We start from the raw sequence: 56,817 nt of genomic DNA, 5'->3' as shown, positions 1-56,817 counted from the left end.
GCCGCAGCAACCTCGATCTCAGGCAAGTCTTCCGGCAACTCGCCCTCCTTCATACGGTTGCCCGCCGCACGGTGAGCATTGGCGGCAGCCTCTTCGCCATGGAAACGCGCAACAATCTCTTCCGCCAGCTTGATCTTGATGTCGCGCGGGTTCGCGCCATTGGCAACATCAGCACGGAACTGGTCGATCTCCTCCATCGAGCGGAAGCTCAGCAACTCGAAGTAACGCCACATCAGCGTGTCAGGGATAGACACCAGCTTGCTGTACATCACCCCAGGCGCTTCCTGGATACCCACATAGTTACCCAGCGACTTGGACATCTTCTTCACGCCGTCGAGCCCTTCGAGCAGCGGCATGGTCACGATGTTCTGCGCTTCCTGGCCGTAGGCGCGCTGCAGCTCGCGCCCCATGAGCAGGTTGAATTTCTGGTCGGTACCGCCCAGCTCCACGTCAGCTTTCAGCGCAACGGAGTCATAACCCTGCACCAGCGGGTAGAGGAACTCGTGGATCGCGATCGGCTGATTGGTGGTGTAACGCTTGTCGAAATCATCGCGCTCGAGCATGCGCGCCACAGTGTACTGCGACGCCAGGCGGATGAAGTCGGCCGGGGTCAGCGTGTCCATCCAGGTGGAGTTGAACGCAACCTCGGTCTTGGCCGGGTCGAGAATCTTGAACACCTGCTGCTTATAGGTCTCGGCGTTGTCCAGCACCTGCTCGCGAGTCAGCGGCGGACGCGTAGCGCTCTTGCCGCTCGGGTCACCGATCATCCCGGTGAAGTCACCGATCAGGAAGATGACCTGGTGGCCCAGCTCCTGGAACTGGCGCAGCTTGTTGATGAGCACGGTGTGCCCCAGGTGCAGGTCAGGCGCGGTCGGATCGAAACCTGCCTTGATACGCAGAGGCTGGCCGCGCTTGAGCTTCTCCACCAGTTCCGACTCGACCAATACTTCTTCCGCACCGCGCTTGATAAGCGCCAGCTGCTCTTCAACCGACTTCATAGACAGACCCGCAAGGCTCAGATTCAAGGGGAGCCAACCATACAAGATCGGCCATCAAATACAAGTTTCGCAATAGAATGTGACCCGCAGGCAGCCTTGCGGCGTCTACGCGCCCTTGCGTGAAAATGGATTTGGTTATATTTTATACAGTTATTTCATCTTCATCATGTCATTCATCTTTTCCATATTCACTTTTCTTCAAAAAGTCACCTTACCTATGACCAACGAACCGCCTAAAGCGCCCCCGCTTTATCCGAAAAGCCATCTGTTGGCCGCCAGCGGCATCGCCGCCCTGCTCAGCCTGGCCCTGCTGGTATTTCCTTCCAGCGAAGTCGAAGCCAAGAAAACCACCCTCAACCTCGAACTGGAAAGCCCGGTCGAACAATTGAAGGAGGAGTCCAAGGCCGCCCCGCTCGTACACGCTGAGGCAGAGCAAGGCTCGCCGTTCGCCCAGATCGAAGAAGCCGACACGGCTACCCAGAAGGCGGACCAACAAACGCCTGCGCCAGAACCGGTCGCCGAAGCCAAGCAACCTGGCCACCGCGAAGTCACCGTAGCGCGGGGTGACACGTTGTCCACCCTGTTCGAAAAAGTCGGCCTGCCAGCCAGCGCAGTCCATGAAGTACTGGCCAGCAACAAGCAGGCGAAGCAGTTCAGCCAGCTCAAGCACGGCCAGGTGTTGCAGTTCGAACTCGACAAAGACGGCCAACTGACCAACCTGCACAGCAAAGTCAGCAACCTCGAAACCATTCGCCTGACCAAAAGCGCCAAGGGCTACAGCTTCAACCGCGAAATCAGCAAGCCTGTGGTCCGCACGGCCTACGCCCACGGCGTGATCAAGAGCTCCCTGTCGGCCTCCGCACAGCGTGCCGGCCTGTCGCACAGCCTGACCATGGACATGGCACGGGTGCTGGGCTACGACATCGACTTCGCCCAGGACATCCGCCAGGGTGACGAATTCGACGTGGTGTACGAGCAGAAAGTCATGGATGGCAAGGTGATCGGCACCGGTAACATCCTGTCCGCTCGCTTTACCAACCGCGGCAAGACCTACACCGCCGTGCGCTACACCAACAAACAGGGCAATACCAGCTACTACACTGCCGACGGCAACAGCCTGCGCAAAGCGTTCATCCGCACTCCGGTGGATTTCGCCCGCATCAGCTCGCGCTTTTCCGCTGGCCGTAAACACCCGATTCTGAACAAGATCCGCGCCCACAAAGGCGTTGACTATGCCGCCCCGCGCGGCACACCGATCAAGGCTGCCGGTGACGGCCGCATCGAGCTGGCTGGGCGCCGGGGTGGCTACGGTAATACCGTGATCATCCAGCACGGCAACCGCTACAAAACCCTGTACGGTCACATGCAAGGCTTCGCCAAAGGCATCAAGACCGGCGGCTCGGTCAAGCAGGGCCAGATCATCGGCTACATCGGCACCACCGGCCTTTCCACCGGGCCGCACTTGCATTACGAGTTCCAGGTCAACGGCGTGCACGTCGACCCGCTAAGCCAGAAAGTGCCGATGGCCGACCCGATCGCCAAGGCCGAACGCTCACGCTTCATGCAGCAGAGCCAGCCACTGATCGCCCGCATGGATCAGGAAAAGGCCACCATGCTCGCTGCGAACAAGCGCTGAGTCATGGCGCTTTATCTGGGGGTGATGTCCGGTACCAGCCTCGATGGCCTGGACATCGCCCTGATCGAACAACGCGAGCAGCCAGCACTGCTCGCTACTCATTACATCCCCATGCCCGCCGACCTGCGCCAGGGCCTGCTGAGCCTTTGCGCCAGCGGCCCTGACGAGATTGCCCGCGCCGCCCTGGCCGAGAACCGCTGGGCCAGCCTGGCAGCCGAAGGCATTGGCCACTTGCTCGCAAGCCAGGGGCTTGCGCCAAGCGCCATCCGCGCCATCGGCAGCCATGGCCAGACCATCCGCCACGAGCCTGCTCGTGGCTTCACCGTGCAGATCGGCAACCCGGCACTGCTTGCCGAGCTTACCCAGATCAGCGTGATCGGCGACTTCCGACGCCGCGATGTGGCCGCTGGCGGGCAAGGGGCACCCTTGGTACCGGCATTTCACGAAACACTGTTCAGCCATCTGGGCCAACGGCTCGCCGTGCTCAATGTGGGGGGGTTCAGCAACCTCAGCCTGATTGCCAACGACACGCCGGTGCATGGTTTCGACTGCGGGCCAGGCAATGTGTTGCTGGACGCCTGGATCGAGTTCAAGCGCGGCCAGCACTACGACGCTGACGGTGCCTGGGCAGCCAGTGGCGAGGTGATCGAAGCGCTGCTTGCAGCCCTGTTGAGCGACCCGTTCTTTGCCGGCGCCGGCCCCAAGAGTACGGGGCGCGAGGTGTTCAACCTGGCGTGGCTGCAAGGGCACCTGAGCAAACTGCCGCCCTACCGTGACCAGGATGTGCAGGCGACCCTGCTGGAGCTGACCGCTCGCAGCATCATCGACTCACTGCGTAACGCTCAGCCGGGCACCGAGGCGCTGCTGGTATGCGGTGGCGGGGCCCGCAACGGGGCATTGATGCGCCGGCTCGCCCAGCTGTTGCCGGGCGCCCAGGTGGCCAGCACTGCGGCCCATGGCGTCGACCCGGACTGGGTAGAGGCCATGGCCTTCGCCTGGCTGGCCCATTGCTGCCTGGAAGGTATCCCAGCCAACCGCCCGAGTGTGACAGCTGCCCGCGGCTTGCGCGTGCTCGGCGCCATCTACCCGGCGTAAGGCCCCAGCACAATGCAAAACGCCGCGCAAATGCGCGGCGTTTTCGTACAGCCCGTGATCAGATCGAGAACGAAGAACCACAACCGCAGGTGGTGGCGGCGTTCGGGTTCTTGATGACGAAGCGCGAGCCTTCCAGACCTTCCTGGTAGTCCACCTCGGCACCCGCCAGATACTGGAAGCTCATCGGGTCGACCACCAGCGACACGCCTTCACGCTCGACGATGGTGTCATCCTCGGCCACATCTTCATCGAAGGTGAAACCGTACTGGAAGCCCGAGCAGCCACCGCCGGTCACGAATACCCGCAACTTCAGACGCTCATTGCCTTCCTCGTTGACCAGGGTCTTCACCTTGTGGGCTGCCCCTTGGGTGAATTCCAGACCGGTAGGGGTGAAGGTTTCGACGCTCATGCTGATTCTCCCGGCGCAGTTGCCGCCATAAAACTCGATGACGCGCATTATCCGCTTCTCCGAGAAAATTGGTCAAGAATTGTGCGGCTTTAGTCGCGCCCACAAAAAGGCCCGCACTCGGCGGGCCTTGTGCCAGCTTGTGCCCTTATGGGAGCAGGCCCGCGTGGGACAGGCCCATGCGCTCATCCAGGCCGAACAGGATGTTGAGGTTCTGCACCGCCTGGCCCGAGGCACCTTTGACCAGGTTGTCGATGACCGAAAGCACCACCACCAAGTCACCCCCTTGCGGGCGATGAACGGCAATACGGCAGACGTTGGCACCGCGCACACTGCGGGTTTCCGGGTGGCTACCGGCCGGCATCACATCCACGAACGGCTCATCGGCGTAACGCTTCTCGAACAGCGCCTGCAGATCGACCGAAGTATCAACCACGGTGGCGTACAGGGTGGCGTGGATGCCGCGGATCATGGGCGTCAGGTGTGGCACGAAGGTCAGGCCGATGTCCTTGCCCGCCGCCAGGCGCAAGCCCTGGCTGATTTCCGGCAGGTGGCGATGACCTTTGACCGCGTAAGCCTTCATGCTTTCGCCAGCCTCGCAGAACAGCGAACCCACCGCCGCCCCCCGCCCGGCGCCGCTGACGCCCGACTTGCAGTCGGCAATCAGGCGCGATGGGTCGGCCAGGCCGGCCTCCAGCAATGGCAGGAAGCCCAGTTGGGTGGCCGTCGGGTAGCACCCCGGCACTGCAATCAGGCGAGCCTGGCGGATTTTCTCGCGATTCACTTCAGGCAGGCCGTAGACGGCGTCCTTGAGCAGCTCCGGCGCGCCATGAGGCTGGCCGTACCACTTGCCCCATTCGGTGGCATCCTGCAGGCGGAAGTCGGCCGACAGGTCGATCACCTTGGTTCCGGCCGCCAGCAGTTCGCCGGCCAGGGCGTGGGCAACGCCGTGGGGCGTTGCAAAAAACACCACATCACACGCCGCCAAGGCTTTGCTGTCCGGCACACTGAACGCCAGGCCGTCATAGTGGCCGCGCAGGTTCGGGTACATGTCAGCTACCGCCACGCCCGCTTCGGAGCGCGAAGTGATGACCGCCACTTCGGCCTGAGGATGCTGTGCCAGCAGACGCAACAGCTCGACGCCGGTGTAACCCGTGCCGCCGACGATACCGACCTTGATCATAACGCTTGCCCCTTATCAACGAGCCCACTGGAAAGCGCACGATAATAGGGGTGCAAGCCGCCTGTAACAACTCTTCGGGTGACCCTTCGGGCGCTTGACCACTACTATCTGACGACCGTGAAAACCTGAAGGAACTCCCTCAATGCTTTACCTATGGATCAAAGCGCTACATATCGTCAGCGTGGTCTGCTGGTTCGCCGGCCTGTTCTACCTGCCCAGGCTGTTCGTCTACCACGCCCAGAGCCAGGACAGCATCAGCCAGGACCGCTTCGTGACCATGGAACGCAAGCTGTACCGCGGCATCATGAACCCGGCCATGATCGCCACCTATGTGTTCGGTGCCTGGATGCTCTACCTGACTCCGGGCTGGCTGAGCCAAGGCTGGTTGCATGCCAAGCTCACCCTGGTGATTCTGCTGACCGGCTACCATCACATGTGCGGTGCCCAACGCAAACGCTTCGCCAGCGGCGCCAATACCCGCAGCCACGTCTACTATCGCTGGTTCAACGAAGTCCCGGTGCTGTTCCTGCTGGGTATCGTAATTCTCGTGGTGGTCAAACCGTTCTGACGGTAACCCCCTACAGGAGCCTTGCCATGTCATTGCCCGCCTCGCTCGAACAACGCCTGCGCCTGCCCGTGGTCGCCGCACCGATGTTCCTGATCTCCAACCCCAGGCTGGTCCTGGCCTGCTGCGCCGCTGGCGTGGTCGGCAGCTTCCCGGCCCTGAACCAGCGCGACAGCGCAGGGTTCAAGGCCTGGCTCGAGGAGATCGAGGCCGGGCTTGCCCAACTGCAAGCACCGGCACCCTATGCCGTGAACCTGATCGTGCACCCGACCAACCCTCGCCTGCAGGCGGACCTTGCCCTGTGCGTGGCGCACAAGGTGCCGATCGTCATCACCAGCCTGGGCGCGGTGAAGGAGGTAGTCGATGCCGTGCACAGCTACGGCGGGCTGGTGTTCCACGATGTCACCACCCGCCGCCATGCCGAGAAGGCCGCCGAGGCCGGTGTGGATGGCCTGATCGCAGTGGCGGCGGGCGCTGGCGGGCATGCCGGTACCTGGAGCCCATTCGCCTTGGTGGCCGAGATCCGGCAGTTTTTCGACAAGACCCTGCTGCTGGCGGGCTGCATCAACCACGGCCATGAGGTCCTGGCGGCACAACTACTGGGTGCCGACCTTGCCTACATGGGCACCCGCTTCATCGCCACCACCGAAAGCCAGGCCCAGGCTGCCTACAAGCAGATGCTGCTCGATGCCCATGCCGTCGACATCATCCACACCCCGGCAGTGTCCGGCATCCCGGCCAGCTTCCTGCGGCCGAGCCTGGAACAGGCGGGCTATGACATGAACGCACTCACGCATGGCCATGAACCGGGCAAGCTCAAACCGATCGACGACGAGGCCAAGGCCTGGAAAACCGTATGGTCGGCTGGCCAGGGCGTGGGCGATATCCATGACCTGCCTAACGCCAGCGCACTGATCGAACGCCTGCAAAGCGAGTACCGGGAAGCCCTGGATCGCTGCCAGGGTATTCGCGCCCAAGCCTTGTAGCAAAAGGCAACACCTTGCCCGGCCAAGCTGTACACTAGGCGCCCTCTTCAGCCCCAGGAGCCTTTGCATGACCCGTTACGCCATGATCACTGGTGCTTCCAGCGGCCTGGGCCTGGCCCTGGCGGAAGCGCTGGCACGGCGCGGGCGCAACCTGATCCTGGTGGCACGCCAGCGCGAGACGCTGGAGCCGGTGGCCATCGAGCTGACCCAACGCTTCGGTGTCGAGGTACTGTTCCGAGCCTGCGACTTGAGCCAGCCCCTTCGCCTGTCGGGCTTCGTGCTCGAACTGGAGGAAGGCGAGCGGCGTATCGACCTGCTGGTCAATTGCGCAGGCCTGCGCACCTATGGGCCGTTTCTGGCCCATGAGTGGGCCGACGAGCAGGACCTGCTGGAGGTCAATATCCTGGCCATGAGCCGCCTCTGCCATGCCATCGGCAACCTGATGGCAGTCCAGGGCGGCGGGCAGATCCTCAATGTGGCGGGCCTGGCCGGTGTCGCGCCGGGCCCCTGGATGGCGGCCTACGCGGCCAGCAAAGCCTATGTGCTGAGTTTCTCCCAGGCACTGCGCGAAGAGCTCAAGCGCACTGGCATCAAGGTCTCGGTGCTATGCCCAGGCCCCGTGCGCTCATCGCGTCGGCGCATTCCTCGGCTCGAAGGCAGCACCCGCTGCCTCAGCCCAGAAGAAGTGGCGCTTTACACGGTGCGCGCCCTGGACAAGAACCGCACACTCATCACCCCCGGCCGGCGCAATCGCTGGCTGGCATTCGCGCCGCGCCTGCTGCCCCGCTGGCTGGTGCGCAAGCTCGCTGGGGTGATCCATCGCCGCTACTGCCCGGTCGGAATGGAATAGCCACTGGGCGACCGGCGCCCGGCTGAGTACACTCGGCCCGGACCCTCACCATGGAGCAAGTGCTGTGGACGATTTATTTACCAGGATCATCAACCGGGAAATCCCGGCGAAGATCATTTACGAAGACGACCAGGTTCTGGCGTTCCACGATATCGCCCCCCAGGCGCCCGTGCATTTTCTGGTCATCCCGAAAAAGCACATCCGCACCCTCAATGACCTGACCGAAGAGGACAAAGGCCTGGCCGGTCACATCCTGTTCACCGCCCAGCGTCTGGCCAAGGAACTTGGCTGCGAAGAGGGCTTCCGCGTGGTCATGAACTGCAACGAACTGGGTGGGCAGACCGTCTACCACATTCACATGCACGTGCTTGGCCAGCGCCAGATGCACTGGCCGCCGGGCTGATCCAGGGCAAGCGACCCTTGCGCTATTGCGGTAAACTGTCGGGCACACTCTTGCGGAGGTGCCCGATGGCTACCGAACGTCACTACTCGCCGCTCGACCGCTTGTTGCTGCAGGCCGATACCGCCATGCGCACCTTGCTGCCCTTCAGCGGCCAACCGTCCCGCCCATCCCCGGCCATCGTCCAGCCGGATGCCGACCTGGATGACGCCCAGAGCCGCCACATTGCCGGCCTCATGCGCATCAACCATACCGGCGAAGTCTGCGCCCAGGCGCTATACCAAGGCCAGGCACTGACCGCCAAACTGCCCCAGGTACGCAAAGCCATGGAGCACGCCGCCGAGGAAGAAATCGACCACCTGGCCTGGTGCGAACAGCGCATACGCCAGTTGAATAGCCACCCAAGCGTGCTCAACCCGCTGTTCTACGGCATGTCGTTCGGCATTGGCGCGCTCGCCGGCCTGGTCAGCGACAAGGTCAGCCTGGGCTTCGTCGCCGCCACCGAGCATCAGGTGTGCAAACACCTGGACGAACACCTGGAGCAGATTCCGCACGAGGACGAAAAGTCTCGCGCCATTCTCGAACAAATGCGCATAGATGAAGAGCAGCACGCCGAGTCTGCCCTCGAGGCGGGCGGCTATCGTTTTCCAGCCCCGGTGCGTTTCGGCATGAGCCTGCTGGCCAAGGTCATGACCAAGAGCACCTACCGTATCTGAAGGTAAACCCATGACGGAACGATTCAGCGCCAAGGACCTGGCGCGCGCCGTGCACGCCGGCATCCTCCAGCCGGGCCAGGATCAAGCCCTGCTGCAGTTTCTACGCCAGCAACCGGCAACGCGCGGCAGCTTCCAGCTGGCGCACGTCGCGTTCTACTTCGGCGCCTTGCTCATCATGGGCGCCATGGGCTGGCTGCTCACCGAAGCCTGGATGCAGATCGGTGACTGGGCACTGCTGGCCATCGCCACGCTGTACATCCTCTTGTTGACGCTCTTCGCCCTCAACCTGCAACGGCGCGCACAACCGGTAGCCGCCGGCGTGCTGGCGGCGGTCGCGGTGAGCATCGTGCCGCTGGCGGTGTTTGCCATCGAGCGTCTGGTCGGCTGGTGGCCACTGGATGACAGGCAATCGGCCTATCACCAGTACTACACCTATGTGCAGGGCGGCTGGTTGTTGATGGAAGCCGCCACAGTGGTCGCCGGGCTGCTGATGCTGCGGCTGATCCCTTTCCCGTTCATCGTGATGCCGATCGCCATGGCGTTGTGGTTCATGTCGATGGACCTCAGCGAGTGGTTCTTCGGTTCGCCGTTCAGCTGGGAGCAACGGCGCGAAGTATCGCTCTGGTTCGGCCTGGGGATGCTGCTGGTATTCCTGGTGGTGGACGGCCGCACCCGTGAGGACTATGCCCACTGGGGCTATCTGGCCGGGCTCGCGGCGTTCTGGGGTGGGCTGACCTTGGTGGACAACGGTAGCGAGCTGGGCAAGGCCCTCTACTGCCTGATCAATATCGGGCTGATGGCCATCGCCGTGCTGTTGCGCAGGCCGGTGTTCATGGTGTTTGGGGCGTTGGGGGTGGCGGCTTATCTGGGGTATCTGTCTTACGAGATGTTTGCCGAGTCGCTGCTGTTCCCGGTGGTGGTGACGTTGATCGGGCTGGGAGTTATCTGGCTGGGGTTGGCTTATCAAAAGCGGCGGGAGCGGTTGAGCCAGGCATTCAGAAACGTAGTACCGCAGTGGTTGCAAGTTGCCCTTCCGGCACTGCGCAACTGAAGACAGCCGGGGCTGCAACGCAGCCCAGACATTTCGGACTCAACCCAACTCTACGATCTCGTAGCCGTGGGTGATCTCGACGCCCGCGCGCTCCAGCATGATCGACGCAGAGCAGTATTTCTCGGCCGACAGCTCAACTGCCCGCTTGACCTGGGCCTCTTTCAAGCCACGGCCCTTCACCACGAAGTTCATGTGGATCTTGGTGAACACTTTCGGGTCTTCGCTGGCGCGCTCGGCCTCCAGGAACGCCTCGCAGCTCTCCACCGCCTGGCGCGACTTCTTCAAGATGCTGACCACATCGAAGCTGCTGCAGCCACCCAAGCCCAGCAACAGCATTTCCATCGGGCGCACGCCCAGGTTTCGGCCACCAGCCTCAGGCGGGCCGTCCATCACGACGACATGCCCGCTGCCCGACTCGCCGAGGAACATCGCGTCACCGGCCCACTGGATACGTGCCTTCATCTACCTGGACTCCTAATTTTCGGAAAAGGGTGTCAGCTTAGACCTTGTGTGGCTGTCGGAAAAGCTCGAGACGTGTCGGTTTAGTACCGAAACATCCTGTAGTGTCTGATAAGCTGGCGCCAAATGACTGGCGCTTGCCGCCAGACACTTCCTACAAGAAGCCTATGTGTCGTATCGAACAGGATTTCGTGATGGTTGCCTCAGCCCTACCCGCCAAGATCAAGAATATCGACAAACTGCTGGTGCACTGCCAGCGCCGCCGCTACACCGCCAAGAGCAACATCATCTGCGCCGGCGATCGGGCCGAAACACTGTCGTTCATCATCAAGGGTTCGGTGACCATCCTCATCGAGGACGACGACGGTCACGAAATGATCATCGCCTACCTCAACAGCGGTGATTTCTTTGGCGAGCTGGGGCTTTTCGAACCCGTGGAAGGCGAGCAGCAGCGCAGCGCCTGGGTCCGCGCGAAGACCGAATGTGAAGTGGCAGAGATCAGTTACGACAAGTTTCGCGAGCTCTCACGTCAGGACCCAGACATCCTCTACGCCCTGGGTGGCCAGATGGCGCAGCGCCTGCGCAATACCACGCGCAAGGTCGGCGACCTGGCCTTCTTCGACGTGACCGGCCGTGTCGCCCGCTGCCTGCTCGAGCTGTGCAAGCAACCCGATGCAATGACCCACCCCGACGGCATGCAGATCAAGATCACCCGCCAGGAGATCGGCCGCATCGTCGGCTGCTCGCGTGAGATGGTCGGCCGCGTCCTCAAAGACCTTGAGGAGCGCAGCCTGGTGCAGGTAAAGGGCAAGACCATGGTGGTCTACGGTACCCGTTAGTCCTTGGGCAGGTCTGCAAGCACCTTGGCATAGGCCTGTGAGAGGCGCTCGAACCAGGGCGCTGAGGGCGCAACTTCGTGCAAGGCGATATGCGCATCGGCGCGGCAGCGCTGCTCCAGTTCGCAGCACTCGTTGAAGCGGTTGACGGCCGCGACCATCGACTCACGCTCGTTATCCAGCAACAGTGCGCCATGCACCAGCACCACCGGGCGTTTTCCGCCCAGCCCCTGGCGCCAGCGCTGGGCCGTGCCGACCAGTTTGCGACCATTGAGATTGACGTTGTAGCGGCCATCGCAGAACGCCCCGTCGATCTCGCCCACCGAAGCCACCCCGCCCCACTCGCGTAGCACCTCGCACAGCGGCAGGCACAGGCGTTCGTAGGCATTCTCGATACGCCCATGGTCACCTTCGCTGCGCGGTGCCACGTACACCAGTGCCACATTCACCGTGGCATGCGATTGCGGCACCGGCTCACCGCCGGTCTCGCGCAACAGCACCGGCCAGCCGGCAATCGCAAGCTCGGCGCAGGCGGCTTCGAAGTTTTCCAGGCGGCTCATGCGGCGCGGCATGACCAGGGCATGGTCGGTCGGGCGCCAGAACAGCACACCGAATTCGCGCTCGCCGCGGCAGACCGCGGCCAGCAGGTCCTGCTCGGCATGCAGGCCTTGTTCAACAGTCAGTGCCAGGGGTTGATCGGTCATTGATCCACCTTTGATGTGATTGTTCACGATGCAGCCATTGCCCACAAAAAAGCCGGCAAAAGCCGGCTCGTCTTGGTCAGTCCAATGGCTGAACAGACTTCTTCACCTGTTCCGGGAAGAACAGCCGCTGCAGTTCAAGCCCCGGTTGCTCGGCACGCATGAACGCCTCGCCCACCAGGAACGAGTAAACCTCGTTGATTGCCATCAGCTCGACATCGGCACGGTTGAGAATACCGCTTTCGGTAATGGCCAGGCGCTCGCGCGGAATACGCGGCAGCAGGTCGAGCGTGGTCTCCAGGCTGACCTCGAAGGTGTGCAGGTTGCGGTTGTTGACGCCGACCAGCGGGGTATCGAGGGTGTTCAGCGCGCGCTCCAGCTCATCGCCGTCATGCACTTCGACCAGCACATCCAGGCCGACATCCTTGGCCGTGGCGGCCAGCTCGGCCATCTTCACGTCATCCAGCGCCGAGACGATCAGCAGCACGCAGTCGGCGCCCAGCGCCCGGGCCTCGACAATCTGGTAGGGGTCGATCATGAAGTCCTTGCGGATCACCGGCAGCGAAACTGCGCCGCGGGCCTGCTGCAGGTACGCATCAGCGCCCTGGAAGTAATCCACATCGGTCAGCACCGACAGGCAGGTCGCCCCGCCCTTCTCGTAGCTGACGGCGATGTCCGCCGGCACGAAGTGCTCGCGGATCACGCCCTTGCTCGGCGATGCCTTCTTGATTTCGGCAATGACCGCGGGTTGCTTGCGCTTGGCCTGCTCGATCAGCGCATTGGCAAAGCCACGGGGGGCGTCGGCGGCCTTGGCCAGGCGCTCCAGCTCGGCCAGGCTGACCCGGGCACTGCGCTCGGCCACTTCCTCGACTTTGCGGGCGAGGATCTTTTCCAGCACGGTCGGTACGCTCATGCTTCGTTCTCCAGCTTGAATACGGCGGTGAAGGCACCCAGTTCCTGCAGTTTTTCCCAGGCAAGCCCTGTATGCAGCACGTCGTGGGCAAGTTCGACGCCCTGCGCCAGGGTCATGGCATGATCAGCGGCATACAGCGCAGCGCCAGCATTGAGCACAATCATTTCGGCCGCCTTCTGGCCGTTCTCGGTCTTGCGCCGGCCCAGTGCATCACGAATCAGCTCGTACGAGGCCTGCGGGCCGTCGACGGCCAGGCCGTGCAGGCTCTGGCTCTTCATGCCGAGGTCTTCGGGCTCGACCCAATATTCAGTGATCTCGCCCTTCTTCAGCTCGGCAACGAAGGTCGGCGCCGCCAGGCTGAACTCGTCCAGGCCGTCCTTGGAGTGCACCACCAGTACATGCTTGCTGCCCATGCGCTGCAGCACTTCGGCCAGCGGGCGGCACAGTGCCTGGTTGAACACGCCGACCACCTGGTGCTTCACACCGGCCGGATTCGTAAGCGGGCCCAGCATGTTGAACAGGGTACGCAGGCCCAGGTCGCGACGCGGGCCAGCGGCGTACTTCATTGCCTTGTGATGGCTTTGCGCAAACATGAAACCGATGCCCAGGCTGTCGATGCAACGGGCGACCTGCACCGGGGTCAGGTTCAGGTAGATGCCGGCCGCTTCCAGCAGGTCGGCGCTGCCGCTCTTGCCCGAAACCGCGCGGTTACCATGCTTGGCCACCGGGCAACCGGCTGCGGCCAGGACAAACGCCGACGCCGTGGAAACGTTGAAGATGTTGGCGCCATCGCCGCCGGTACCAACGATATCGACCACGCCATCGAGGCTCTTCAGCTCGACCTTGTCGGCCAACTCGCGCATCACCGAAACCGCACCGACGATCTCGTCGATGCTCTCGCTTTTCATGCGTATGCCCATCAGGAAGGCACCAATCTGCGCCTCGCTGCATTGGCCGGTCATGATCTGACGCATGACGTCGCTCATTTCTTCAGTGGACAGGTCCAGATGGCCGACGATGCGGCTCAGCGCGCTCTTGATATCCATGTTCGATCCTTAGCGGCGGCCGCCGGTCTGCTTGAGGAAGTTGGCGAACAGCTCGTGGCCCTGCTCGGTGAGGATAGATTCGGGGTGGAACTGCACCCCTTCGATGTTCAGCGTCTTGTGGCGCAGGCCCATGATCTCGTCGACCGCGCCGTCGGCATGAGCGGTCCAGGCAGTGACTTCCAGGCACTCGGGCAGGGTTTCACGCTTGACCACCAGGGAGTGGTAGCGGGTAACGGTGAGCGGGTTGTTGAGGCCGGCGAATACGCCCAGGTCGCGGTGCAGCACCGGGCTGTTCTTGCCGTGCATCACCTGACGGGCGCGCACTACGTCGCCGCCAAACGCCTGGCCGATGGACTGGTGGCCCAGGCACACGCCCAGAATCGGCAGCTTGCCGGCGAAATGCAGGATCGCCTCGATCGACACACCCGCCTCGCTCGGTGTGCAAGGGCCGGGGGAGACAACGATGCGCTCCGGGTTGAGGGCTTCGATTTCAGCGAGGGTCATTTCGTCATTGCGAATGACCTTGACCTCGGCACCCAACTCGCCCAGGTATTGAACGACGTTGTAGGTGAATGAGTCGTAGTTGTCGATCATCAGTAACATCGGGCTAAACCTCTTGAATCTACTGACTTTAGAATACGAACCTTGCTACACCGCCCGCAGCATGGCATTGCCACGAAGAGCATTCGGAAACGGATAAGAAGGCAAACAGAAACGGGCCGGGCTGGCCGGCAGGAGATAAAGTCAGGCGCGCCAACGCCAACGGGCGTGGGCCTTGATTACGCGCATCAAGAGTTTGCTGACGATCAACACAGGATAGGTCTCGCTCATACGTCCCCGCACAGTAGCCTACCGGGACGACGGGCGCAATATGCCTGTAAACACTGGGAAACGAATGGACTTGGGAGACAAGCGCCACGATTTGCTAAGGTCGATCGGGTAGTGCTCATAAAAACAATGAAAAGGATGTTCCCAGATGCGAAAAGCTCCATTGTTGCGTTTTACCCTCGCCACATTGGCCCTGGCCTGCAGCCAGGCGTTCGCCGCGCCCTCCCCTTACTCGACCCTGATCGTGTTTGGCGACAGCCTGAGTGATGCCGGGCAGTTTCCGGACCTGACCGGTGGCACCGCAGGCATGCGCTTTACCAACCGCGATGCCGATGGCAACTATGCACCGGTATCGCCGATGATTCTCGGCGGTCGGCTGGGTATCTCCCCTGACGAACTCAACCCTTCCACGTCAGTGGGCATCCAGCCTGATGGCAACAACTGGGCGGTGGGTGGCTACACGACGCAGCAGATTCTCGATTCGATCACTACAACGTCCGAAACGGTCATTCCGCCAGGCAACGTTGGTGCAGGCGCGGTACTGCGAGACCGCCCTGGTTATCTGGCCAACGGCCTACGTGCCGACCCGAATGCACTCTATTACCTTACCGGCGGCGGCAACGACTTCCTTCAGGGTCTGGTAAACAGCCCCGCCGACGCTGCAGCTGCCGGAGGCCGCCTGGCCGCCAGTGCCCAGGCTCTGCAACAAGGTGGCGCACGCTACATCATGGTCTGGCTATTACCCGACCTGGGCCAGACGCCAAACTTCAGCGGCACCCCACAGCAGAACCCGCTGTCGCAGCTCTCCAGCGTGTTCAACCAGTCGCTGCTCAATCAGCTCGGGCAGATCGACGCCGAAATCATCCCACTGAACATCCCCGTTCTGCTGGGTGAGGCCTTGGCCAGCCCCAGTCAGTTCGGCCTGGCCAGCGGCCAGAACCTGGTCGGCACCTGCTACAGCGGCAACAGCTGCGTCGAAAACCCGGTATACGGCGTCAACGGCACCACGCCCGACCCGACCAAGCTGCTGTTCAACGACTCGGTGCACCCGACCATTGCCGGCCAGCAGTTGATTGCCGACTACGCCTACTCAGTCATCTCCGCACCGTGGGAGCTGACCCTGCTGCCGGAAATGGCCCACGCCAGCCTGCGCGCCCACCAGGACGAACTGCGCAACCAGTGGCAAACACCCTGGCAAGCCGTGGGGCAGTGGCAGGCATTCGTCGCCACCGGTGCCCAGGACCTGGACTTTGACGGCCAGCGCAGCGCGGCCAGCGGCGACGGCCGTGGCTACAACCTGACGCTGGGTGGCAGCTATCGCGTGAACGATGCCTGGCGCCTGGGCCTGGCGGGCGGCGTTTACCGGCAGAAACTGGAGGCAGGGGAACAGGACTCGGACTACAAGCTCAACAGCTACCTGGCCACCGCTTTCGCCCAGTACCGCCAGGACCGCTGGTGGGCAGATGCCGCACTGACTGCCGGCCACCTGGACTACAGCGACCTCAAGCGCACCTTCGCCCTCGGCGTGAATGACCGCAGCGAGAAAGGCGATACCGACGGCGAGGCTTGGGCGCTGACGGGTCGGCTGGGCTATAACCTGGCCGCCGAGAGCAGCCCCTGGCAACTGGCGCCGTTCATCAGCGCCGATTATGCCCGGGTCAAGGTCGATGGCTATGACGAAAAGAGCGGGCGCTCGACCGCGCTGGGCTTCGATGACCAGGAGCGAACCTCCCGCCGGTTGGGTATCGGGCTGCTAGGCAGTGTGCAAGTGGCTGCGAGTACCCGGGTGTTTGCCGAGGTCGCTCAGGAACACGAGTTCGAGGATGACCAGCAGGATGTGACCATGCACCTGACGACGTTACCGGCCAACGACTTCACCCTGACCGGGTATACGCCGCATAGCGACCTGACCCGGGCCAGCGTGGGGCTGAGCCATGAGCTGGTGGCGGGGGTGCATGTGCGGGGGAACTACACCTGGCGCAAGAGTGATGAGTTGAAGCAGCAGGGGGTGAGCTTGGCGGTGAGTGTGGACTTCTGAATTTTGGGGCCGCTTTGCGGCCCCAAAACCCCATCACCTACTTGGCAGATGTCTGCTCAGCCAAGGCCACCGCACGGAACATCGCCCGGCGCTTGTTGATGGTTTCTTCCCATTCCAGCGCCGGCACCGAGTCCGCCACGATACCGCCACCCGCCTGCACATGCAGTTCGCCGTCCTTGATGACCGCGGTACGGATGGCAATCGCGGTATCCATGTTGCCGTTCCAGGCAAAATAGCCCACCGCGCCACCGTAAACGCCACGCTTGACCGGCTCCAGCTCGTCGATGATCTCCATCGCACGGATCTTCGGTGCACCCGACAGGGTCCCGGCCGGCAAAATCGCGCGCAATGCGTCCATGGCGGTCAGGCCCTCGCGCAACTGCCCGGTGACGTTGGAAACGATGTGCATCACGTTGGAGTAACGCTCGATCACCATCTTCTCGGTCAGGCGCACACTGCCCGTCGCCGACACACGGCCCACGTCGTTGCGGCCCAGGTCGATCAGCATCAAGTGCTCGGCGATTTCTTTCTCGTCCGACAGCAGGTCGTCTTCCAGGGCACGGTCCGCTTCCTCGGTAGCACCGCGCGGGCGGGTGCCGGCAATCGGGCGCACGGTGACCAGGTTGTCCTCGACCCGCACCAGCACTTCAGGCGAACTGCCGACCACATGGAAGTCGCCGAAATTGAAGAAGTACATGTACGGCGTCGGGTTGAAGCAGCGCAAGGCACGGTACAGGTCGATGGGCGCCGACTTGAAGTCGATCGACATGCGCTGGGACGGCACCACCTGCATGCAGTCACCCGCCAGGATGTACTCCTTGATGCGGCCAACCGCGTTTTCGTAATCCTCGCGGGTATAGCTGGAGCGGAACTCCGGCTCGGCCGCCTGCGGGCCGCTCAGGTCCAGGCCCCGGCGTGGGGTAATAGGCTGGCGCAATGTCTCCAGCAACCCTGCCAGGCGTGCCTTGCCTTGTTCGAAAGCCTGCTCCTCGGCCGGGTCTACCAGCACGATGGCGTGCATCTTGCCGGCCAGGTTGTCGAACACCACCACGGCGTCGGACACCATCAGCAGGATATCCGGCACACCCAATGGGTCCGGGTTCGGGCTTGCACCCAGACGCTTCTCCACATAGCGCACGCAGTCATAACCGAAGTAGCCGACCAAGCCGCCATTGAAACGTGGCAGGCCAGGGATATCGGCGACCTTGTAACGGTCCTTGAACGACTCGACGAAGGCCAGCGGGTCGTCGACGTCATGGCGCTCTACCTCGATGCCATCCTGCAGGATGCTCACCTGATAACCATGCACGCGCATCACGGTGCGCGACGGCAGGCCGATCATCGAGTAACGGCCCCATTTCTCCCCGCCCTGTACCGACTCGAGCAGATAGGAGTTGGGCTGATCAGCCAGTTTCAGGTAGATCGACAGCGGCGTGTCGAAGTCGGCCAGGGTTTCACAGGCCAGGGGGATGCGGTTGTAGCCGACAGCGGCCAGGCGCAGGAATTCTTCGCGGGTCATGAGTAGCCTCGTGGCAAGCAGCAATAGGGTCAGGCAAACGGACGGGCCGGCAGGCGCCGGCGGGCAGAAGTCAGGCGCGCCAACGCCAACGGGCCAGGGCCTTGATGACTTTCATCCAGAATTTGCCAGTAACCGCCACGGTGGACTCTCTGTCTTGTGAGGCTTGAAGGTCCGCCAACGTTATCCCAGTGGCCGGGTCTGCGCAACCGGGCAGCAGCGCACGCAGATCGTCGATCACAAGGTTGGGCGACTCGTCGTTGATCGGCCGGCCATGATTGTAGCCGTAGGTCAGGCCTACGCACTGCACACCCGCGGCCTTGGCGGCCAGGACATCGCTGCGCGAATCGCCGACGAACAGCGACTGTTGCGGCGTGACGCCGGCCATCTGCATGACGAACAGCAGCGCTGCGGGGTCGGGTTTCTTTTGTGGCAGGGTGTCGCCGCCTATGATCCAGCGGAAGTAGCGACCGATCTTCATCTGGTCCAGCAGCGGGGCAACAAAGCGCTCGGGCTTATTGGTGATCAGCGCCATCTCCACGCCTTGCTTGCGCAACCAGCGCAAGGTGTCTTGCACGCCGGGGTAAACCACGGTCAGTTCGTGGCTTTCGGCATAGGCATCCATGAACAGCGCCAGGGCCTGGTCGGCAAGCGCATCGTCCACCGACGCGTGCTCGATACCCCCTGCCAGCGCACGGCGCACCAGCACCTGGGCACCGTTACCCACCCAGTGGCGCACCGCATCAAGGCCTGCCGGCGGGCGCCCGAGTTCGAGCAGCATGCGGTCCACGGCGGCGGCCAGGTCTGGCACGGAGTCGATCAGGGTACCGTCCAGATCGAACATCACCAGCCTGGGCAGCGTCCCCGGGAACAGCTGCTCGAAGCCGCTCATGGGCGGGCCTGAGCCAGTTCGGCGCGCATCTTGGCGATGACTTCCTGGTAGTCCGGGGCATTGAAGATTGCCGAGCCGGCGACGAAGGTGTCGGCGCCAGCGGCGGCGATTTCGCGGATATTGTTGACGTTGACGCCACCGTCGATTTCCAGGCGGATATCACGGCCGCTGGCGTCGATCAGCGCACGCGCCTCACGCAGTTTGTCCAGGGTGCCGGGGATGAACTTCTGCCCGCCAAAGCCTGGGTTGACGCTCATCAGCAGGACCATGTCGACCTTGTCCATCACGTACTTCAGGGCATCCAGGCTGGTCGCCGGGTTGAACACCAGGCCGGCCTTGCAACCGCCGTCGCGGATCAGCTGCAGCGAGCGGTCGATGTGCTGGCTGGCTTCCGGGTGGAAGGTGATGTAGGTGGCGCCGGCTTCGATGAAGTCACCGATGATACGGTCAACCGGGCTGACCATCAGGTGCACGTCGATCGGCGCGGTCAGGCCGTACTTGCGCAGGGCGGTGCAGACCATCGGGCCGATGGTCAGGTTGGGTACGTAGTGGTTGTCCATCACATCGAAGTGAACGATGTCGGCACCAGCGGCCAGCACCTTGTCGACGTCCTCGCCCAGGCGGGCGAAATCGGCTGAGAGAATGGAGGGGGCAATAGCGTAGGGCTGCATGGCGCACCTGTAGGGCAGAATCACGGTGGCGCGCATTGTAACTCAGGCAAACGGATAGAGGCTGATTGGTATCAATCCGTGTCGACGAGGTGCTCCAGCCTGGACCGGCCTCTGCGCGGGGCAAGCCCGCATCCACAAGGCCGGTACAAGCAATACAGGGATCAGCCCGGCTGCTGGGTCCTCAGCTTCTCGCTACGCCCACGCAGCCACTCCAGGGTCAGCAGCAGCACCACCGAAAACGCGATCAGCAAGGTCGCCGCCGCCGCAATCGTCGGGCTCAGGTTTTCGCGAATACCACTGAACATCTGCCGTGGCAGGGTTGCCTGCTCCGGCCCTGCAAGGAACAACGTCACCACCACCTCATCGAACGACGTCGCGAAGGCAAACAGCGCCCCCGAGATCACCCCCGGCGCGATCAACGGCAGGGTCACCCGGCGGAACGCCAGCAGCGGCGAGGCACCCAGGCTGGCTGCGGCGCGCACCAGGTTGTAGTTGAAGCCCTGCAACGTCGCCGACACGGTGATGATGACGAACGGCACACCCAGTACCGCATGCACCAGAATCAGCGAGGTAAAACTGTTGCCCAGCCCCAGCGGGGCGAAAAACAGGTAACTGGCCACACCAATGATCACCACCGGCACCACCATCGGCGAGATGACCAGCGCCATCACCAGCGACTTGCCCGGGAAATCGCCCCGAGTCAGGCCGATCGCCGCCAACGTACCAAACACCATGGCCAGCACCGTGGCCGCCGGGGCGACGATGATGCTGTTCTTCAACGCCCGCATCCACTCGGCAGAGCCGAAGAAGTCCTGGTACCACTGCAGCGAAAAGCCCTGCAGCGGGTATACCAGGAAACTGCCACTGTTGAACGACAACGGCACGATCACCAACACCGGCAATATCAGGAACAGCAGAATCAGGCCGCAAAGAATGCGCAGGCTGTAGAACCAGACCCGCTCCACGGGTGACATGTATGGGCTCAGCATGACAAGGCTCCTCAGCTCAGGCGCAGGCGGCTGGCGCCGACCAGCCAGCTATAGATCAGGTACAGCAACACGGTCGCCAGCAGCAACAACCCACCCAGCGCGGTCGCCATGCCCCAGTTGATGCTGGTGTTGGTATAGAACGCCACGAAGTAGCTGACCATCTGGTCGTTCGGGCTGCCCAGCAATGCCGGGGTGATGTAGTAGCCGATGGCCAGGATGAACACCAGCAGGCAACCCGCGCCAACCCCGGCGTAGGTCTGCGGGAAGTACACCCGCCAGAAGCTGGCGAACGGATGGCAACCCAGCGAGATGGCCGCGCGCATGTAGCTGGGCGAAATGCCCTTCATCACGCTGTACAGCGGCAAGATCATGAATGGCAGCAGGATGTGCACCATGGAGATGTACACGCCGGTGCGGTTGAACACCAGTTCCAGCGGTTGATCGATAATGCCAATAGCCATCAGCGCACTGTTGATCAAGCCGCCCGACTGCAGCAGCACGATCCACGCGGCCACCCGCACCAGGATCGAGGTCCAGAAGGGCAGCAGCACCAGAATCATCAGCAGGTTGCTCTGCCGGGCCGGCAGGTTGGCCAACAGGTAGGCCAGCGGGTAGGCCAGCACCAGGCAGATGGCGGTAATCACCACACCCATCCACAGGGTGCGGGCAAAGATATCCAGGTAGATAGCCTGGTCGGGCGTGGCCTTGGCCAGCTCGCCGAGGTCATCGATACGGTGGTCGAGCGATGCCAGCAGGTAGAACGAGGTGACCGTGCTGGTGTTGCGGCGGATCGCCTGCCAGTAGGCCGGGTCACCCCAGCGCTCATCGAGGGTCTGCAACGCTTCTTTATAGGAGGCCGGTTCAGCCTTGAACGGCAGCGCCCGGGCGGTCTTGGTCAACAGGCTACGGTAGCCGGCCAGCTCCATGTTCAACCGCTTGGAGAGGTCGCCCAGGGTCTGGTTCTTGCGCGACTCGGCCAGGTCCTGGCTCAGTGCCTTGTACACGTCTTCGCCGGGCAAACTCTTGCCGTCCCACTGGGACACCGCTTCGACGGTACGCGGCAGGCCGGCGACCACCTCTGGGTTGCCGACGCTCTTGTACAACAGCGCTGCGATCGGCACCAGAAACACCAGCAGAAGGAACAGCGCCAGCGGCGCGATCAACGCCTGCGCCTTCCAGCGGTTGACCCGCTCGGCGTGCTTGAGGCGCTGCTTGAGACTAGGACCTGCGCCTTCGTTGAGGGGCACTGCAATGGCCATGGCGAACTCCGCAAAACAGGTAAACGGGAAGCGCCAGTGCAAGCCCTGGCGCTCCGACGAGGCGCTTTACTTCTTCGCCGCCCAGGCGTTGAAGCGTTGCTCGAGCTGCTCGCTGTTGTCGGCCCAGAAGGCCACGTCGATCTGCACCTGGTTGGCGATGTTCTCAGGCGTGGTCGGCATGTCTTTCTTCACCTCGTCCGACAGCAGGCTGACGGCCTTGGCGTTGGCCGGGCCGTAGGCGATGTTCTCGGAGTAGATTTTCTGTTGCTCGGGCTTGACGCTGTAGGCGATGAATTTCTTCGCCTCTTCGGCGTTCTTGGCGCCTTTTGGAATGGCCCAGGCATCGAAGTCGTAGATGCCGCCGTTCCACACCACCTTGAGGTTGCTCTCTTTCTGCACGGCGGCGATCCGGCCGTTGTAGGCCGAGCTCATGACCACGTCACCCGAGGCCAGGAACTGAGGCGGCTGGGCACCGGCTTCCCACCACTGAATGCTTGGCTTGAGTTCGTCGAGCTTCTTGAAGGCACGGTCCTGGCCTTCTTTGGTAGCCAGCACCGTGTACACGTCCTTGGGCGCAACGCCGTCGGCCATCAAGGCGAATTCCAGGGTGTACTTGGCGCCCTTGCGCAGGCCACGCTTGCCCGGGAACTGCTTGGTATCCCAGAAGTCGGCCCAGCTGGTAGGCGCAGTCTTGAGCTTGTCGGCGTTGTAGGCCATTACCGTGGACCAGACGAAGAAGCCTACGCCGCAGGGCTGGATGGCGCCGGGGACGTAGTCGGCTTGATCACCGAACAACGCCGGGTCGAGCTCTTCGAACATGCCCTCGTCGCAACCGCGCGACAGTTCTGGCGACTCTACTTCCACCAGGTTCCAGGACACACTCTTGGTGTCGACCATGGCCTTGACCTTGGCCATTTCGCCGTTGTACTCGCCGGCGACGATCTTGCCGTTACCCGCCTTCTCCCACGGCTCGTAGAACGCTTTGGTCTGGGCGGCCTTGTTGGCGCCGCCGAAAGAGATCACGGTCAGGTCGGCCGCCATGGCCTGGCCAGCGGCGAACAGCCCCAGGGCCAGGGCGGTCAGTTTCAACTGCTTGCGCATTATTATTCTCTCCACAGTACAGGGTTGGTGAAGCAATCCATCAATGGGCTTCGGCAATCGGATCGAGCGCGCGGGCGTGCTCCACCTCCCAGCCCAGCGGTACCACATCGCCCACGGCCAAGGCCGGGTCGAGCTCGGCGATCGGCTGCTTCACGAAGAAGTCGGCCTTGCCGCAGACTTCCAGGCGCACCCGCACGTGGTCGCCCAGGTAGATGAACTCGGCCACACGGCCAGAAAAGCGGTTGACGCAGCTTTCACTGTGGCCATTGAGGCGCACACGTTCCGGGCGGATCGACAAGGTCACCGGCTCGCCGGCCTGGCCGACATTCACCGCCAGCGCTTCGACCCGCTCGCCCCGCGCCAGCTGCACCTGGCAACGGTGGCCATCGCTGGCCAGCAAGGTGCCGTTGATGCGGTTGTTCTCGCCGATGAAATTGGCCACGAAGGTGTTGCACGGCTGTTCATAGAGGGTGCGAGGGTCGGCGATCTGCTGAATTTCGCCCTGGTGGAACACCGCCACCCGGTCAGACATGGTCAGCGCCTCGCCCTGGTCGTGGGTCACGTAGACCACGGTCACACCCAGGCGCTGATGGATATGCTTGATCTCCATCTGCATGTGTTCGCGCAGTTGCTTGTCGAGCGCGCCCAGCGGTTCGTCCATCAGCACCAGTTGCGGCTCGAACACCAGGGCACGGGCCAGGGCCACCCGCTGCTGCTGGCCGCCCGACAACTGGCCGGGGTAGCGCTTGGCGAAGGCGTCGAGCTGGACCATGCTCAGCACACGCTTCACCCGCTCGCTGATGTCGGTCTTGCTGAGGTTGCGCACGCTCAGCGGAAAGGCCAGGTTCTCGGCCACGGTCATGTGCGGGAACAGCGCGTAGTTCTGGAACACCATGCCGATGTCACGCTTGTGCGGCGGTACGTTGTTGATCGAGCGCCCGGCCAGCTGGATTTCGCCAGCGGTGGGGGTTTCGAAACCGGCCAGCATCATCAGGCTGGTGGTCTTGCCCGAGCCGGACGGGCCGAGCAAGGTGAGGAACTCGCCCTTGCGGATGTCCAGGTTGAGGTTTTTGACGATCAGCGACTCGCCGTCGTAGCTCTTCTGCACACCACGGAAGCTGACCAGCGTTTCGCTGGTTGCAGCGTTCGAATTCGCCTCGCTCATGCCTGCACCTTCTTGTTGGATGACTGCGTAGGCAAAGACTAGACAAGACGCAAGTGCCCGAAAATCGGGGGTGCTGAGAGAATGCCATCATCCATATGGAAGATTCGTTGTAGGGATTGCCCTACAAGGATGGCGGAATTGGAATAGACCCCAGGCACACCACTTCACCTTGTGGGAGCGGGCTTGCCCCGCGAATGCGCCACCCCGGGCAATGAGGTTGAGCTTGCCGGCCCTTTCGCGGGGCAAGCCCGCTCCCACAGTACTCGCTCATTGCCAACCGTCAGGCCATGTCGCAACCAGAACACTCAGACCAGCTTGTGCTCCATGGCGTACTTCACCAGTTCCGCCAGCGAGTTGACCTTGAGCTTCTGCATCAGCCGCGCCTTGTGGGTGCTGATGGTCTTGCTCGACAGCGCCAGTTGCTGGGCGATGTCATTGACGTTAGCGCCTTGGGCCAGGCGCTCGAATACCGAGAACTCACGCTCCGAGAGCAGGGTATGCAAGGGCCTGGACTCGGTCAGGCCGACCTCGAAGACCATGCGGTCGGCCAATGCCGGGTCGATGTAGCGCCCGCCCCCGGCAACCCGGCGAATGGCGGTCAACAGCAAGGCGGGGTCACTGTCCTTGGTGGCATAACCGGCGGCGCCAGCCTTCAGCGCCCGCGCCGCCATCTGCGCCTCGTCGTGCATCGACAGCATCAGGATCGCAGGGGCGTCGTTCAGGGCGCGGATGCGCGGGATGGCCTCCAGGCCGTTGACGCCCGGCATCGATATATCCAGCAACACCACTTCACAGGGGGTATGACGCAAGGCTTCGAGCAACTGCTCGCCGTTGCCGGCCTCGCCCGCCACCTGCATGTCCTTGGCCAGGCCAATCAATTGCTTGATGCCTTCACGGACAATGGTGTGGTCTTCTGCCACCAGCACTCGAATCACGATCGGTCTCCTACTCCAACGGAATGGCCACGCTCAGGCTGGTGCCCTCGCCCGGTTCACTGTCCAGCGTCATGCTGCCCCCCAGCATCAGCACCCGTTCGCGCACGCCCACCAGGCCGAACGAGGTGGGCCGGGTCTGGTCGCGGCAAAAACCGCTGCCGTCGTCGCTGACGGTCATACGCAGTTGCCCATGCTCACGCACCAGTTCGATCTCCACGCTGTGCGCCTGCGCGTGGCGCATGACGTTGGTCAGCGCCTCCTGCAGGATACGAAACAGCCCGATGGCCTTGGCATCACTCAATGCTGGCAGATTATCCGGTACCTGCACCAGGCAGGGGATTTGTGTACGCGCCTCGAAACGCCGCGCCTGCCATTCGATGGCCGAGGCGATGCCGGCATCGAGAATCGGCGGGCGCAGTGCCGTGGCCACGTCGCGCACCAGCTGGAACAGCTGGCCGATCAGGCGCTTCATGCTCGACAAGCGCTCGTTCAGCCCTGGGTCGAGTTCGGCAAAGGCCAGTTCACACATCGACACCTCAAGCTTGAGCACGGTCAGCATCTGCCCCAGCTCATCGTGCACCTCACGGGCGATGCGGGCCTTTTCTTCCTCGCGCACGCTTTCCAGGTGCGCCGACAACTCGCGCAGCTGCTCCTGCGAGCGCGCCAGCGCCAGCTCTGCCCGCTTGCCCTGGGTAATGTCCCAGACGATACCGTCCCACACCACCCGGCCATCGGCCAGGCGCCGGGTACTGGCCTTGATGTCGGCCCAACGCTGTTCACCCTGGCGCGTCAGGATGCGCCCCTGCCATGACCAGTCCTGGTTGCTGGCCAGGGCCAGGTCCTGCACCCGGTGATAGTCGCTGCGGTCTTCGGGGTGCACCAGATTGCGCAGGCCCATCTGCGGGTGCTGGATTTCGGCGGGTGCATAACCGACCAATGCCTCGCTGCCTTCGCTGATGTAGGGGAACTCCAGGTCGCCCTCGGCCGGGTCACGCTCCAGCCGAAACACCAGCCCCGGCACGTTGCCAGCGATGCCCTTGAGCCGCGCTTCGCTTTCGCGCAGCGCGGCCAGCGCGCGGTGGCGGTCGGTGACATCGGCGATATACACCACCAGGTACTCGGCGTCGCGAAAGCGCAGAAAACTCAACGACAGCTCCACCGGCAGCAAGCTGCGGTCCGCGCGCAGGCAGCGGGTCTCGAACTGCCCCACACCGCCGCCGCCCGCTCGCGCGCCCCGCCATAGTTCCAGCCAGCGGTCCATGTTCAGGTTGGGCTCGAAGTCGATCAGCGGGCGCTCCAGCAACTCACCTTGCCCATAGCCCAGCATGCGCTCTGCGGCATGGTTGGCGTAACGCACATGGCTGTCCCAGTTGACCCACAGGATACCCACGGTGCTCTGGTCGATGGCGAACTGGCTCAGGCGCAGCGCCTCTTCACGTACCTGGCGTTCGGCCAGGTTCTCGCGCGTTGCCAGCAGGCTGCGTTCCAGCTGGCGCTGTTGCCGGCGCTGCCAGGTCAACGTGGCCAGCGCGCACAGCAGCAACAGGCCGAACAGCAAGGCGAGGTTCTGCCAAAAGCCGGCCGACTCACTTAAACGTGGGTACTTGGGTTGCAGCCAGCGCTGGTGAAGTTGCTCCAGCGCCTTGGCCGGGATGGCCTGCAAGCTCCGTTCGAGCACGTCGGCCAACAGTGGCCAGTCACGCCGCGAGCCCACCCGCAGCAGTTGCGGCAAGCCGATATCGCCGACCACCGCCAGCTCGCCGAACTCGCTCTCGCGCGACAGCCGGCTGAGCTGCGCTTCATCGAGCACCGCGTAGCTGGCCTGGCCACCCACGATCAACTGCAGCGCCTCGCGCTCGTTGGGCACGCCTTGCAGGTTGAGGTTGCCGTAGTTGCTACGCAGGTAATCCGCCAACGGGCTGGGCATGCGCACGGCGACGCGCTGGTCGGGTTCGAGCTTTTCCAGCTCCACCGCCATGGCGCCCGTGCGCGGGCCGACCACCAGTTGCGGCACGCGCATGTACGGGTCGCTGAACAGCCATAGCCGCAGGCTCGCCGGGGTCTGGGTAAGGCCGGGGGCGAAGTCGATTTCGCCGGCCTGCAAGGCGTGTTCGAGGCTGGCCTGATCGGCGAAGTTGCGCCAGGTCAGGTCCAGCCTCAGCGCCTGGGCCAACGCGTCCACCAGCTCGACATTGGCCCCATAAAGTTGCTGCAGACGGCGGTCGAACTGCGCATACGGCGCCTGCAACACCAGGCCGACCCGCAGGCTGCGATGCGCCTCCAGCCACTGCTGCTGCGCGGGTTCAAGGGCCACGCTCGGCACTGCCTCGGGCCTTGCCAGCGCGATCAAGGGTAGCCACAAGCAGCCGATAACCAACAGGCGACGCATTCGCTTCATCTACACGCTCGTCTTGGCAAGGGCGGCCATGCAGCATGGCCGTCACGGGCAAATACTATTAGGCTGCCGGTATCATTCTGGCCTTGGGTTGACGCATGTCCAAACTTTATCGCACGACGCTGGCACTGTGCTGCCTAGCCTCGATCCTTCCGCTCGGCGCCATGGCCGCCGACGCTGAAAAACCTTCCACCGCCACCGAAGCCGCGCCCGTCGAGGCCACCCGGCCACCCCTGCTGGAACGCAGCCAGGAAGACGCCCAGGCCCTGGAGCGCCTGGTGCCCAAGGCCGAGCAGCAAACCCTGCAGGCAGGCGCCGAGCGCTTTCTGGCACTGTGGAAACCGGCCAACAGCAACGACCCGCAAGGTGCGGTGATCATCGTGCCCGGTGCCGGTGAGACGGCCGACTGGCCGAACGCTGTCGGCCCGCTGCGGCGCAAGTTCCCCGACGTCGGCTGGCACAGCCTGAGCGTAAGTTTGCCCGACCTGCTCGCCGACAGCCCGCAGGCGCGGGTTGAAGCCAAGCCCACCGAGGCGCCGGCCAACGACAACGGCGAAAGTGCGCCAGCCAAGGACACCCCGACCGATGCCAACGCCAACGTCGCCCAGGCGACAGCCGCCGATGCCGATGCCGCAGAAAGCACCGACGCCGAGCAGGCCAGCGAGCAGAACGACCCTGCCGATGCCGAACGCATCTTCGCCCGCCTCGACGCTGCGGTGGCCTACGCGCAACAGCATGACGCGCGCAGCATCGTGCTGATCGGCCATGGCAGTGGCGCGTATTGGGCGGCCCGCTACCTGAGCGAGAAGCAACCCGCACAGGTGCAGAAACTGGTGATGGTCGCCGCGCAGACGCCGGCACGGGTGGAACATGACCTGGAAAGCCTGGCCCCCACCCTCAAGGTGCCGACCGCCGACCTGTATTACGCCACCCGCACCGGTGATCGCCGTGCTGCAGCATTGCGCCTGCAGGCCAGCAAGCGGCAGAAGGACAGCCAGTACCGGCAGTTGTCGCTGATTGCCATGCCTGGCAACAAGGCCGCTGAACAGGAGCAATTGTTCCGCCGGGTGCGCGGGTGGCTGAACCCGCAAGACTGATTACAAGCTGCCGGGGGCCGTAGTGCGGCCCTCGGCTGTTGACTACAACCCCCGCCGCTTGCGAATCAGCCCATACGCCTGATGCAACTCACGGGTCCGTTCGGTCGCCTCGCGCACCTGGGCTTCCGTAGCGCCGCTGCCCGCCAGCTTGTCCGGGTGATGCCGGCTGATCAGCCGGCGATAGGCCTGCTTGACCTTGTCGCCCTCGGTATCAGCCTCGACCGCCAACAGTCGCAAGGCCGCCGCATAGGTCATGGTGCCACCGTCCAGCCCTGCCTTGCGCGGCTCGTACTCCAGCGACATGGCTTGCACCTGGCGCCGGCTCAAACCCAGCTTCTGCCCCCAGTCCAACAGCATCTCGCGCTCTTTGCTGCCAACCTTGCCGTCGGCCCAGACCATGCGCCAACAGGCACGCAAGGTCCCTTCTGCTGCATGCGGCTGCTGGCGGATACGGCGCAGATGGCCGGCCAGCCGGTCCTTGCCGGCCTTGCCACGGTTGAACGCGGCAATGGCCCGCAGCCGGGCCGCCTCAGCCAGGTCCAGGCGTACCATTTCTTGGCGCGCCTGCTGGATATGCTGCTCGGCCACCCGCCCATCGCATTTGGCCAACCTGCCGAGCAGCACGAACAGCAACTCCTCGTCGCGCAGGGCCGGGCGCCCGCCCAGGCGCTCGCGCATGTCCTCCCAGCCACGCACCCGCAGGCGCCGGTCCATGGCCTGCCCGAGCAGAGCGCCGAGCAAGGCACCGGGGATGCTGGCGACGGCAAAACCGGCGCCGGCACCAATCACCGTGCTTGGCCACCACATCTCAGGCGCGCTCGCCGATCAGGCGCTCGGCCTGGGCCAGGCGCTCCAGCGTGCCGACATCGACCCAATGGCCACGGTAGTGCTCGCCTGTGACCTTGCCATCCGCCATGGCCTGGCGCAGCAAAGGCGCCAGCTTGAAAGCCCCCGGCTGGCAACCCTCGAACAACGCGGGGTCAAGCACCGAGAGGCCACTGAAGGTCAAGGTACCCGGCGCTTCATCGCCATCCAGCACTTGCGTGCCGGCCAGGCGGAAGTCGCCACGGTCGTGGTGCCCTGGGTTGTCTACCAGCACCAGGTGCGCCAGGCCCGCAAGCGGCGCCTGCAGGCGGGTGAAGTCGTAGTCGGTCCAGACGTCACCATTGACCAGCAGGAACGGCGCCTCGCCCAGCAACGGCAGTGCCTTGAAGATCCCGCCGCCGGTTTCCAGCGGTTCGCCTTCGGGCGAATAGCGGATGCTCAGGCCGAAACGGCTGCCATCACCCAGGTGGTCCTCGATCTGCTGGCCCAGCCAGGCATGGTTGATCACCACCTCGGTAACACCGGCTGCCGCCAGGGCGCGCAAGTGGTACTCGATCAGCGGCTGGCCTGCTACCGGCACCAGTGGCTTGGGCGTGTGCAGGGTCAAGGGGCGCATGCGCTCGCCCTTGCCCGCTGCCAGGATCATCGCTTTCATGCCTGTGCTCCGGCCTTGAGTTCGGCAATCAGCTCGCCCAGCTCCGCCAATTCGGGACGGCGACCGATCACTTCATCTATATAGGCGAAGAAACGTGGGACGTCCGCCAGGTAGCGCGGCTTGCCATCGCGGTGGCAGATGCGGGCGAAGATGCCGATCACCTTGAGGTGACGCTGCACCCCCATCAGGTCGCTGGCGCGCTGAAATGCCTCGAAATCGGCTTGCACGGGAATACCGGCAGCCTGCGCTTTTTGCCAGTAATTGCGCAGCCAGCCGTCTACCCGGGCCTGCGGCCAGCTGAGGAAGGCATCCTTGAACAGGCAGGTGATGTCGTAGGTGACCGGGCCGTAGACCGCGTCCTGGAAGTCCAGCACGCCTGGGTTTGGCGTGCTGTGCATCAAGTTGCGCGGCATGTAGTCGCGGTGCACCAGCACCTTGGGCTGGGCCAGGGCACTGTCGATCAGCGCCTGGCTGACACGTTGCCAGGCGGCCTTCTGAGCCTCGCTGAAGGCCAGGCCAAGCTCTCGCCCGACGTACCACTCGGGGAACAGTTCGACTTCCCGGCGCAGCAGGGCATCGTCGTAGCTCGGCAGTGGCGCGTCCATCGGCAGGCGCTGGAACGCCAGCAGCGCATCGATGGCATCACTGAACAGGCCATCGGCATTCTGGCCATCGATGATGTCCAGGTAGGTCTGGTGGCCCAGATCGCCCAGCAGCAGGAAACCGCGCTCCAGGTCCTGGGCATGGATCACCGGCACATGCACGCCGGCACTGGCCAGCAGGTGATCGATGGCGACGAACGGTCGGCAGTTCTCCTGCGGCGGGGGGGCATCCATGATCACGAAACTATGGCCTGCGCCCTGCCAGCGGAAGTAGCGGCGGAAGCTCGCATCGCTGCTGGCGGCAGTCAGGCTGCCTGCTGGCACTTCGCCCCAGGCGTTGTTTTGGAAAATAGTGTTGAGCTGCTCATCGAGCCAGACAGTCAGTTGTTGCAAGCGTACATCGTGATCAGGCATTACAAGGGTCTCCGACGGCCCTAGCCGTCAAGCGGGTCATGCTTTATTATCCAGCATCTTTTTCAGACCATCGAGAGGCGTGCGGCCCCACACGCGGGCAGATGGCACGCAGGAAGCCCGGACTAATAAGATGGCATTGAAATCCCCCGCGTTTCGTAGAAAGTTTCCGTTGCTGGTCACCGGCGGTTTGCTGGCCCTGCAACCTCTGGCCACGTCGTACGTCGTGGCAGCCGAACAGTTCGACTGCCAAGTGTCCGCCTCCGGTGGTTGGGACTGCAAGCCCAAGGCGCCTGTCAACAACCTGCCGCCGCGTCCGGTGCACGAGGGTGCTGCCCTCAGTTCCGGTACCGAAGCCCAGGCGGGCGAAGCCGAAACCGCGGACAAGCCGATGCTGGTCACCGAGGCCAAGGGCCGTGGCCTGAAGTCGCGCAGCGAAGACTACAGCCACCTCGACTGGGTCCCGCGTGACAAGCTCACCGCCGCCCAGCTGGCCGAAACCGGCCCGTACTGCGGTGGCGCGTACATCGAGCCGACCCGCCCTGGCATGGCCGACACCACGCCCAAGGACGAGTCGCCGACCTACATCAATGCCAAGGTGTCCAAGTACCAGCAGGAGCAGCAGATCGCTACCCTCGCCGGTAACGTGGTGATGCGCCAGGGCAGCATGCAGGCCGAGGCCGACGAGGCCAACCTCTACCAGACCGAGAACCGTGGCGAGCTCAAGGGCAACGTCAAGATCCGTGACAACGGCTCGCTGGTGGTCGGTGACGAGGCGCAAATCCAGCTCGACACGGGCGAAGCCCAGGTCGACAACGCCGAATACGTGATGCACAAGTCGCACATCCGCGGCAACGCCCTGTACGCCAAACGTGGCGAAAACGCCATCATCCGTCTCAAGGACGGTACGTACACCACCTGCGAACCGGGCAGCAACGCCTGGCAGCTGAAGGGCAACAACATCACCCTGAACCCGGCCACCGGTTTCGGCACGGCGACCAACGTCACCTTGCGGGTCAAGGATTTCCCGGTGTTCTACACACCGTACATCTACTTCCCGATCGACGACCGTCGCCAGTCCGGCTTCCTGCCGCCCTCGTTCAGCAGCAGCAGCGACACCGGCTTCATGCTGGTCACCCCGTACTACTTCAACCTGGCGCCAAACTATGACGCCACGTTGTACCCGCGCTACATGACCAAGCGCGGCCTGCTGATGGAAGGTGAGTTCCGTTACCTGACCCCGTCCAGCGAAGGCCAGTTCGGCGGCGCGTACCTGAACGACAAGAACGACGACCGTAAAGACCAGACTGATTACAAAGAACAGCGCTGGATGGTCAACTGGCAGCACAAGGGTGGCCTGGACGAGCGCCTGATGGCCGAGGTGGACTACACCGACATCAGCGACCCGTTCTACTTCCAGGACCTCGAATCCGACCAGATCGGCGTAGAGACCCAGGACCTGCTCAACCAGCAGGGCGCCCTGACCTACCGTGGCGACAGCTACACCGCGCGGTTGAACGTGCATGCCTACGAGATGGCGACCATCTCGCAGATCACGCCGTATGACCGCCTGCCGCAGATCACCTTCAACGGTAAGCTGCCGTTCGAGCCGGGTGGGCTGAACCTTGCTTATGAGACTGAAGCGGTTCGCTTTGATCGTGACCTGAAAGACGACCTGGTATTCAACAAGGACGGCGTGCCAGACACGACAGCAGGCGTTGTAAGGGACCCGATTACCGGGCAAGTGCTGGGCGGCCGACGGCTTGACCAGAACATTGCCGGTATTGCCCGTGCCAACGGCACACGTCTGAACTTCGCGCCATCGATCAGCCTGCCGATGGAAGCCAGCTACGGCTACCTGACGCCAAAACTGAAGTACGCCTACACCCATTACGACCTCGACCTGGACAGCAAAGGCAAGGCCGACGCTATCAGGCTGCAGGCAGCTGATCCGGTAGCTTATGGCAGCTACAGCGGCACGGTGAACCGTGACGTGCCAATCTTCAGCGTGGACAGCGGGTTGTATTTCGACCGCAACACCTCGATGTTCGGCACAAATTACAAGCAAACCCTCGAACCGCGCCTGTTCTACCTCTACGTCCCGTACAAGGACCAGAAGGACATCCCGCTGTTCGACTCGGGTGAAACGCTGTTCAGCTACGACTCGCTGTTCCGCGACAACCGCTTCAGCGGCACCGACCGCATCGGCGACGAGAACAAACTGTCGCTGGGCGTGACCACGCGCTGGATCGAGGACGATGGCTTCGAGCGGCAGAGCTTCAGCATCGGCCAGGCCTACTACTTCAAGGATCGCAAGGTCCAGTTGCCGGGTATCAACTACAAGACCCGCGCCGACTCGCAGGCCGACGTTTCGCCGTACGCCCTGGTGTACAACTATGCGTTCAACCGCGACTGGCGCTTCAATTCGGACTTCAACTGGGACCCGGACAGCCGCAGCACCCGCTCGGGCAGCGCGATGTTCCACTACCAGCCTGAAGACAACCCGAACAAGGTGGTCAACCTCGGTTATCGCTACCGCAACGACACCATCTCCTACGACTCCCAGACCGGTACCTGGAAAGTGGGCGGCGGCGACTACGGTGTGCCAGGCAGCGAGAACTACATCAAGGACTACTACAAGATCCAGCAGCATGACTTCTCGGTCATCTGGCCGATCGTTCCGCAGTGGAGCGTCATCGCTCGCTGGCAGCATGACTACAACCGCAACCGCACCCTGGAAGCCATGGGCGGTTTCGAGTATGACAACTGCTGCTGGAAGCTGCGCCTGATCAACCGTTACTGGATCGACTACGACGACTTCAGCCAAGCCCTTCCAGCGAACGAAAAAGGCGACCACGGTATCTTCCTGCAGATCGTGCTGAAAGGCCTCGGTGGTGTAGTGGGCAACAAGGTCGAATCTTTCCTCGACGAAGGCATTCAAGGTTACCGTACACGTGAAGACCAAGCTTATTGATCGTCTGCGCCCAGTGTTGCTGGGCGCCGCTTTGCTGAGTGGCGCGGTGCATGCCGCGGTACAACCTCTGGACCGCGTGGTGGCCATCGTCGACAACGACGTGGTCATGCAGAGCCAACTGGACCAGCGCGTCCATGAAGTTCAGCAAACCATCGCCAAACGTGGCGCCGGCGCGCCACCGACCAGCGCCCTCGAACAACAGGTGCTTGAGCGCCTGATCGTCGAAAACCTGCAACTGCAGATCGGCGAGCGTTCCGGCATCCGCATCACCGATGAGGAGCTGAACCAGGCCATCGGCACCATTGCCCAGCGCAACGGCATGTCGCTGGACCAGTTCCGCGCGGCCCTGGCCCATGACGGTCTGTCGTTCGACGACGCTCGCGAGCAGGTCAAGCGCGAGATGATCATCAGCCGCGTGCGCCAGCGCCGTGTGGCCGAGCGCATCCAGGTTTCCGAGCAGGAAGTGAAAAACTTCCTCAACTCGGACCTGGGCAAGATGCAGCTCTCGGAAGAGTATCGCCTGGCCAACATCCTTATCCCGACCCCGGAAAGCGCCAACTCCGACGCCATCCAGGCGGCTGCCCGGCAGGCCGGCGATGTCTACCAGCAGCTCAAGCAAGGCGCGGACTTCGGCCAGCTGGCCATCGCCCGCTCTGCCAGCGAGAACGCCCTGGAAGGCGGCGAGATGGGCTGGCGTAAAGCCGGCCAGCTGCCACCTGACTTCGCCAAGATGCTCAGCAACATGGCCACTGGCGATGTCACCCAGCCAATCCGTATCCCCAACGGCTTCATCATCCTCAAACTGGAAGAGAAGCGTGGTGGCAGCGAGAACGTGCTGCGTGACGAAGTGCATGTACGCCACATCCTGATCAAGCCGAGCGAAATCCGCAGCGACGCAGCCACCGAGCAATTGGCCGAACGCCTGTACGACCGCATCAAGAACGGCGAAGACTTCGGCGAGCTGGCGAAGAGCTTCTCGGAAGACCCGGGTTCGGCGCTTAACGGCGGCGACCTCAACTGGGTCGACCCGAACAGCCTGGTGCCCGAGTTCCGTGAGCAGATGGCCAACGCAGCCCAAGGCGAAGTCACCAAACCGTTCAAGACCCAGTACGGCTGGCACGTCCTGGAAGTGCTGGGCCGCCGCGCCACCGACAGCACCGAACAGGCGCGTGAACAGCAGGCATTGAACGTGCTGCGCAACCGCAAGTACGACGAAGAGCTGCAGACCTGGCTGCGCCAGATCCGCGACGAGGCCTACGTTGAAATCAAGCTGCCTGGCGCCGACCAGGCTGCACAGTGAAGCCCCTGCGCTTCGCCGTCACCCCCGGTGAACCAGCCGGCATAGGTCCCGACCTGTGCCTGCTGCTCGCCGCAGACGCCCAGCCCCACCCCCTGATTGCCATCACCAGCCGTGACCTGCTCGCCGAGCGGGCCACGCAGCTGGGGCTGGCCGTCAACCTGCTGCCGGTAGCGCCGGACCACTGGCCCGACCAGCCAGCGCCTGCGGGCAGCTTGTATGTCTGGGATACACCCCTGGCCACCGCCGTGACGGCAGGCCAGCTGGACAAGGCCAATGCCGCCTTCGTCCTGCAAACCCTGACCCGCGCAGGCACTGGCTGCCTGGACGGGCATTTCGCCGGGATGATCACCGCCCCTGTGCACAAGGGCGTGATCAACGAGAGCGGCATTGCCTTTTCCGGGCATACCGAGTTCCTCGCCGAGCTGACCCACACCGCGCAAGTGGTGATGATGCTCGCGACCCGCGGCCTGCGCGTGGCCCTGGTGACCACTCACCTGCCGCTGCGCGAGATTGCCGACGCGATCACCGCTGAACGCGTCGAGCGTGTCACCCGCATCCTGCACGCCGATATGCGCGACAAGTTCGGCATTGCCAACCCTCGCATCCTGGTCTGCGGCCTCAACCCGCACGCCGGAGAAGGCGGCCATCTGGGCCGCGAAGAAATCGACATCATCGAACCGACACTGGCCCGCCTGCGCACCGAAGGCATGGACCTGCGCGGACCGCTGCCGGCCGATACCCTGTTTACCCCCAAATATCTGGAGCACTGCGACGCAGTGCTGGCGATGTACCACGACCAGGGCCTGCCCGTACTCAAGTACAAAGGCTTCGGCGCCGCCGTCAATGTGACGCTGGGCCTGCCGATCATCCGCACGTCGGTCGACCACGGCACCGCCCTGGACCTGGCCGGCACCGGCAAGGTTGATACCGGCAGCCTGCGGGTTGCCCTGGAAACCGCCTACCAGATGGCCGAGAACCGACCATGAACGAGCAATACCAACACCGGGCGCGCAAGCGCTTCGGTCAGAACTTCCTGCACGACGCCGGCATCATCGACCGCATCCTGCGCGCCATCCACGCCAAGGCGGGTGAACACCTGCTGGAAATCGGCCCAGGCCAGGGCGCCCTCACCGAGGGCCTGCTGGGCAGCGGTGCACAGCTGGACGTGGTGGAACTGGACAAGGACCTGGTGCCGATCCTGCAGCACAAGTTCGCCGGCCGTGACAACTTCCGCCTGCACCAGGGCGACGCCCTGAAGTTCGACTTCAACCAGCTCGGCGTGCCACCGCGCAGCCTCAAGGTGGTCGGCAACCTGCCCTACAACATTTCCACCCCGCTGATCTTCCACCTGCTCAGCCACGCCGGGCTGATCCGCGACATGCACTTCATGCTGCAGAAGGAAGTGGTCGAGCGCATGGCCGCAGGCCCGGGTGGCGGTGACTGGGGCCGCCTGTCGATCATGGTGCAGTACCACTGCCGGGTCGAACACCTGTTCAACGTCGGCCCTGGCGCGTTCAACCCGCCGCCAAAGGTGGACTCGGCCATCGTGCGCCTGGTGCCACACGAAGTGCTGCCGTTCCCAGCCAAGGACCACCTGCTGCTGGAGCGGGTCGTTCGCGAAGCCTTCAACCAGCGTCGCAAGACACTGCGCAACACCCTCAAAGGCCTGCTCGACAGCCAGGCGATCGAAGCCGCTGGCGTTGATGGCAGCCTGAGGCCTGAGCAGCTGGACCTGGCGGCCTTCGTGCGCCTGGCAGACCAGTTGGCTGACCAACAAGCCTGATAGCGCCTGCACCGGCCTCTTCTCGGTTCACCCGTGAAGAGGCCGGCACCACCCCCCCCCTGCTGACATGCCTGCCCGCGACCACACCGCTGGCCCTCCCCCCCGCCAATGGCCTAGACTGCATTATTGCGTCAGTTCGCCCAAGGCCTTTGCATGTCCGATCCCCGCTATCAGATCGACGTCAGCGTCGTGACCCGCTACCTCAAAGAACAATCCGACCCCGAAAACAGTCGTTTCGCTTTCGCCTACACCATTACCGTGCAGAACAACGGCTCGGTCACGGCCAAGTTGCTGTCCCGACACTGGCTGATCACCAACGGTGATGGCGAAGTCGAGGAAGTGCGCGGCGCCGGCGTGGTCGGCCAGCAACCGAACATCGACCCGGGCCAGAGCCATACCTACAGCAGTGGCGCGGTCATCAGCACCCGCGTCGGCACCATGCAGGGCAGCTACCAGATGTTCGCCGAAGACGGTAAACGCTTCGATGCCCAGATCGCGCCCTTCCGCCTGGCGGTACCCGGAGCCCTGCACTGATGGCGACCTACGCCGTCGGTGACCTGCAAGGCTGCCTGCAACCGCTCAAATGCCTGCTCGAACGCGTGCGCTTCAACCCCGCCATCGACCGCCTCTGGTTGGTCGGTGACCTGGTCAACCGCGGCCCCGAGTCGCTGGAAACCCTGCGCTTCCTTTACTCGATCCGTGACTCGCTGGTGTGCGTGCTGGGCAACCATGACCTGCACCTGCTGGCCGCCTGGCACAACGTCGAACGCCTGAAAAAGAGCGACACCCTGGGCGCTATCCTCGAAGCGCCAGACGCCGACCTGCTGTTCGACTGGCTGCGCCGGCAAAAACTGCTGCATTACGACGAGCCCCGCGGTATCGCCATGGTACATGCTGGCATACCGCCACAGTGGACCCTGGGCCGAGCCCTTGAGCTTGCCGCCGAAGTCGAGGAAGTGCTGCGGGACGACGGGTGCCTCAAGCTCTACCTCGATGGCATGTACGGCAACGAGCCGAACAAGTGGAGCAAGAACCTCACAGGTATCGAGCGCCTGCGGGTGATCACCAACTACCTCACGCGCATGCGCTTCTGCACCCCCGAGGGCAAGCTCGACCTCAAGAGCAAGGAAGGCTTGGGCGCAGCCCCCAAAGGCTACAAGCCCTGGTTTGCGCACAAGGACCGCCGCTCGCGGCATGTGAAGATCATCTTCGGCCACTGGGCCGCCCTTGAAGGGCGCGTCGACGAGCCCGGCATCATCGCCCTGGACACCGGTTGCGTGTGGGGCGGTGCCATGACCCTCTATAACGTCGACAGCGGTGAATACCATCGCTGCGACTGCGCCGACGACGGCACCGTACGCACGCCGGCACAACCCACTAGACTCAACGATCAGCCCTGAAGGAAACCGTACCCATGAGCGAATTCAAGCGCATCCCTCCCGAGCAGGCCCTGGCCCTGCGCGCGCAAGGTGCGGTAGTGGTCGATATTCGCGACCCACAGGCCTTTGCGGCCGGCCACATCAACGGCGCCACCCACCTGGATAACCATTCGGTCGCCGATTTCATCCGCAATGCCGACCTCGATGCACCGACCCTGGTGGTCTGCTACCACGGCAATTCCAGCCAGAGCGCCGCCGCCTACCTGGCCGGCCAGGGCTTCTCGGACGTGTACAGCGTCGATGGCGGCTTTGAGCTGTGGCGCGCCACCTACCCGGGCGAGACTGCCCAAGGCGCCGCTGAATAATTTTTTCATTTTTACTGCAGCCCGCGCCCTATGCGGGCTTGCGGCTCACCTGACGAACGGTCGCGAGCAACTTCTCGGCCTCGCGCCCTTGACCTTGCGTATTACCAACTATCCTTAAGCCCAGGCCATCCAAAAAAGGGGAGAGCCGGTACACCGGCGTGCGGGTCATCGGTAGCGTTTCAAGGGTGTTCTGGGGGGTATACAGCAATCGGCGAACCCGGTTGCATGCCAGCATCAGCTGACTGATCCGGCGTCGTCTCCACGTATCGAGCGAGGTGACGTCATGAGCATTTTTAGCCACTTCCAACAACGTTTCGAGTCCACCCGCCAGGAAGAACTTTCGCTGCAGGAGTACCTCGAGCTGTGCAAGCAGGATCGCAGCGCCTACGCTTCGGCGGCAGAACGGCTGTTGCTGGCCATCGGCGAACCGGAGCTTGTCGACACCTCCAACAATTCCAGGCTTTCACGGATCTTCTCGAACAAGGTCATTCGGCGCTATCCGGCCTTTGAAGACTTCCATGGCATGGAAGAATGCATCGACCAGATCGTTTCGTACTTCCGCCACGCGGCGCAGGGCCTGGAAGAGAAGAAGCAAATCCTTTACCTGCTGGGCCCGGTAGGCGGCGGCAAGTCGTCGCTGGCCGAGAAGCTCAAGCAACTGATGGAGAAGGTGCCCTTCTACGCCATCAAGGGCTCGCCTGTATTCGAATCACCACTGGGTTTGTTCAACGCCACCGAAGATGGGGCCATTCTCGAGGAAGAGTTTGGGATCCCACGGCGCTACCTGAACACCATCATGTCGCCCTGGGCCACCAAGCGCCTGCAGGAGTTCGGCGGCGATATCTCCAAGTTCAAGGTGGTCAAACTCTACCCCTCGATCCTTAACCAGATCGCCATCGCCAAGACCGAACCCGGCGATGAGAACAACCAGGACATCTCTGCCCTGGTGGGCAAGGTGGACATCCGCAAACTCGAGGAATACCCACAGAACGACGCCGACGCCTACAGCTATTCGGGTGCGCTGTGCCGGGCCAACCAGGGCCTGATGGAATTCGTCGAGATGTTCAAGGCGCCGATCAAGGTCCTGCACCCCCTACTGACGGCGACACAGGAAGGTAACTACAACAGTACCGAGGGGCTGGGGGCGATCCCCTACACCGGCATCCTGCTGGCCCACTCCAACGAATCGGAGTGGCACACCTTCCGCAACAACAAAAACAACGAAGCGTTCATCGACCGGATCTACATCGTCAAGGTGCCCTACTGCCTGCGCGTCAGTGACGAAATCAAGATCTACGACAAACTGCTGGTCAACAGCTCGCTGGCCAAGGCCCATTGCGCGCCCGACACCCTCAAGATGCTGGCCCAGTTCACCGTGCTCTCGCGCCTCAAGGAGCCCGAAAACTCCAACATCTATTCGAAGATGCGTGTCTACGACGGTGAAAACCTCAAGGACACCGATCCAAAGGCCAAGTCGATCCAGGAATACCGGGACTCGGCAGGCGTCGACGAGGGCATGAACGGCCTGTCGACCCGCTTCGCCTTCAAGATCCTGTCCAAGGTCTTCAACTTCGACCCGCACGAGATCGCAGCCAACCCGGTTCACCTGCTGTATGTGCTCGAACAGCAGATCGAACAGGAACAGTTCCCGGCCGAAGTGCGCGAACGCTACCTGCGCTACCTGAAGGAATACCTGGCACCGCGCTACATCGAGTTCATCGGCAAGGAAATCCAGACCGCCTACCTCGAGTCTTACAGCGAGTACGGCCAGAACATCTTCGACCGCTATGTGCTGTACGCCGACTTCTGGATTCAAGACCAGGAATACCGCGACCCGGAAACCGGCGAGATCCTCAACCGTATTGCCCTCAACGAAGAACTGGAGAAGATCGAGAAGCCTGCCGGCATCAGCAACCCGAAAGACTTCCGCAACGAGATCGTCAACTTCGTACTGCGCGCACGCGCCAACAACAACGGCAAGAACCCGAGCTGGCTGAGCTATGAAAAACTGCGGGTGGTGATCGAGAAGAAAATGTTCTCCAACACCGAAGACCTGCTGCCGGTCATCAGCTTCAATGCCAAGGCCAGCAAGGAAGACCAGAAGAAACACAACGACTTCGTCACCCGGATGGTGGAGCGTGGTTACACCGACAAGCAGGTGCGCTTGCTGTCGGAATGGTACCTGCGGGTCAGGAAATCGCAATAAAGCGGCAAGCTTCTAGCCGCAAGCTGCAAGCTGCCCGGCGTCGGCGCTTCTGTCTACGCCACAGCTTGCAGCCGCGGTGGCTGCTCTTTCTTGCAGCTTGAAGCTCGTGGCTTGCAGCTGCATCCAGTCACCGGAGGGACCATGAGCTACGTAATCGACCGACGCCTGAACGGCAAGAACAAGAGCACGGTCAACCGCCAGCGTTTTCTGCGGCGCTACCGTGAGCACATCAAGAAGGCCGTCGAAGAGGCCGTGAGCCGCCGCTCCATCATGGACATGGAGCATGGCGAGCAGATCAGCATTCCGGGACGGGATATCGATGAACCGGTGTTGCACCACGGTCGTGGCGGCAAACAGACCATCGTGCACCCTGGCAACAAGGAATTCACCGCCGGCGAACACATCCCAAGGCCCCAGGGTGGTGGCGGCGGCGGTGGCCGTGGCAAGGCCGGCAACTCTGGCGAGGGCATGGATGAGTTCGTCTTCCAGATCACCCAGGAAGAGTTTCTCGAATTCATGTTCGAAGACCTCGAACTGCCCAACCTGGTCAAACGCCACCTGACCGGTGCCGACACCTTCAAGACTGTACGTGCCGGTATTGCCAACGAAGGCAACCCATCACGCATCAACATCGTTCGCACCCTGCGTTCGGCCCATGCCCGGCGTATTGCCCTGACCGGCAGCAGCCGTGCCTTGTTGCGCGAAGCGCAGAAAGAACTCGACCGCCTGAAGGTCGAGGAACCTGACAACTTCACCGACATCCAGGAAGTCGAGCAAGAAATCGAACGGCTCAAGGCACGCATCAACCGCCTGCCCTTCCTCGACACCTTCGACCTCAAGTACAACCTGCTGGTCAAGCAGCCCAACCCCAGTTCGAAAGCTGTGATGTTCTGCCTGATGGACGTTTCCGGCTCCATGACCCAGGCCACCAAGGACATCGCCAAGCGCTTCTTCATCCTCCTGTACCTGTTCCTCAAGCGTAATTACGACCGCATCGAAGTGGTCTTCATCCGCCATCACACCAGTGCGCGGGAAGTGGACGAGGAAGAGTTCTTCTATTCGCGGGAGACCGGCGGCACCATCGTCTCCAGCGCGCTCAAGCTGATGCAGGAAATCATGGCCGAGCGCTACCCGGCCAGTGACTGGAACATCTATGCCGCCCAGGCCTCCGACGGCGACAACTGGAACGACGACTCGCCGATCTGCCGCGAGATCCTCTCCAAGCAGATCATGCCGCACGTGCAGTACTACACTTACGTCGAGATCACCCCCCGTGAGCATCAGGCGCTGTGGTACGAGTACGAGCGAATCGGCGAAGGCTTCCCCGACACGTTCGCCCAGCAGCAGTTGGTATCGGCCGGCGACATCTACCCGGTCTTCCGTGAACTCTTCCAGCGCAGGTTAGCCACATGACCGCCAGAGCTCAGAAACGCCAACCTATTTCCACCGGGTCCGAATGGACGTTCGACCTGATCCAGACCTACGACCGGGAAATCAGCCGCCTGGCCGAGCGTTACGCCCTGGACACCTATCCCAACCAGATCGAAGTGATTACCGCCGAACAGATGATGGATGCCTACGCCTCGGTAGGCATGCCGCTGGGCTACCACCACTGGTCCTATGGCAAGCAGTTCCTCAGTACCGAAAAGTCCTACAGTAGGGGCCAGATGGGCCTGGCGTACGAGATCGTGATCAACTCCGACCCGTGCATCGCCTACCTGATGGAAGAAAACACCATGTGCATGCAGGCACTGGTAATCGCCCATGCCTGCTATGGCCACAACAGCTTTTTCAAGGGCAACTACCTGTTCCGCACCTGGACCGATGCCAGTTCGATCATCGACTACCTGGTGTTTGCCAAGCAGTACATCGCCCAGTGTGAAGAGCGCCACGGCATCGATGCCGTCGAAGACCTCATCGACTCCTGCCACGCGCTGATGAATTACGGTGTCGACCGCTACAAGCGCCCCTACCCCATTTCTGCCGAGGAGGAGCGGCGCCGGCAGAAGGAGCGTGAAGAGCACCTGCAACGGCAGATCAACGACCTGTGGCGCACTATCCCCAAGGGCGCGGAGAAGGGTGGTGAGCGTGATGATGCGCGCTTCCCCGCCGAACCTCAGGAAAACATCCTGTACTTCATCGAAAAGCACGCCCCCCTGCTCGAACCCTGGCAGCGCGAAGTGGTGCGCATCGTGCGCAAGATAGCGCAGTACTTCTATCCGCAGCGCCAGACCCAGGTGATGAACGAAGGGTGGGCCACCTTCTGGCACTACACGCTGATGAACGACCTGTACGACGAGGGCCTGGTCACCGACGGTTTCATTATGGAGTTCCTGCAGTCGCACACCAGCGTGGTGTTCCAGCCAGGTTTCGACAGCCCGTACTACAACGGCATCAACCCCTATGCGCTCGGCTTTGCGATGTACACCGACATCCGCCGCATCTGCGAAAACCCAACCGAAGAAGATCGCCACTGGTTCCCCGACATTGCCGGCAGCGACTGGCTCTCGACCATCAAGTTCGCCATGAGCAGCTTCAAGGACGAGAGCTTCATCCTGCAGTACCTGTCGCCCAAGGTGATCCGCGACCTCAAGCTGTTCAGCATTCTTGACGACGACCAGCGTGATGACCTGCTGGTACCCGCTATCCATGACGAGGCAGGGTACCGGTTCATTCGCGAACAACTGGCGGCCCAATACAACCTGGGCAACCGTGAACCCAACGTACAGATCTGGAGCATCGACCGCCGCGGCGACCGCTCGCTGACCCTGCGCCACCAACAACACAACCGCAAACCGCTGGGCGACTCGACCGAGGAAGTGCTCAAGCACCTGCACCGCCTGTGGGGCTTCGACATTCACCTGGAGACCGTACAAGGCGACCAGGTCATGAAGACCCATCACATGCCTCCGCGCGGCGAGCATGGCGAAAGCGCCGACTATGGCCGCATGGACCTGGCCGTCATCCACCACCTCTAGCCGCGACGCCCCCGCATAACTGCCAACAGGTTATCCTGTGGGCAGTTATGGAGGCTGTACATGCACATCTACAAAGTTGGCGGCGCCGTGCGCGACCGCTTGCTCGGGCGCCCCGTCAGCGACATCGACTGGCTGGTGGTTGGCGCCACCGTCGAACAGATGCAGGCCCTGGGCTACCGCCCGGTAGGCGCTGATTTCCCGGTGTTCATCCACCCCCGAAGCGGTGAGGAATACGCCCTGGCGCGCACCGAGCGCAAAAGTGGCCGTGGCTATGGCGGGTTTACCTTCCATGCCAGCCCCGACGTCACCCTCGAAGAAGACCTGATCCGCCGCGACCTGACCATCAATGCGATGGCGGAGGACGACGACGGCACGCTTTACGACCCCTATCACGGCAAAGAGGACCTCGAAAGGCGCCTTTTACGCCACGTGTCCCCCGCGTTCGCCGAAGACCCCCTGCGGGTACTCAGGGTTGCCCGCTTTGCCGCACGCTACGCGCCACTGGGCTTCAAGGTGGCTGACGAAACCCTGGCGCTGATGCGTCAGATCAGTGCCTCTGGCGAACTGCAGGCGCTCACCGCCGAACGCAGCTGGAAAGAGATCGAGCGCGCGCTGATGGAGCCGCAACCCCAGGTGTTCTTCGAGGTCTTGCGCGCTTGCGATGCCTTGCAGGCACTGTTGCCAGAGCTTGAGGATAGCCCCCACGCCTTGGCGGGCCTGGAGCAGGCCGCGCAGCATGATCAACCACTGCATGTGCGCTGGGCTTGCCTGCTGCGCGAGCTGCAGCCAGCAACGATCAAGGCGGTCAGCCAGCGCTTCAAGGCGCCGCGAGACTGCCAGGAGCTGGCCATACTGGTGGGTGAGTGCCTGTCTCAATGCAACCAGGCCCTTGAGTTGCCGTCCACGGCATTGCTGGAGCTGTTGCAGAAGTTCGATGTGTATCGGCGGCCACAGCGCTTCGACGACTTCATCAGCGCCTGCGAGATGGATGCGCGCGCGCGCCAGGGCAGTCTGGCTTATCCACAGGCTGACTACCTGCGAGGGGCAGCAGCTGCGGCAAGGGCTGTGGATGTGAAGCCGCTGGTGCAGGCTGGGCTGACCGGGCAGGCGTTGGGCGAGTCGCTTAAAGGTGAGCGATTAAAGGCGCTGACGGCCTACAAAAGCGCTGCAGAAGGCTGATTTCACGATTGCCGGGCACCGCGAAGAGGCCCGGCAAGGCACCGAAAGGGCAAGGCTCAGGCCGGCGTCAGCTGCAACCCTCGCCACTCGAAGGCGACCGGGGCCAGCACCTGATCAATCCGCGCCTCCTGCCACACCTGCGCCATGGGCTTGCCCACCCCAGGGTGCACCAGCTCGGGCGCCAAGAGCGACAATGGCCACAACACGAACGCGTTTTTCAGAATCTCGGCCCGCGGCAGCACCAACCCATCGAACGTGCCGTGCAGGTCGTCATACATCAACACGTCGATATCCAGCGGCAGCCCTTTGCGCTCGGGCGCGTAGCGGCCGTTGTCGGCTTCGATGAACTTGAGCCGGCGGTCCAGCTCCATCAGTGGCAGATCGGTCTTGCCGGTCACCACGAAGTTGATGAACGGGCCACTCTTGATACCCACCGCCTGGCTCTCGAACGCCGGCGAACAACGCATGTCGGTGAGGATGCCCGCCAAGGCATCGAGACCCGCGCACAGGTGCGCCTCGCGGTCGATGTTGCTGCCCAGGCCCAGATAAACCGTGTTCAGAGACATCCGCGCTCGATCTCCACGCCAACACCGCCACGGGCAGCGGGGACCGCGCCTGGCTTGGTCAGTTTCAGCCGCACCCACGGGATCTGGAATTCTTCCATCAGCACCGCGACCAGGCGCTCGGCGAAGGTTTCCACCAGTTCGAAGCGCGCCTGCTCGGAAAATGCCTGGATACGCGCCGAAACACTGGCGTAGTCCAGCGCCAGGCTGAGATCGTCGCCGGCCGCTGCCGGGCGGTTATCCCAGGCGAAACTCAGGTCCAGGCGCAAGCACTGGCGAATATCCCGCTCCCAGTCATAGGCACCGATGACGGTATCGACTTCCAGGCCTTCGATGAACACTCTGTCCAAGCACTTCTCTCCACAGCACGACAAGGGCGACTGGCGCCGTTAGAATCAGGGCGTCCTCGCCCGGAATAGTTAGCATGTTTTGGTTATTGGCGCTGCTCGCCTACCTGCTCGGCTCGCTGTCCTTCGCCATCGTCCTCAGCCGCCTGTTCGGTAGCCCGGACCCCCGTTCCAGCGGTTCGGGCAATGCCGGGGCCACCAACATGCTACGCCTGGCAGGCCGCAAGCTGGCGATCCTGACCCTGCTTGGCGACCTGTGCAAGGGCTTGTTGCCAGTATTGCTCGCCCGCCTTGCCGGGCTCGACCTGCACGCGCAGGCCTGGGTTGGCGTCTGCGCGGTGCTGGGCCACCTGTTCCCGCTGTACTTTCGCTTCCAGGGCGGCAAGGGCGTCGCGACTGCCGCCGGCCTGCTCATGGCCCTGTACTTCCCAGCCGCACTGCTGGCCATCGCCGCCTGGCTACTGACCTTCTACCTCACCCGCACCAGCTCGCTGGCGGCGCTGATCGCCACGCCGCTGACCCTGCCCCTGCTCGCCTGGCGCGAGCCAGAGGCCTTGCTACCGATCAGCGTACTCACGGTGATGATCGTCTGGCGTCATCGCAACAACCTGCGCGACCTGTTCGCCGGGCGCGAACGCCACTTCTGACACCTTTCAGACCGGCGGTAACTGCTCCATCGGCCAACGCGCCTGCACACTGATCGCCAGGTCCTGCTGCTGCCCCGCCAACAGGCGCTGGCAGCCGGCATAGGCGATCATGGCGCCGTTGTCGGTGCAGAACTGCGGGCGCGCGTAGTACACGTTGCCCTTCATGCTGCCCAGCATGTCCTCGAGGGACGCGCGCAAAGCCTTGTTGGCGCTGACGCCACCGGCGATCACCAGCCGCTTCAGGCCAGTCTGCTTCAGGGCCCGCTTGCACTTGATGGTCAAAGTCTCCACCACCGCCTGCTGGAATGCCAGGGACACGTCGCAACGGGTTTGCTCACCGTCGTCGCCAGCATCGCGGCATTGCTGCCAGGTGTTCAGGGCGAACGTCTTGAGGCCGCTGAAACTGAATTCCAGGCCTGGGCGATCGGTCATCGGCCGTGGGAAGACAAAGCGCCCCGGTACGCCCTGCTCGGCCAGCCGGGCGATTTCAGGGCCGCCTGGGTAGTTCAGGCCGATCAGCTTGGCGGTTTTGTCGAAGGCCTCACCGGCCGCGTCATCCAGGCTCTCGCCCAACAGTTGGTAATGGCCGATGCCATCAACCCGTACCAGCTGGGTATGGCCGCCCGACACCAACAAAGCGACGAACGGGAATTCGGGTGGGGTTTCTTCCAGCATGGGCGCCAGAAGATGGCCTTCCATGTGGTGCACACCAATGGCCGGAATGTCCCAGGCAAACGCCAGCGCCTGGGCGCAGGAAGCTCCGACCAGCAACGCGCCGACCAGCCCAGGACCCGCGGTGTAGGCGATGGCGTCGATCTCGGTGGCCACGCAGCCAGCCTCGTCCAGCACCTGGCGGATCAGCGGCAGCATGCGCTTGACGTGATCGCGTGAGGCAAGCTCGGGGACCACACCGCCGAACACGCGGTGCAGGTCGATCTGGCTGAACAGCGCGTCGGCCAACAAGCCGCGTTCGCTGTCATATAATGCGACGCCAGTTTCGTCGCAGGATGTTTCCAATCCCAGTACTAGCATGGGTTCGTCCCTTGTGGGGGCTGAATTCGAAGCCGCGCATGATAGTCGCCGTGTCGGGTGCCGACCAGCGGTTTTCGATCAGAGGCTTTGCATTCCGGCCAGCTAAGGGTTAACATCCGCAACCCTTGAAAACCGACGTTCTCCAGCACACCTTTGTTTTGCCAGGAGCACGTCTACCCCGGTAATGAATTAAGGTAGCCCTGGATGCCAGCCGTCAAAGTTAAAGAGAACGAACCCTTCGACGTAGCTCTGCGTCGTTTCAAGCGCTCCTGCGAAAAAGCCGGTGTACTGGCTGAAGTTCGTAGCCGCGAGTTTTACGAGAAGCCGACCGCAGAGCGTAAGCGTAAAGCAGCTGCCGCTGTTAAGCGTCACGCCAAGAAAGTTCAGCGCGAACAGCGCCGCGCCGTTCGTCTGTACTAATACAGACGTTCTACGCAAAGCTTCTGCCCTGCCCGGCTCACCGCCGGGCCGATGGCAGCGGTTGCTACACAATTGCTTCAAACTTGGGCAGCTAGCTCAAGGCCCCTACGCACTCGCGTCATGCGAACTGCAGCAGGGCAACCTGCCTGAAACGTCAGAGCTGGTCCTTGACCAGGCGTGCACGTCCTGTCTGACGAGCCTTCATTGGCTGGCGACGAGCACATACCTCCCTCGCACTTCCCCTTGCAGCATTCGCCCCAACCGGCGCGTGAGCGATTAGACTTGCCAGTTGCCAGATGACGAGACTGCCATGGCCGGGCTGATTCCCCAGAGCTTCATTGACGACCTTATCAACCGCCTCGACATTGTCGACGTGGTGAGTTCGCGCGTCCAGCTGAAAAAAACCGGCAAGAACTACTCCGCCTGCTGCCCGTTCCACAAGGAAAAAACCCCTTCCTTCACGGTCAGCCCCGACAAGCAGTTCTACTACTGCTTCGGCTGCGGCGCCGGCGGCAACGCCCTTGGCTTCGTCATGGACCACGACAACCTGGACTTCCCCCTGGCAGTCGAGGAACTGGCCCGTGCCGCCGGCATGGAAGTGCCACGCGAGGAAGGCCGGCGCGCGCAGAAGCCACGCCAGCCGACAGATTCGCCGCTGTACCCGCTACTGGATGCTGCCACCGAATTCTATCGCCAGGCCCTGCGCAGCCACCCGACCCGCAAGGCGGCGGTGGATTACCTCAAGGGGCGCGGCCTGTCCGGTGAGATTGCCCGCGACTTCGGCCTGGGCTTTGCCCCGCCAGGCTGGGACAACCTGCTCAAGCACCTGGGCGCCGACAGCCTGCAGCAAAAGGTGATGATCGACGCCGGCCTGCTGATCGAGAACGCCGAGAGCGGCAAGCGCTATGACCGCTTCCGCGACCGTGTGATGTTCCCGATCCGCGACAGCCGTGGCCGGGTGATCGCCTTCGGTGGCCGCGTACTGGGGGACGACAAGCCCAAGTACCTCAACTCCCCGGAAACCCCGGTTTTCCACAAGGGCCAAGAGCTCTACGGGCTTTACGAGGCACGCAAGCACAACCGCAACCTCGATGAAATCATTGTCGTCGAGGGCTACATGGACGTTATCGCACTGGCCCAGCAAGGCCTGCGCAATGCCGTCGCCACCCTCGGCACCGCCACCAGCGAAGAACACCTCAAGCGCCTGTTCCGTGTGGTGCCCAGCGTATTGTTCTGTTTTGACGGCGACCAAGCCGGGCGCAAAGCCGCCTGGCGCGCACTGGAGTCGACCTTGTCGGCCCTGCAGGACGGCCGCCGCGCACGCTTTTTGTTCCTGCCCGAAGGCGAAGACCCGGACAGCCTGGTGCGCGCCGAAGGCACCGATGCTTTCATGGCACGCATCAACCAGCACGCCCAGCCACTGGCGGATTACTTTTTCGAGCAATTGAGCATTGAGGCCGACCCGCGCTCACTGGAAGGCAAAGCGCATCTGGCCACCCTGGCTGCACCGCTGGTCGAAAAAATCCCGGGCGCCAACCTGCGCCAGCTGATGCGTAACCGCCTGAAAGAAATTACCGGCCTCGACCCGCAGCAAGTAGAGCAATTGGCCCAACAGCCGGCTGCCAACAGCAGCGTACCGGACTACGACCCGGGCTATGACTACGACGCCATGGCCAGCTACACCCCGGACTTCGGCGACATGCCGCAGCACGACTACGCCCCGGCGCAGCAAGAGCAGCAATGGAAGCCGAACAAGGGTGGCGGCAAGAAACCGTGGAGCGACAAGCCCTGGGACAAAAACCGCAAAGGCGGCAAGCCCTGGCAGCAACGCGATGAGGCGCCACCGCGCACGCCAGCCCCCGTGGAGCCGCCTACGCTGGCCGCCCTGCGCACCCTGCTGCACCACCCGCTGCTGGCCGGAAAGGTGGAAGATGCCAGCCACTTCGCCGACGAAGAGCACCTCTACAGCCAGTTGCTGGTGGCATTGATCGAAGCCGCGCAGAAGAATCCTGGGCTAAGCTCAATGCAGCTGATTGCACGCTGGCACGGCACCGAACAGGGCCGTTTGCTGCGGGCATTGGCCGAGAAGGAATGGCTGATCGTGGCCGACAACCTTGAACAACAGTTTTTCGACACTATAACTAGCTTGTCCGCCCGCCAACGCGAGCGCAGCCTGGAACATCTGCTCAGGAAAGCACGTCAAAGCGAGTTGAGCAGTGAGGAAAAATCTCAGCTTCTCGCCCTGCTTAGCAGGAATGTTCCCGCACAAACGCCGACCTCATCTGGCGCGTGAGGCCCATGCTCGGGTATAATCCTCGGCTTGTTTTTTGCCCGCCAAGACCTTCAGTGGATAGGGTGTTATGTCCGGAAAAGCGCAACAGCAGTCTCGTATCAAAGAGTTGATCACCCGCGGTCGTGAGCAGGGCTACCTGACTTACGCGGAGGTCAACGACCACCTGCCTGAGGATATTTCAGATCCTGAACAGGTGGAAGACATCATCCGCATGATCAACGACATGGGGATCAACGTATTCGAGAGTGCTCCGGATGCGGATGCCCTTCTGTTGGCGGAAGCCGACACCGACGAAGCCGCGGCCGAAGAAGCCGCTGCTGCGTTGGCGGCAGTTGAAACCGATATCGGCCGCACGACCGACCCGGTGCGCATGTACATGCGTGAAATGGGTACTGTCGAGCTGCTGACCCGCGAAGGCGAGATCGAAATCGCCAAGCGTATCGAGGAAGGCATCCGTGAAGTCATGGGCGCCATCGCTCACTTCCCGGGTACTGTCGACTACATTCTCAGCGAATACGATCGTGTCACCACCGAAGGTGGCCGTCTGTCCGATGTGCTCAGCGGTTACATCGACCCTGATGACAACATCGCTGCCCCGACCGAAGAAGTGCCTGTTCCAGGCGCCAAGGCCGCGGCTACCAAGGAAGAAACAGACGACGAAGAAGAAAGCGAAGAGAGCGATGACGAGGAAGAGGCCGAAAGTGGCCCGGACCCCGTCGTAGCAGCTCAGCGTTTCGGTGCCGTTGCCGATCAGCTTCAAGTCACCAACAAGGTGCTGAAGAAGAGCGGTCGCAGCGCCAAGGAAAGCATCGCGGCCCTTCAGGCCCTGGCTGACCTGTTCATGCCGATCAAGCTGGTACCCAAGCAGTTCGAGGTACTGGTCGAGCGCGTGCGTGATGCACTGAGCCGCCTGCGTCAGCAAGAACGCGCCATCATGCAACTGTGCGTCCGTGACGCCCGCATGCCGCGTGCCGACTTCCTGCGCATGTTCCCAAGCAACGAAACCGACCAGACCTGGAGCGGTGACCTGGCCAAGCGTAGCACCAAGTGGGCTGCCGCCCTGGGTGAAAAAGACGCTGCCATCGTCGCTTGCCAACAGAAGCTGATCGACCTTGAGACCGAGACTGGCCTGACCGTCGCCGAGATCAAGGAAATCAACCGTCGCATGTCGATCGGTGAAGCCAAGGCCCGCCGCGCCAAGAAAGAAATGGTCGAGGCGAACCTGCGTCTGGTGATCTCCATCGCCAAGAAGTACACCAACCGTGGCCTGCAGTTCCTCGATCTGATCCAGGAAGGCAACATCGGCTTGATGAAAGCGGTGGACAAGTTCGAATACCGTCGCGGCTACAAGTTCTCGACATATGCCACCTGGTGGATTCGCCAGGCGATCACCCGCTCGATCGCCGACCAGGCGCGCACCATCCGTATTCCGGTGCACATGATCGAGACGATCAACAAGCTCAACCGCATTTCCCGGCAGATGTTGCAGGAAATGGGTCGTGAACCGACCCCGGAAGAGCTGGGCGAGCGCATGGAAATGCCTGAGGACAAGATCCGCAAGGTACTGAAGATCGCCAAAGAGCCGATCTCCATGGAAACCCCGATCGGTGACGACGAAGACTCGCACCTGGGCGACTTCATCGAGGACTCGACCATGCAGTCCCCGATCGATGTAGCCACGGTCGAAAGCCTCAAGGAAGCCACCCGCGACGTGCTCTCGGGCCTGACCGCCCGCGAAGCCAAAGTGCTGCGAATGCGCTTCGGCATCGACATGAACACCGACCACACCCTCGAAGAGGTGGGCAAGCAGTTCGACGTGACCCGTGAACGGATCCGTCAGATCGAGGCGAAGGCGTTGCGCAAATTGCGCCACCCAACTCGCAGCGAGCATCTGCGCTCCTTCCTCGACGAGTGATGACAAACCCCGGCCCAGGCCGGGGTTTTTCTTTTACGGCCCCGGCTGCAACACAATGCCCGACTTCCGCCCCACATCCCCCTGAATGCCGGTCTACACTCGTCGTCAGACACTCTGATCGCGAGGCCGCTATGCCCCTGATGCCGGCCATCCTGTTGCTGCTCCTGATTCTGTGGACCACAACGGCCGGCGCCCTGACCCTGACAGACGAGGAAAAAGCCTGGCTGGCTGCCCACCCGCAGTTGAGCCTGGGCGTAGACGCCTCTTGGCCACCGTTCGAGTTTCGCGACCAGGAGGGCCGGTACCAGGGATTGGCCGCCGACTACATCGCCATGATCCAGGAACGCCTGGGTGTGACGCTAAAACCGGTCGAGCCAAAGAGCTGGACCGAGGTATTGGCGCAAGCGCGCGATGGCAAGCTCGACCTGCTCCCCGGCATCATGTCGACCCCAGAGCGTCAGGGTTATCTGGCCTTCACCCGCCCCTACCTCGACTTCCCCATTGTCATCCTTGCCCACAAAGGCGGTGCACAACCCCGTTCATTGAAAGACCTGTACGGCCTGAAAATCGCCGTGGTCGAGGATTACGCCCCACACGAACTACTGCGCACCCACCACCCGGACCTCAACCTGGTGGCCATGCCCAATGTCAGTTCGACGCTGCAAGCCCTGGCCACAGACGAGGTCGATGCCGTGGTCGGCGACCTCGCCTCGAGCATCTGGAGCTTGCGCCAGCTCAAGCTCGACGGCCTCTACGTCAGCGGCGAAACGCCCTACCGCTACCAGCTGGCCATGGCCGCACCGCGGGATAACAAAGTCCTGGTGGGCATTCTCGATAAGGTCATGGCCGACATGACCAGCGCCGAAGTCAGCCATATTCAGCAGCGCTGGGTCGGCAACGTGGTGGACCAGCGCATGTTCTGGTCCGACATGCTCATCTATGGCTTGCCTGCAGTGCTGCTACTGGTGGCGATTCTCGCAGTAGTCATTCGTATCAACCGTCGGCTCAGCTCGGAAATTTCCCGTCGCATCGCCCTGGAACAAGAACTGCGCAGCAGCGAGTATCACTACCGCGGCCTGGTCGAAAGCCTGTCGGCAATCGCCTGGGAGGCGGACGCCAACGACTTTACCTACAGCTATGTCTCGCCCCACGCCGAGGACCTGCTCGGCTACCCGCTGCATGATTGGCTCAAACCGGGCTTCTGGCGCAGCATCCTGCACCCCGAGGACGCGCTCTGGGCCCAGGCCTACTGCGACAGCGAGACCGCCGCCAGGCGTGATCACAGCCTCGACTACCGGGTGATCCGCGCCGATGGCCAACCGCTCTGGGTGCGCAACATCGTCAGCCTGATCGAGCATGGGCATCGGCCGGTGATGCGCGGGCTGATGATCGACATCAGCGAGACCAAACGCACCGAGGATGCCCTGCGCCTGTCGGAGCAGAAATTCGCCTCGGTGTTCCAACAGTGCCCAGACATCCTGCTGATCGCCCGCCACAGCGACGGCTGCCTGCTGGAGGTCAACGAGGCCTTCGAGGAGCAGATCGGCCTGACCCCGGGCCAAGTCATCGGCCGCACCGCCACCGAGCTGGACCTGTGGGCCTTAGAAGGCAGCGGCCCACGTTTGCTCGAACGCCTGCACCAAGGCGGCATCCGCAACCTCGAAATGAGCTTCCGGCGCAGCAACGGCCAGCTGTTCACGGGCCTGACCTCGGCAGAAACCTTCGAACTCGATGGCACCCCGGCGCTGGTGGTGGCCGTGCGCGACATCAGCCAGCTCAAGGAAACCCAGGAGCAACTGCAAACCTCGGAAGAGAAGTTCGCCAAGGCGTTTCACGCATCACCCGATGGCCTGCTGCTGTCGCGCCAGAGTGATGGGCTGCTGATTGAAGTCAACGAGGGCTTCTGCCGCCTCACCGGCTATGACCTGAACCCGAGCATCGACCAGACCTCCCTCGACCTCGGCATCTGGGTTGACCTGAACGAACGCAAGCGCCTGGTCGACCAACTCAAGCGTGATGGCTTCGTGCGTGATTTCAGCTGCCACATCCGCCGCAGCGATGGGCAGATCCGCCTGTGCGAGCTGTCTGCCCGGCCCCTGCCGATCGGCGGTGTCGACTGCATGCTGACCATCGCCCGCGATATCACCGAGCGCCACCTGATGCAGGAAAAACTGCAACTGGCCGCCACCGTGTTCGAAAACACCGCCGAGGGCGTGCTGATCACCGATATCGACCAGCGAATCAGCGCGGTCAACCGCGCCTTCAGCGAAATCACGGGCTACAGCGAGATCGAAGCGCTCGGCCAGACCCCGCGCCTGCTTGCCTCTGGCCAGCACGACAGCGCCTTCTATGCCGCCATGTGGCACCAACTGACCGCCGAGGGCCATTGGCAGGGCGAGATCTACAACAAGCGCAAGAATGGCGAGTTCTACCCTGGCTGGCTGACCATCAGCGCGGTGCGCAACAGCGAGCGTGAAATCACCCACTTCGTCGCCGTGTTCGCCGACATCTCCAGCCTCAAGCACGCCCAGGCCAAGCTCGACTACCAGGCCCACCACGACCCACTGACCGGCCTGCCCAACCGCGCGTTGTTCGAGAATCGCCTGCAGGCGGTGCTTACCTGCGCCCAGGTCTCCAACCGCCAGGGCGCGGTCCTGTTCCTCGACCTCGACCGCTTCAAGCACATCAACGACAGCCTTGGCCACCCGGTCGGCGACCTGTTGCTCAAGGGTATCGCCCAGCGCCTGAAAGAGCAGGTGCGTGACGTCGACACCGTGGCCCGCCTGGGCGGTGACGAGTTCATCATCCTTCTGCCCGGCCTGCACAGGCCCAGCGACGCCAACAGCATCGCCGGCAAGTTGCTGGCCTGCTTCAGCGCGCCGTTCCAGGCCGGCGAGCACGAGTTCTTCACCAGCGCCAGCATCGGCATCAGCCTGTACCCCCAGGACGGCAGCGACGTCTCGACGCTGATCCGCAATGCCGACGCTGCCATGTACCGCTCCAAGGCCAAAGGCCGCAACCGTGTAGAAGCCTACACCCGCGACCTCACCGCCCAGGCCAGCGAACGCATCGCCCTCGAACATGAGTTGCGCCGCGCCGTCGAGCGCAACGAGATGAGCCTGTGCTTCCAGCCCAAGCTCAGCCTCAAGACCCAGAGCCTGGTCGGTGCCGAAGCGCTGATCCGCTGGAGCCACCCGACCTTTGGCGAGGTGCCGCCAGAGCACTTCATCCACCTGGCAGAAGAGAACGGCACCATTCTTCAGTTGGGCGACTGGGTGCTGGAGCAGGCCTGCCGGCAGATGCACCTCTGGAAGATGCACTACGAAGACTTCGGCCCCCTGTCGATCAACCTCGCCGGCGCCCAACTGCGTCACCCGCACCTGGCGCGGCGCATCGAACAGTTGCTCAAGACCTATCAACTGAAGGCGGGTGACCTGCAGCTGGAGATCACCGAGAACTTCATCATGAGCCAGGCCGAGGAAGCCCTGGCCGTGCTGCACCAGTTGAAAAAGCTGGGCGTGCAATTGGCCATCGACGATTTCGGCACCGGCTATTCGTCGCTCAGCTACCTCAAACGCCTGCCGCTGGACATCCTCAAGATCGACAAGTCGTTCATCCGCGGCCTGCCCGAGGACCCCCACGACGCCGCCATCGCCCGCGCAATCATTGCCCTGGGCCGCAGCATGCAGTTCACCATCATTGCCGAAGGCGTGGAAAACCAGGCCCAGCAGCGCTTCCTCGCCGCCGAAGGCTGCGAACAGATCCAAGGCTACATCGTCAGCCTGCCCCTGCCGGCGGAGGAATTCGCTGCGGCGTTTCTTCGTATAGCACTAACCGATCTTTCGGATGGCACCCTTTCAAAACCCTCGTTATAATCCGGCCACCTCTGAGGGCCTATAGCTCAGTTGGTTAGAGCAGAGGACTCATAATCCTTTGGTCCACGGTTCGAGTCCGTGTGGGCCCACCATATTCAAAGCCGCGCATTGCGCGGCTTTCTGCTTTTCGGGTTTATCCCACCCGTATCAGTCCTAGTGTGGTGTTTCACAAATACCGCTGAAAATCTGAGCTAGGCTCTGTGGAAGCCAACTCTCCAAGGGCATCGACATGGGCCGACCAGCAACCGTCATTACCCTTTCCGAAACTGAAAAGTCGGAACTGCTACGCCGGATCAAACTTCGCAAAGGCGCTCAGGATGCCCGCCTGCGCGCAGAGATAA

General features: G+C 62.7%; 50 protein-coding genes and 1 tRNA gene (1 of these 51 only partly in view). 28 read left to right on the top strand and 23 right to left on the bottom strand.

Annotated features, from left to right (window positions below):
• A protein-coding gene (gene tyrS, locus CKW22_RS26445; RefSeq protein WP_033703018.1) for a tyrosine--tRNA ligase crosses the window boundary here: on the bottom strand, nucleotides 1–998 show its 5' portion. Its footprint begins 202 nt before the window's first position; only the first 998 of its 1,200 coding nucleotides appear in the window; it begins with the start codon at nucleotides 996–998; the stop codon falls past the left edge of the window.
• Between the two features lie 217 nt (nucleotides 999–1,215).
• Between tyrS and CKW22_RS26440 the strand changes: the two genes are divergently transcribed.
• Both CKW22_RS26440 and CKW22_RS26435 read left to right on the top strand, forming a co-directional pair.
• A complete protein-coding gene (locus tag CKW22_RS26440; protein WP_033703019.1) occupies nucleotides 1,216–2,634 on the top strand; it encodes a peptidoglycan DD-metalloendopeptidase family protein in 1,419 nt (472 codons plus the stop codon).
• A 3-nt stretch (nucleotides 2,635–2,637) separates the two neighbouring features.
• On the top strand, nucleotides 2,638–3,729 hold the full coding sequence (locus CKW22_RS26435) for an anhydro-N-acetylmuramic acid kinase (RefSeq protein WP_033703020.1): 1,092 nt from the start codon (nucleotides 2,638–2,640) through the stop codon (nucleotides 3,727–3,729).
• A 58-nt stretch (nucleotides 3,730–3,787) separates the two neighbouring features.
• Here CKW22_RS26435 and erpA read toward each other — a convergent pair whose 3' ends face one another.
• On the bottom strand, nucleotides 3,788–4,138 hold the full coding sequence (erpA, locus tag CKW22_RS26430) for an iron-sulfur cluster insertion protein ErpA (protein ID WP_033703332.1): 351 nt from the start codon (nucleotides 4,136–4,138) through the stop codon (nucleotides 3,788–3,790).
• A gap of 145 nt (nucleotides 4,139–4,283) precedes the next feature.
• Entirely contained in the window at nucleotides 4,284–5,318 is a 1,035-nt protein-coding gene (argC, locus tag CKW22_RS26425; RefSeq protein ID WP_033703021.1) for an N-acetyl-gamma-glutamyl-phosphate reductase, read from the bottom strand.
• 142 nt (nucleotides 5,319–5,460) lie between these two features.
• Between argC and hemJ the strand changes: the two genes are divergently transcribed.
• From hemJ to CKW22_RS26395, 6 genes are all read left to right on the top strand, one after another.
• On the top strand, nucleotides 5,461–5,886 hold the full coding sequence (hemJ, locus tag CKW22_RS26420; protein ID WP_027594415.1) for a protoporphyrinogen oxidase HemJ: 426 nt from the start codon (nucleotides 5,461–5,463) through the stop codon (nucleotides 5,884–5,886).
• A 26-nt stretch (nucleotides 5,887–5,912) separates the two neighbouring features.
• Complete coding sequence (locus CKW22_RS26415; protein ID WP_033703022.1) at nucleotides 5,913–6,869, top strand: nitronate monooxygenase family protein; 957 nt, start codon at nucleotides 5,913–5,915, stop codon at nucleotides 6,867–6,869.
• A gap of 67 nt (nucleotides 6,870–6,936) precedes the next feature.
• Complete coding sequence (locus tag CKW22_RS26410; RefSeq protein WP_047583853.1) at nucleotides 6,937–7,719, top strand: SDR family oxidoreductase; 783 nt, start codon at nucleotides 6,937–6,939, stop codon at nucleotides 7,717–7,719.
• Nucleotides 7,720–7,783: 64 nt separating this feature from the next.
• Nucleotides 7,784–8,122, top strand: coding sequence for a histidine triad nucleotide-binding protein (locus CKW22_RS26405; protein ID WP_033703025.1), 339 nt, complete (start codon nucleotides 7,784–7,786; stop codon nucleotides 8,120–8,122).
• 65 nt (nucleotides 8,123–8,187) lie between these two features.
• A complete protein-coding gene (gene coq7 / locus CKW22_RS26400) occupies nucleotides 8,188–8,835 on the top strand; it encodes a 2-polyprenyl-3-methyl-6-methoxy-1,4-benzoquinone monooxygenase (protein ID WP_027594411.1) in 648 nt (215 codons plus the stop codon).
• Nucleotides 8,836–8,845: 10 nt separating this feature from the next.
• On the top strand, nucleotides 8,846–9,886 hold the full coding sequence (locus CKW22_RS26395; RefSeq protein ID WP_095065583.1) for a DUF2157 domain-containing protein: 1,041 nt from the start codon (nucleotides 8,846–8,848) through the stop codon (nucleotides 9,884–9,886).
• A gap of 39 nt (nucleotides 9,887–9,925) precedes the next feature.
• Here CKW22_RS26395 and CKW22_RS26390 read toward each other — a convergent pair whose 3' ends face one another.
• A complete protein-coding gene (locus CKW22_RS26390; protein WP_027594409.1) occupies nucleotides 9,926–10,348 on the bottom strand; it encodes an OsmC family protein in 423 nt (140 codons plus the stop codon).
• A gap of 191 nt (nucleotides 10,349–10,539) precedes the next feature.
• Between CKW22_RS26390 and crp the strand changes: the two genes are divergently transcribed.
• Nucleotides 10,540–11,184 (top strand): cAMP-activated global transcriptional regulator CRP, encoded by a 645-nt coding sequence (gene crp, locus CKW22_RS26385; protein ID WP_033703333.1) that lies wholly within the window; start codon nucleotides 10,540–10,542, stop codon nucleotides 11,182–11,184.
• Here the strand turns inward: crp and CKW22_RS26380 are convergent.
• From CKW22_RS26380 to CKW22_RS26365, 4 genes are all read right to left on the bottom strand, one after another.
• Nucleotides 11,181–11,885, bottom strand: coding sequence for a lipoate--protein ligase family protein (locus CKW22_RS26380; RefSeq protein ID WP_033703027.1), 705 nt, complete (start codon nucleotides 11,883–11,885; stop codon nucleotides 11,181–11,183). The two genes, crp and CKW22_RS26380, sit on opposite strands and share 4 nt — an antisense overlap.
• A 76-nt stretch (nucleotides 11,886–11,961) precedes the next feature.
• Nucleotides 11,962–12,795: an indole-3-glycerol phosphate synthase TrpC gene (trpC, locus tag CKW22_RS26375; protein WP_047583856.1), complete on the bottom strand. Its 834-nt coding sequence runs from the start codon at nucleotides 12,793–12,795 to the stop codon at nucleotides 11,962–11,964.
• Entirely contained in the window at nucleotides 12,792–13,841 is a 1,050-nt protein-coding gene (gene trpD / locus CKW22_RS26370) for an anthranilate phosphoribosyltransferase (RefSeq protein ID WP_033703029.1), read from the bottom strand. The genes trpC and trpD overlap by 4 nt, the downstream gene beginning before the upstream one ends.
• 9 nt (nucleotides 13,842–13,850) lie before the next feature.
• On the bottom strand, nucleotides 13,851–14,444 hold the full coding sequence (locus CKW22_RS26365; RefSeq protein ID WP_095065581.1) for an aminodeoxychorismate/anthranilate synthase component II: 594 nt from the start codon (nucleotides 14,442–14,444) through the stop codon (nucleotides 13,851–13,853).
• Between the two features lie 373 nt (nucleotides 14,445–14,817).
• Here CKW22_RS26365 and estP point away from each other — a divergent pair, with 373 nt between their 5' ends.
• Entirely contained in the window at nucleotides 14,818–16,707 is a 1,890-nt protein-coding gene (estP, locus tag CKW22_RS26360; protein ID WP_095065579.1) for an esterase EstP, read from the top strand.
• 37 nt (nucleotides 16,708–16,744) lie between these two features.
• On the opposite strand, the gene trpE is transcribed toward estP, so the two are convergent.
• The 9 genes from trpE to CKW22_RS26315 all read right to left on the bottom strand — a co-directional run bounded on the left by trpE (nucleotide 16,745) and on the right by CKW22_RS26315 (nucleotide 27,633).
• Nucleotides 16,745–18,226, bottom strand: a complete 1,482-nt coding sequence (gene trpE / locus CKW22_RS26355; RefSeq protein ID WP_095065577.1) for an anthranilate synthase component I — start codon at nucleotides 18,224–18,226, stop codon at nucleotides 16,745–16,747.
• Nucleotides 18,227–18,296: 70 nt separating this feature from the next.
• Complete coding sequence (locus tag CKW22_RS26350; RefSeq protein WP_047583858.1) at nucleotides 18,297–19,115, bottom strand: phosphoglycolate phosphatase; 819 nt, start codon at nucleotides 19,113–19,115, stop codon at nucleotides 18,297–18,299.
• Nucleotides 19,112–19,786, bottom strand: a complete 675-nt coding sequence (rpe, locus tag CKW22_RS26345) for a ribulose-phosphate 3-epimerase (protein ID WP_033703334.1) — start codon at nucleotides 19,784–19,786, stop codon at nucleotides 19,112–19,114. The genes CKW22_RS26350 and rpe overlap by 4 nt, the downstream gene beginning before the upstream one ends.
• 161 nt (nucleotides 19,787–19,947) lie before the next feature.
• The gene (locus CKW22_RS26340; protein WP_033703035.1) at nucleotides 19,948–20,775 is read right to left on the bottom strand and encodes an ABC transporter permease; all 828 of its coding nucleotides are present in this window, start codon (nucleotides 20,773–20,775) and stop codon (nucleotides 19,948–19,950) included.
• Between the two features lie 11 nt (nucleotides 20,776–20,786).
• Nucleotides 20,787–22,034, bottom strand: coding sequence for an ABC transporter permease (locus CKW22_RS26335; protein ID WP_033703036.1), 1,248 nt, complete (start codon nucleotides 22,032–22,034; stop codon nucleotides 20,787–20,789).
• Nucleotides 22,035–22,100: 66 nt separating this feature from the next.
• On the bottom strand, nucleotides 22,101–23,135 hold the full coding sequence (locus tag CKW22_RS26330; protein WP_033703037.1) for an ABC transporter substrate-binding protein: 1,035 nt from the start codon (nucleotides 23,133–23,135) through the stop codon (nucleotides 22,101–22,103).
• A gap of 40 nt (nucleotides 23,136–23,175) precedes the next feature.
• The gene (locus CKW22_RS26325; protein WP_033703038.1) at nucleotides 23,176–24,300 is read right to left on the bottom strand and encodes an ABC transporter ATP-binding protein; all 1,125 of its coding nucleotides are present in this window, start codon (nucleotides 24,298–24,300) and stop codon (nucleotides 23,176–23,178) included.
• 305 nt (nucleotides 24,301–24,605) lie between these two features.
• Complete coding sequence (locus CKW22_RS26320; protein WP_177326514.1) at nucleotides 24,606–25,238, bottom strand: response regulator transcription factor; 633 nt, start codon at nucleotides 25,236–25,238, stop codon at nucleotides 24,606–24,608.
• Between the two features lie 7 nt (nucleotides 25,239–25,245).
• Nucleotides 25,246–27,633, bottom strand: a complete 2,388-nt coding sequence (locus tag CKW22_RS26315; protein ID WP_095065575.1) for a PAS domain S-box protein — start codon at nucleotides 27,631–27,633, stop codon at nucleotides 25,246–25,248.
• 95 nt (nucleotides 27,634–27,728) lie between these two features.
• Between CKW22_RS26315 and CKW22_RS26310 the strand changes: the two genes are divergently transcribed.
• Nucleotides 27,729–28,727 carry an alpha/beta hydrolase family protein gene (locus CKW22_RS26310; RefSeq protein WP_095065573.1) on the top strand — a complete coding sequence of 333 codons (999 nt, stop codon included), beginning with the start codon at nucleotides 27,729–27,731 and terminating at the stop codon, nucleotides 28,725–28,727.
• 42 nt (nucleotides 28,728–28,769) lie between these two features.
• On the opposite strand, the gene CKW22_RS26305 is transcribed toward CKW22_RS26310, so the two are convergent.
• From CKW22_RS26305 to CKW22_RS26295, 3 genes are read right to left on the bottom strand one after another with little or no spacing between them, the layout of a single operon-like run.
• Entirely contained in the window at nucleotides 28,770–29,534 is a 765-nt protein-coding gene (locus CKW22_RS26305; protein WP_033703043.1) for a TerB family tellurite resistance protein, read from the bottom strand.
• Nucleotide 29,535: 1 nt separating this feature from the next.
• Nucleotides 29,536–30,207, bottom strand: a complete 672-nt coding sequence (gene murU / locus CKW22_RS26300; protein WP_033703044.1) for an N-acetylmuramate alpha-1-phosphate uridylyltransferase MurU — start codon at nucleotides 30,205–30,207, stop codon at nucleotides 29,536–29,538.
• On the bottom strand, nucleotides 30,204–31,223 hold the full coding sequence (locus CKW22_RS26295; protein WP_033703045.1) for an aminoglycoside phosphotransferase family protein: 1,020 nt from the start codon (nucleotides 31,221–31,223) through the stop codon (nucleotides 30,204–30,206). The genes murU and CKW22_RS26295 overlap by 4 nt, the downstream gene beginning before the upstream one ends.
• Before the next feature lie 130 nt (nucleotides 31,224–31,353).
• On the opposite strand from CKW22_RS26295, the gene CKW22_RS26290 reads away from it, so the two are divergent.
• The 11 genes from CKW22_RS26290 (at nucleotide 31,354) to CKW22_RS26240 (ending at nucleotide 45,384) form a co-directional block, all read left to right on the top strand.
• The gene (locus CKW22_RS26290) at nucleotides 31,354–34,194 is read left to right on the top strand and encodes an LPS-assembly protein LptD (RefSeq protein WP_033703047.1); all 2,841 of its coding nucleotides are present in this window, start codon (nucleotides 31,354–31,356) and stop codon (nucleotides 34,192–34,194) included.
• On the top strand, nucleotides 34,175–35,494 hold the full coding sequence (surA, locus tag CKW22_RS26285; RefSeq protein ID WP_033703048.1) for a peptidylprolyl isomerase SurA: 1,320 nt from the start codon (nucleotides 34,175–34,177) through the stop codon (nucleotides 35,492–35,494). The genes CKW22_RS26290 and surA overlap by 20 nt, the downstream gene beginning before the upstream one ends.
• The gene (gene pdxA / locus CKW22_RS26280) at nucleotides 35,491–36,480 is read left to right on the top strand and encodes a 4-hydroxythreonine-4-phosphate dehydrogenase PdxA (RefSeq protein WP_033703049.1); all 990 of its coding nucleotides are present in this window, start codon (nucleotides 35,491–35,493) and stop codon (nucleotides 36,478–36,480) included. Before surA ends, pdxA begins: the two co-directional genes overlap by 4 nt.
• Complete coding sequence (gene rsmA / locus CKW22_RS26275) at nucleotides 36,477–37,277, top strand: 16S rRNA (adenine(1518)-N(6)/adenine(1519)-N(6))-dimethyltransferase RsmA (protein ID WP_033703051.1); 801 nt, start codon at nucleotides 36,477–36,479, stop codon at nucleotides 37,275–37,277. The genes pdxA and rsmA overlap by 4 nt, the downstream gene beginning before the upstream one ends.
• 153 nt (nucleotides 37,278–37,430) lie before the next feature.
• Nucleotides 37,431–37,811, top strand: a complete 381-nt coding sequence (gene apaG / locus CKW22_RS26270) for a Co2+/Mg2+ efflux protein ApaG (protein ID WP_033703052.1) — start codon at nucleotides 37,431–37,433, stop codon at nucleotides 37,809–37,811.
• Nucleotides 37,811–38,677, top strand: a complete 867-nt coding sequence (locus tag CKW22_RS26265) for a symmetrical bis(5'-nucleosyl)-tetraphosphatase (RefSeq protein ID WP_095065571.1) — start codon at nucleotides 37,811–37,813, stop codon at nucleotides 38,675–38,677. The genes apaG and CKW22_RS26265 overlap by 1 nt, the downstream gene beginning before the upstream one ends.
• A gap of 14 nt (nucleotides 38,678–38,691) precedes the next feature.
• Nucleotides 38,692–39,021: a thiosulfate sulfurtransferase GlpE gene (gene glpE / locus CKW22_RS26260; RefSeq protein ID WP_095065569.1), complete on the top strand. Its 330-nt coding sequence runs from the start codon at nucleotides 38,692–38,694 to the stop codon at nucleotides 39,019–39,021.
• 283 nt (nucleotides 39,022–39,304) lie between these two features.
• Nucleotides 39,305–41,227, top strand: a complete 1,923-nt coding sequence (locus CKW22_RS26255; RefSeq protein WP_027594382.1) for a PrkA family serine protein kinase — start codon at nucleotides 39,305–39,307, stop codon at nucleotides 41,225–41,227.
• A gap of 141 nt (nucleotides 41,228–41,368) precedes the next feature.
• Entirely contained in the window at nucleotides 41,369–42,640 is a 1,272-nt protein-coding gene (locus tag CKW22_RS26250) for a YeaH/YhbH family protein (RefSeq protein WP_033703056.1), read from the top strand.
• Nucleotides 42,637–44,205: a SpoVR family protein gene (locus tag CKW22_RS26245; RefSeq protein WP_033703057.1), complete on the top strand. Its 1,569-nt coding sequence runs from the start codon at nucleotides 42,637–42,639 to the stop codon at nucleotides 44,203–44,205. Before CKW22_RS26250 ends, CKW22_RS26245 begins: the two co-directional genes overlap by 4 nt.
• Before the next feature lie 60 nt (nucleotides 44,206–44,265).
• The gene (locus CKW22_RS26240; protein WP_033703058.1) at nucleotides 44,266–45,384 is read left to right on the top strand and encodes a multifunctional CCA addition/repair protein; all 1,119 of its coding nucleotides are present in this window, start codon (nucleotides 44,266–44,268) and stop codon (nucleotides 45,382–45,384) included.
• A 56-nt stretch (nucleotides 45,385–45,440) separates the two neighbouring features.
• Here CKW22_RS26240 and folK read toward each other — a convergent pair whose 3' ends face one another.
• Both folK and folB read right to left on the bottom strand, forming a co-directional pair.
• Nucleotides 45,441–45,950 (bottom strand): 2-amino-4-hydroxy-6-hydroxymethyldihydropteridine diphosphokinase, encoded by a 510-nt coding sequence (folK, locus tag CKW22_RS26235; protein WP_033703059.1) that lies wholly within the window; start codon nucleotides 45,948–45,950, stop codon nucleotides 45,441–45,443.
• On the bottom strand, nucleotides 45,941–46,297 hold the full coding sequence (gene folB, locus CKW22_RS26230) for a dihydroneopterin aldolase (RefSeq protein WP_033703061.1): 357 nt from the start codon (nucleotides 46,295–46,297) through the stop codon (nucleotides 45,941–45,943). The genes folK and folB overlap by 10 nt, the downstream gene beginning before the upstream one ends.
• 74 nt (nucleotides 46,298–46,371) lie before the next feature.
• On the opposite strand from folB, the gene plsY reads away from it, so the two are divergent.
• Nucleotides 46,372–46,941: a glycerol-3-phosphate 1-O-acyltransferase PlsY gene (gene plsY / locus CKW22_RS26225; RefSeq protein WP_033703062.1), complete on the top strand. Its 570-nt coding sequence runs from the start codon at nucleotides 46,372–46,374 to the stop codon at nucleotides 46,939–46,941.
• 6 nt (nucleotides 46,942–46,947) lie between these two features.
• Here plsY and tsaD read toward each other — a convergent pair whose 3' ends face one another.
• Complete coding sequence (tsaD, locus tag CKW22_RS26220; RefSeq protein WP_047583864.1) at nucleotides 46,948–47,973, bottom strand: tRNA (adenosine(37)-N6)-threonylcarbamoyltransferase complex transferase subunit TsaD; 1,026 nt, start codon at nucleotides 47,971–47,973, stop codon at nucleotides 46,948–46,950.
• A 204-nt stretch (nucleotides 47,974–48,177) separates the two neighbouring features.
• Between tsaD and rpsU the strand changes: the two genes are divergently transcribed.
• The 5 genes from rpsU to CKW22_RS26195 all read left to right on the top strand — a co-directional run bounded on the left by rpsU (nucleotide 48,178) and on the right by CKW22_RS26195 (nucleotide 56,568).
• Entirely contained in the window at nucleotides 48,178–48,393 is a 216-nt protein-coding gene (rpsU, locus tag CKW22_RS26215) for a 30S ribosomal protein S21 (RefSeq protein WP_003255575.1), read from the top strand.
• A gap of 310 nt (nucleotides 48,394–48,703) precedes the next feature.
• Nucleotides 48,704–50,686 carry a DNA primase gene (gene dnaG, locus CKW22_RS26210; protein ID WP_033703064.1) on the top strand — a complete coding sequence of 661 codons (1,983 nt, stop codon included), beginning with the start codon at nucleotides 48,704–48,706 and terminating at the stop codon, nucleotides 50,684–50,686.
• Between the two features lie 67 nt (nucleotides 50,687–50,753).
• Nucleotides 50,754–52,601 carry an RNA polymerase sigma factor RpoD gene (gene rpoD / locus CKW22_RS26205; RefSeq protein ID WP_033703065.1) on the top strand — a complete coding sequence of 616 codons (1,848 nt, stop codon included), beginning with the start codon at nucleotides 50,754–50,756 and terminating at the stop codon, nucleotides 52,599–52,601.
• Between the two features lie 131 nt (nucleotides 52,602–52,732).
• Complete coding sequence (locus tag CKW22_RS26200; RefSeq protein WP_095065567.1) at nucleotides 52,733–56,476, top strand: bifunctional diguanylate cyclase/phosphodiesterase; 3,744 nt, start codon at nucleotides 52,733–52,735, stop codon at nucleotides 56,474–56,476.
• A gap of 15 nt (nucleotides 56,477–56,491) precedes the next feature.
• Nucleotides 56,492–56,568: transfer RNA gene (locus CKW22_RS26195), tRNA-Ile, on the top strand.
• Nucleotides 56,569–56,817: the final 249 nt, after the last annotated feature.

The organism is Pseudomonas sp. Irchel s3f19, from assembly GCF_900187555.1.
GTDB classification, from domain to species: domain Bacteria; phylum Pseudomonadota; class Gammaproteobacteria; order Pseudomonadales; family Pseudomonadaceae; genus Aquipseudomonas; species Aquipseudomonas capeferrum.
Note: the sequence above shows the minus strand (reverse complement) of the source record. Positions and strands in the feature narration are given on the sequence as shown.

What these genes read in the sequence shown, in the direction of transcription:
- CKW22_RS26440 (WP_033703019.1), top strand. Translation starts at nt 1,216, where the DNA reads ATGACCAACGAACCGCCTAAAGCGCCCCCGCTTTATCCGAAAAGCCAT.
- CKW22_RS26435 (WP_033703020.1), top strand. Translation starts at nt 2,638, where the DNA reads ATGGCGCTTTATCTGGGGGTGATGTCCGGTACCAGCCTCGATGGCCTG.
- erpA (WP_033703332.1), bottom strand. Translation starts at nt 4,138, where the DNA reads ATGAGCGTCGAAACCTTCACCCCTACCGGTCTGGAATTCACCCAAGGG.
- argC (WP_033703021.1), bottom strand. Translation starts at nt 5,318, where the DNA reads ATGATCAAGGTCGGTATCGTCGGCGGCACGGGTTACACCGGCGTCGAG.
- hemJ (WP_027594415.1), top strand. Translation starts at nt 5,461, where the DNA reads ATGCTTTACCTATGGATCAAAGCGCTACATATCGTCAGCGTGGTCTGC.
- CKW22_RS26415 (WP_033703022.1), top strand. Translation starts at nt 5,913, where the DNA reads ATGTCATTGCCCGCCTCGCTCGAACAACGCCTGCGCCTGCCCGTGGTC.
- CKW22_RS26410 (WP_047583853.1), top strand. Translation starts at nt 6,937, where the DNA reads ATGACCCGTTACGCCATGATCACTGGTGCTTCCAGCGGCCTGGGCCTG.
- coq7 (WP_027594411.1), top strand. Translation starts at nt 8,188, where the DNA reads ATGGCTACCGAACGTCACTACTCGCCGCTCGACCGCTTGTTGCTGCAG.
- CKW22_RS26395 (WP_095065583.1), top strand. Translation starts at nt 8,846, where the DNA reads ATGACGGAACGATTCAGCGCCAAGGACCTGGCGCGCGCCGTGCACGCC.
- CKW22_RS26390 (WP_027594409.1), bottom strand. Translation starts at nt 10,348, where the DNA reads ATGAAGGCACGTATCCAGTGGGCCGGTGACGCGATGTTCCTCGGCGAG.
- crp (WP_033703333.1), top strand. Translation starts at nt 10,540, where the DNA reads ATGGTTGCCTCAGCCCTACCCGCCAAGATCAAGAATATCGACAAACTG.
- CKW22_RS26380 (WP_033703027.1), bottom strand. Translation starts at nt 11,885, where the DNA reads ATGACCGATCAACCCCTGGCACTGACTGTTGAACAAGGCCTGCATGCC.
- trpC (WP_047583856.1), bottom strand. Translation starts at nt 12,795, where the DNA reads ATGAGCGTACCGACCGTGCTGGAAAAGATCCTCGCCCGCAAAGTCGAG.
- trpD (WP_033703029.1), bottom strand. Translation starts at nt 13,841, where the DNA reads ATGGATATCAAGAGCGCGCTGAGCCGCATCGTCGGCCATCTGGACCTG.
- CKW22_RS26365 (WP_095065581.1), bottom strand. Translation starts at nt 14,444, where the DNA reads ATGTTACTGATGATCGACAACTACGACTCATTCACCTACAACGTCGTT.
- estP (WP_095065579.1), top strand. Translation starts at nt 14,818, where the DNA reads ATGCGAAAAGCTCCATTGTTGCGTTTTACCCTCGCCACATTGGCCCTG.
- trpE (WP_095065577.1), bottom strand. Translation starts at nt 18,226, where the DNA reads ATGACCCGCGAAGAATTCCTGCGCCTGGCCGCTGTCGGCTACAACCGC.
- CKW22_RS26350 (WP_047583858.1), bottom strand. Translation starts at nt 19,115, where the DNA reads ATGAGCGGCTTCGAGCAGCTGTTCCCGGGGACGCTGCCCAGGCTGGTG.
- rpe (WP_033703334.1), bottom strand. Translation starts at nt 19,786, where the DNA reads ATGCAGCCCTACGCTATTGCCCCCTCCATTCTCTCAGCCGATTTCGCC.
- CKW22_RS26340 (WP_033703035.1), bottom strand. Translation starts at nt 20,775, where the DNA reads ATGCTGAGCCCATACATGTCACCCGTGGAGCGGGTCTGGTTCTACAGC.
- CKW22_RS26335 (WP_033703036.1), bottom strand. Translation starts at nt 22,034, where the DNA reads ATGGCCATTGCAGTGCCCCTCAACGAAGGCGCAGGTCCTAGTCTCAAG.
- CKW22_RS26330 (WP_033703037.1), bottom strand. Translation starts at nt 23,135, where the DNA reads ATGCGCAAGCAGTTGAAACTGACCGCCCTGGCCCTGGGGCTGTTCGCC.
- CKW22_RS26325 (WP_033703038.1), bottom strand. Translation starts at nt 24,300, where the DNA reads ATGAGCGAGGCGAATTCGAACGCTGCAACCAGCGAAACGCTGGTCAGC.
- CKW22_RS26315 (WP_095065575.1), bottom strand. Translation starts at nt 27,633, where the DNA reads ATGAAGCGAATGCGTCGCCTGTTGGTTATCGGCTGCTTGTGGCTACCC.
- CKW22_RS26310 (WP_095065573.1), top strand. Translation starts at nt 27,729, where the DNA reads ATGTCCAAACTTTATCGCACGACGCTGGCACTGTGCTGCCTAGCCTCG.
- CKW22_RS26305 (WP_033703043.1), bottom strand. Translation starts at nt 29,534, where the DNA reads ATGTGGTGGCCAAGCACGGTGATTGGTGCCGGCGCCGGTTTTGCCGTC.
- murU (WP_033703044.1), bottom strand. Translation starts at nt 30,207, where the DNA reads ATGAAAGCGATGATCCTGGCAGCGGGCAAGGGCGAGCGCATGCGCCCC.
- CKW22_RS26295 (WP_033703045.1), bottom strand. Translation starts at nt 31,223, where the DNA reads ATGCCTGATCACGATGTACGCTTGCAACAACTGACTGTCTGGCTCGAT.
- CKW22_RS26290 (WP_033703047.1), top strand. Translation starts at nt 31,354, where the DNA reads ATGGCATTGAAATCCCCCGCGTTTCGTAGAAAGTTTCCGTTGCTGGTC.
- rsmA (WP_033703051.1), top strand. Translation starts at nt 36,477, where the DNA reads ATGAACGAGCAATACCAACACCGGGCGCGCAAGCGCTTCGGTCAGAAC.
- apaG (WP_033703052.1), top strand. Translation starts at nt 37,431, where the DNA reads ATGTCCGATCCCCGCTATCAGATCGACGTCAGCGTCGTGACCCGCTAC.
- CKW22_RS26265 (WP_095065571.1), top strand. Translation starts at nt 37,811, where the DNA reads ATGGCGACCTACGCCGTCGGTGACCTGCAAGGCTGCCTGCAACCGCTC.
- glpE (WP_095065569.1), top strand. Translation starts at nt 38,692, where the DNA reads ATGAGCGAATTCAAGCGCATCCCTCCCGAGCAGGCCCTGGCCCTGCGC.
- CKW22_RS26255 (WP_027594382.1), top strand. Translation starts at nt 39,305, where the DNA reads ATGAGCATTTTTAGCCACTTCCAACAACGTTTCGAGTCCACCCGCCAG.
- CKW22_RS26250 (WP_033703056.1), top strand. Translation starts at nt 41,369, where the DNA reads ATGAGCTACGTAATCGACCGACGCCTGAACGGCAAGAACAAGAGCACG.
- CKW22_RS26245 (WP_033703057.1), top strand. Translation starts at nt 42,637, where the DNA reads ATGACCGCCAGAGCTCAGAAACGCCAACCTATTTCCACCGGGTCCGAA.
- CKW22_RS26240 (WP_033703058.1), top strand. Translation starts at nt 44,266, where the DNA reads ATGCACATCTACAAAGTTGGCGGCGCCGTGCGCGACCGCTTGCTCGGG.
- folK (WP_033703059.1), bottom strand. Translation starts at nt 45,950, where the DNA reads ATGTCTCTGAACACGGTTTATCTGGGCCTGGGCAGCAACATCGACCGC.
- plsY (WP_033703062.1), top strand. Translation starts at nt 46,372, where the DNA reads ATGTTTTGGTTATTGGCGCTGCTCGCCTACCTGCTCGGCTCGCTGTCC.
- tsaD (WP_047583864.1), bottom strand. Translation starts at nt 47,973, where the DNA reads ATGCTAGTACTGGGATTGGAAACATCCTGCGACGAAACTGGCGTCGCA.
- rpsU (WP_003255575.1), top strand. Translation starts at nt 48,178, where the DNA reads ATGCCAGCCGTCAAAGTTAAAGAGAACGAACCCTTCGACGTAGCTCTG.
- dnaG (WP_033703064.1), top strand. Translation starts at nt 48,704, where the DNA reads ATGGCCGGGCTGATTCCCCAGAGCTTCATTGACGACCTTATCAACCGC.
- rpoD (WP_033703065.1), top strand. Translation starts at nt 50,754, where the DNA reads ATGTCCGGAAAAGCGCAACAGCAGTCTCGTATCAAAGAGTTGATCACC.
- CKW22_RS26200 (WP_095065567.1), top strand. Translation starts at nt 52,733, where the DNA reads ATGCCCCTGATGCCGGCCATCCTGTTGCTGCTCCTGATTCTGTGGACC.